Genomic DNA, 45,342 nt, shown 5'->3' with positions numbered 1-45,342 from the left:
ACCGTCACGCCGACCCCGGCGGCGACGACGGCCACGGTCTGCAAGCGCGGCACCGCCGCCACGAAGCTGTCGGCCAAGAAGTGGGCCGTGGAGATCCACCGCAGCAGCGGGACCATCCCGGACGCCACGCTCACCTGCTACCTGAAGCTGATCAGCAAGTCGAGCAAGGTGTTCCCCGAGCTGACGAAGGCGTCGTCGCTGGGCAAGGCGTACCGCGTGCTGAAGAACGCCAAGACCGGCAAGGCCAGGCTCGACAGCGCGCTGCTGACGTCCTGGCTGAACTGGGCGCACGGCACGAACGGCACCAAGATCCTGACCGCCGCCGAGAAGGTGCGGATGAGCAGCAAGCCGTCCACGGCCGCGCTGAAGAAGGCCACGAACAACGTCCTCAAAACCGGCAAATAGCGAGATATACGAAAAAGGCCGGTCACTTCTGACCGGCCTTTTCTCTTCCGCCGCTTTAAAGCAAAAAAGCCTCCAACGTTTCTCTGAACTACATACGTCACTGACATCACAGTTGTCGCAGGTGGGGATGTATGCGGCTGTAAGCAGCCGGGAGCCGGAAGCGCTTCACGGCTCCAGCCTCCGGGAGGAAACAAGTGAGGCTACGGTCTCTGCTGGTCGGCGCCACGACGCTGGCCTTGACAACCGCCGCGCTCTACGCGGCCCCGGCACTCCAAGCCGACACCGCTGACACCGGCGACCCGGTCATCAGCCCCGCACTCGTCTCGGAGATCCAAGCGAAGAGCCGGGTCCGGTCCATCATCCAGCTCAAGCCAGGCCAGAGCGTTCAGGCCGTGGCCAGCGACCTGGAGCAGGCCTCCGAGGGCAGCCGCGTCCTGGAGGCGGCCCAGTCGGAGCACTTCTTCGTCGCCGAGGTCGACGGCCGCACGCTGGACAAGCTCAAGAAGGACGCCCGCGTCCAGGCCGTCTACAAGGACGAGCTGAGCATGCCCTTTCTCGACGCCAGCACCGCCCTGATCCGCTCGGACCGGGCGAACCAGGCCGGCTGGAACGGTACGGGCACCACCGTCGCCGTGCTCGACACGGGAATCGACCGCGACCATCCGTTCTTCGCGGGCCGGATCGCGGACGAGGCCTGCTTCTCCTCCTCCGACGCCAGCGACGGCACCGTCTCGCTCTGCCCGAACAGCCAGCCCAGCCAGACGGGCCCCGGCGCGGCCGACGCCGAGACCACGCAGTGCGTCGTCAACGGCACCAACGCCTGCTCGCACGGCTCGCACGTGGCGGGCATCGCGGCCGGCAGGATGGTCGCGGGGGCGCCCGCCAGCGGCGTCGCCCCCGAGGCCCGGCTGCTGCCGATCCAGGTCTTCAGCCGCGTGGACAACCCGCTGACCTGCGCGCTCGGTGGCACCACCGCGCCCTGCTTCCTCAGCTACACCTCGGACCAGAAGCTGGCGCTGGAGTACGTGGCGCGGGTGGTCAGGACGCACAACGTCGCCGCGGTCAACATGAGCCTCGGCGGCGGCCGGCCATGGGAGGAGGCGTGCGACGCCGACCCGACCGCGGCGGCGGTGAAGCCGGAGTTCGACACGCTGGTGGGCCTGGGGGTGGCCCCGGTGGTCGCGGCCGGCAACAGCGCCTACCCGAACGCCGTCTCCGTACCCGCCTGCATCTCCACGGCCATCACGGTGGGGGCCACGGACGACTCCGACGCGCTCGCCGCGTTCACGAACCGGGGGTCGCTGCTCGACCTGTTCGCGCCGGGCGTGGGCATCAGCGCCTCGATCCCGGACGACGCCTACGGGGACAAGAGCGGCACCTCGATGTCCGCGCCGCACGTGGCGGGGGCGTTCGCGCTGATGCGGCAGGCGTACCCGGAGTTCACGGTCGCGCAGAGCCTGCAGCGGCTGCGGGACACCGGCACGCCCGTCCAGTTCGACGCCTCCGGAACGCCGATGATCACACCGCGCATCGACCTGGAACGTGCCACCACCGCCGCCCGCACCACCACGAACCCCCGAGCCTGACGGGACCCTGAAGGGGGGCCGGGACCACCGGCCCCCTTTCCCATGCCCGCGTGCGATGCCGGTCAGAACAACGGGTGCAGCCGGAACGCGACGGAAACACGCCGCCCACCCCGACGGCCGATCGTCAGGGTGGGCGTCGTCGCGCTAGGCGCTGAAGCTGCCTGACACGGGCGGGATGTGCGAGCCCGTGGGGTTGTCCCAGGTGGTCAGCTCCTGCACCTCGATGGAGAAGACGACGACCTGGCCGGTGGCGGCCTGGGCGGGCAGGGCGGTGCCCAGCAGCCCGAAGGCGGCGACGGCGCCGGCGAGAGCGGCGGCGGTCCTGTGACGAGGCATCATGCGGTGCTCCTGACTGTTCCTAGAAGGGCAACAGAAGGGCAACAGAAGGGCGGCCGGGGGCGGAGTCGCGAGGATCCGCCCCCGGCTTGGGCCTTCGCTAGAGGATGGCGAGGTCGAAGCTGCCGATGGCGGGCCTCTCCTGCTGGTAGATGCGGACGGTGACACCGCTGGGGTCGTCCCCGCAGGCGTCGCCCGGCCCGTGGGCGCTGATGGTCCGGTCGTCGTGGCGCAGGGTCGCCACGATGGCTGAGGTGGCGGGGTCGATCTCGGGGGTGAAGCGGACGCAGTAGGTGCCGGTGCTGATCATTTCCGACGAGACGACGTTCTGGCCGGCCAGCAGGCTGCCGTCCACGTCCACCCGGGCCCAGGCTTGGGCGTAGTAGGAGTCGGCGAGGGCGGCGGCGGGTGCGAACAGGCTGGCTGCTGCGAGTGCTGCTGCGATGCGAATACAGATCCTGGTGTTGATCACTGTCTTCCCTTTCATCCTCTTGCTCGCGGTGGGGCGTTACTGGCCGATGTGGTGCCTGTCAGGGGATGAAGAGGTAGAACGCGCCGTCGATCTTGGCGCCGGACGGATTGCTGATGACGACGCGCACGGTCTGGGCCGCGCTGCTGCAGTAGCCGCTGAGCCCGAGGTAGGCGCCCGCCATCTTGCCGGGATCGATGGGGGTGACGCTGACGACCGCGGTGGTCAGATCGATCTTGTCGCTGACCTTGACGCAGTAGTACCCGGCCTGGGGCTTGCTGACCGAGACGATGTTCTTGCCGTGCGCGAGGGCACCGCCGGCGTAGACGTACCCGGCGGCTCGCGCGTAGGGAGCGAAGGTGTCGGCGTGGGCGACGGTGCTCGGCAGGGCGACGGCGGCCAGGGCGAGCGCCGCACCGGCGAGCAGGCATTGGCGAGTGAGACGGGGCATGCGGCGTTCCTCCGGTGATCGGACGGATGGTGAACGTGCCTGACGGCCGCCGGACGGGGATTTCGGCCGGTCAGGTTCCCCGTCCCGTGTGCGCCCACCCTTGAGCCATCACTGAACGTATCCGTATGATCACTTTAAGTGACGTAGCGTGAGAGTAAGGTCACCCTGTCTTGTGACACAGAAGTTCAAGCATGTGTGGAGACTCCCCCGTACCCGTCGTGGCCTTCCCCGCCGCCCAGCCCGGCGTGGGCGGTCCCGAGCAGCCGATCGCCGCACACTCCGGCCACACCGAACAAGAACCGATAACGGAACCCACCACCCCCTCTGACATCAGTTGTCCGATTACTACACTTCTGTCGACAAAGCCCCCCGACCCCCGGAGGAACAGTTGAGACTCTCGTCTCTGCTGGCCGGCGCCATCGCGTTAGCCGCCACCTCGGCAGCGCTGGTGGCCACACCCGCCCTCGCCGACCCCGAGTCCAAGATCGACCCCACGATCACCGAGAGCGGCGAACACCGCGCCATCGTCCGCGTACGGCAGCCGGCCCAGGTGAAGTCCGTCCAGGCCGGCGCGGAGCAGGTCGATCAGGACCGGAAGAACGTCAACGCGGAGCCGCCCTCCGAGGTGGCGGGCAAGCTGGACTTCTTCGTCTACCGCGGCACCCGCGCGGAGCTGGAGCAGATCGCCGAGCAGTCCGACGTGGTCTCGATCCGCAAGGACAAGCTGAACGAGCCGGCGCTCGTGGAGAGCATCCCGCTGATCGGCGCCGACCGGGCCCACCGGTCCGGCTACACCGGCAAGGGCACGGCGGTGGCGATCCTGGACTCCGGCATCGACAACGACCACCCCGCCTTCGGCAACCGCATCGTGGCCCAGGCCTGCTTCTCGGCCGCCGACCCGGTCGACGGCTCCACGCCGCTGTGCCCGAACGGCAGCCAGTTCCAGATCGGCGACGGCGCGGCCAACGCCGAGACGGAGGCGTGCATGACGGGCGCCCCCCAGCCGCAGTACGGCCTGTGCTACCACGGGACGCACGTGGCCGGGATCGCGGCGGGCCAGCGCACCGCGGAGTTCGCGGCCAACGGCGTCGCCCCGAAGGCCCGGATCGTGCCGGTGCAGGTGTTCAGCCGCTTCGACAACTCGCCGTACTGCTCGGGCCGCCCGGTCTGCATCCTGGCGTACGACTCCTCGGTCCTTACCGGCATGGCCTACGCCGACCTGCTGGCCGACCAGTACAACATCGCCTCGGTGAACCTCAGCCTGGGCGGGGGCCAGTACGACACGGCCTGCGACACCGGCGACGGGGCCGACTTCAAGGCCGAGGTCGACAAGCTCCAGGCCAAGGGCACCGCGACGGTGGTGGCCTCGGGCAACAACGGCTTCGACGCCGCGGTGTCGTGGCCGGCGTGCGTCTCCAACACGATCGCGGTGGGCGCCACGGACAAGCAGGACGCGGTGGCGAGCTTCTCGAACCGGGGGACGCTGCTGGACGTGTACGCGCCGGGCGTGGCCATCACGGCGGCGATCGCGGGCAACACGTACGCGGCCCTGAACGGCACGTCGATGGCCACCCCGCACGTCGCGGGCGCGCTGGCACTGCTGCACCAGAAGCGACCGCGCGCGACGGTGGACCAGCTGCTGGCGTCGCTGCAGCGTACGGGGAAGCCGATCACCTATGTGAGCGCGGGCACGAACGTCACGACCCCACGCATCGACGTCTGGTCGGCCCTTCGCGGCCGGTAGGTAGGTAGGTAGCCCTCAGTCCACCTACCCGTTACCTGATTTCGGGGTGGGCCGACAGGAGCCCATCCCGAATCGCTACTCGAGGTGCCGAGCGAAGAACTGCAGCGCATGATCCGTTTCATACGCCGGGATCCCCCCGTGATCACCCGGGTTGGCGTGCAGCGTCTTGTCGCCCGAACCCAGAGCCTCGAACAGCGCCAAGGCCTGATCCCGAGGCACCCGCGTGTCATCCCATTGGACCAGGAACTGCACCGGCACGGTGACCCGAGCGGCGGCCCCGCCCAGCCCGTGGACGCCGAGCAGGCCCAGCACCGCGGCGCGGACCCGAGGTTCGGCGGCGATCAACTGCACGCCGAGCCCACAGCCCATCGACACACCCCAGTACCCGACCGGCCCCACCCCCACGTGGTCGAGCCCTTGGACGGCGGTCACCACCGCCTGCCAGTCGTCGACGGCCTGTCCGGCGAGCAGGTCGTGCATGGCCGCGACCAGCTCGGCCGGATCCTCTCCGGCGGCCATGCGGGCCCGCATGTCGCCGGCGAACTGGACGAACCGTTCGTCTTTCGGCCGGTCGCCGTGGTTAGGGGCATCGATCGCGACGACGGCGAAACCCCCGTCTGTGGCGAACCGGTACGCCCCGGCCAGTACGCCAGGGGCCTTCTTGTGCTGGCCGCCGCCGTGCCCCATCAGGATCAGCGGGCGGGGGCCGGTGGCGCCTCGCGGCGTGAACAGAACGCCGGGGATGTCGCCGAGGGAAAAGGACTGTTCGGTGACGCCGTCGGTCGACGTCTCAGAGGTCACGCTGAAGCGCATAGCGTTGCAAAGCCTTTCGGGATGCCTTGTGCGGGCGCTCCCTAGACCATGCACGCGAGGGAGCCCCGACCTGTCACAGCGTTGATCGGTCTCACCTCCTCCAGTCGTGGTGCCGTACGAACGGCGCCGCCGAAGATATCACAGACCTCCCCGGCCCACACGCCGGGCAATTCCCCTTCCGCCTCCGATCGGCCGGCGCACGATCCCTTCATCGATGACGGGCCGCATACATCGGCGACGCGGCCGGCCGGAAGATGGACCGCCTCGCCCTGGTGCCGTTCACACCGAATGGGCCACTTCGGACCGATCCATACCAGCACCCTCTCTCGTACGATGAGGGACGTGCACGGCCTTCTCCGCTCCGTGTGGGATGAGCCCCGTCCGCCCCACGCCCCCCGCCGGTTGTGGCGGGACTGGCTGCTCGTCGGGCTGCTCGCCGTCGCCGTCGTGCTCGAAGGAGCCCTGCGGACGGACCTCCAGTGGCGGCCGTTCTCGGCGATCTTCGCCGCGGTGATGCTGCCCACGCTGTTATGGCGCCGTACGAGGCCGCTCCTCGCCCTGGCCGTCCCCGTCGTCACCTCGAGCGTGATCCAGCTCCTCACCGGCGCCGATCCGGCCGAGATGTCCGCGTCGGCCTACCTGCTGATCCTCCTGTACGCGCTGTCCCGCTGGGGGTCGGGCCGCGAGGCGCTGCTCGGGCTCGGGCTGATCAGCGCCGCGATCGTCTCCGCCGTGGTCGCCGGGCACATCGTCTCCGCCGACATCGTCGGCGCGTTCACCGTCGTCTTCGCGGCGTTCGCGCTGGGCGGCACCTTCCGTTACCGGGCCAGGGCCAGGATGCGGGAGCTCGATCAGGTCAAGCTGCTCGAACGCGAGCAACTGGCCCGCGACCTGCACGACACCGTCGCCCATCACGTCTCCGCGATGGCGATCCGCGCCCAGGCGGGCATCGCGACGGCGGCCTCCAGCCCTGACGCCGCCGTCGACGCGCTGCGGGTGATCGAGGCCGAGGCCTCGCGTACGCTCACCGAGATGCGCGCCATGGTCCGCCTCCTGCGCCGGGACCAGCCGCCGGAGCAGGCCGAGCTGGCGCCGAACCCGCACCTCGACGATCTCCGGCAGCTCGCCGGGCAGACCCGCGTCGGGCCGTCCGTGAACGTGGAGATCGACGGGGACCTCGACGGCGTTCCGGCGTCCGTCGGGGCCGCGATCTACCGGATCGCGCAGGAGTCGGTCACGAACGCCAGGCGGCACGCCAAGCACGCCACCAGGATCGAGGTCCGCGTGGCGGCCGACGACACCTGCGTGCGCCTGCGCGTGAGCGACGACGGTGACAGCACCGCCGCCCGTACGGCCGTCTCCCCCGGGTACGGCCTGCTGGGCATGATCGAACGCGCCGACCTGCTGGGCGGCACCTGCGAGGCGGGCCCCAACCCCGGCCGCGGCTGGACCGTGACCGCCGAACTGCCCCGAACGGGGGCCGCCACATGACCACGAACGGGACGAGCGGAAGCGGCCACATGACCACGAACGCGACCGACGGCAGCGGCCACACGACCACGAGCGCGACGGAGGGCGGGGCCGGCCCGGCGCCGGAGGCCGACATCCGGGTGATCGTGGCCGACGACCAGGAGATCGCCCGTACCGGCCTGCGGATGATCCTCGACGCCCAGCCCGGCATCGAGGTGGTCGCCGAGGCCGGAGACGGCGTGCGGGCGGTCGAGCTGGCCCAGCGCCTGCGGCCGGACGTCTGCCTGTTCGACATCCGCATGCCGCGCTGCGACGGCATCGAGGCCACCCGCCGACTAGCCGGGCCCGACGTGGCCGACCCCATCGCCGTCGTCGTCATCACCACGTTCGACCTGGACGAGTACGTCTACTCGGCGCTCCGGGCGGGGGCCCGCGGCTTCCTGCTCAAGGATGCCGGCCCCGACCTGCTCTCCCAGGCGATCCGCGCCGCCGCCGCCGGTGACGCGCTCATCGCCCCCAGCATCACCGCCCGCCTGCTCGCCTCGTTCGCGGGCACCGGCCCCGCTCAGCCCCGGGTGCAACCGATCGAGCCGCTCACCGAGCGGGAGGAGCAGATCCTGGTCACCGTGGCGCGCGGCCGGACCAACAGCGAGATCGCCGACGAGCTGCACATCTCACTGAGCACGGTCAAGAGCCACGTCGCCAGCCTGATGACCAAGCTCGGCGTCCGCAACCGGGTCGAGATCGCCATGTGGGCGTACGAGACCAACCGCGTCCGGCACTGACCGGCCCCCGGGGCGACGCCCCCTGCGGATGATCCATTCGGCCACGACGACGTTGATGACCCAGGCCGCACCCAGGAGCAGCGACCTGGTGAGGTGGTCGGGCGGGCCGTAGATCGCCAGCCAGATCGCCTGGGTCACCGCCTGCGTACCGGCGCCGAGGGCGATCGCGTACGCGCGCATCATCCAGGCGCGGTGGCGGCGGACGTCCCGGCGGAGGATGGCGGCGAGCCCGAGCACGATCGAGACCAGCATGGCCGTCCCGAACACCAGCCGGAACGCGCCGAGCAACCCCTCGTCACCGGGCGGGAGCGCGGAGAACAGCGTCATCCACAATCCCGACAGCGCCGCCGCCAGCCCGCACCCGACCAGGATCCGTCCGGCGCGGCGATGCCACCCGGGCCTGCGCCGCCGGAACCGGGGCGCGAACTGGAACGCCCCGAGCACGCTGTAGACGCTGACCGCCACGATGTGCACCAGCACCGGTACGGGCGAGGCGACGAACCGGGCGTTGGCCGCCGTGATCTCGGCCCCGCCGACCAGCTCGGTCATGCGGACGGCGCCGGCCACCACCGGGACGAAGCTGAGCACGATCAACCCGGTCGGCACGAACCACCCCGCCCTGGAGCCCCGGGCCGCGCGGGCCTCGGGTCGGGCCCGGGCCGCGCGGGGCGCGGGACGGGACACCTGAGCGCCGGAAGGTCGGGGGGTCGTGCTCTCGCCGCTGCTCATGCTCTCGTCGCTGCTCATGCCCCGATGGTGACCGCCGCGCCCCCGCCGCCTCATCGCCCCAACGGCCCGAACCGGATGGGCCGATCAGCCAGGCGAAAGCTCGTACTTTCGGCCGTTGAGCCTTCCCCCAGGTCATGCCCACACTGATGCCCGTCGGCACAGCTTCAAGCAGCAGCCACCGGAATGAGGAGAGACTGCCATGAAAGCGTTCGTCCTACGGTCGTACGGCTCCCCCGACGCCCTCGAGCTCACCGACGTCGACAGGCCCGCACCCGCCCCGGGCGAGGTGCTGGTACGGGTCCGCGCCACCAACGTCCAGCCCTGGGACTGGCACCTCATGCGAGGCGAGCCGTACGTGGCCCGCGTGATGCCCGGCGGCCTCGGCCTGCGCAAGCCGAAGATCACCATCCTGGGCACGGACGTGGCCGGGGTCGTGGAGGCGGTCGGGAAGGGGGTGACGGAGTTCGGGCCCGGCGACGAGGTGTTCGGGATGCCGCCCAAGGGAGGCGCTCTCGCCGAGTACGTCTGCGTAGCGGAGAGCGAGGTGGCGCCCAAGCCGGAGAACCTGTCGTTCGAGCAGGCGGCGGCGGTGCCGCTGGCCGCCATCACGGCCCTGCTCGGCGTGCGCGACCACGGCCGGATCAGGCCGGACCACCGGGTCCTGGTCAACGGGGCCTCGGGCGGCGTGGGGACGTTCGCGGTGCAGCTGGCCAAGGCGTACGGCGCGCACGTCACCGGCGTGTGCAGCAGCCGGAACGTGGACCTGGTCCGGTCCCTCGGCGCGGACGAGGTGATCGACTACACGAAGGAGGACTTCACCCGCGGCGGCCGGCCCTACGACGTGATCATCTACAACGCGGGCACCCGCTCGTTCTCGGAGTGCCGGCGCGTGCTGAAGCGGAAGGGGATCTGCGTCCTCGTCGGCGGTTCGGCCAGCCGATGGCTGCAGCCGGCCGGCCGCATCTTCGCCACGCTCGCCATGTCGGCGTTCGTCCCCCAGAAGGCGGCGATGGCGGACGTGGTCGGCAACAAGGAGACCAGGCGGAACCTGATCGAGCTGACCGACCTCATCGAGGACGGCAAGGTCACCCCGGTGGTCGACCGCACGTACCCGTTCGAGGACGTCCCGGCGGCGCTCAGGTATTCGGAGGAGGGCCACGCCCCGGGCAAGATCGTCATCACGATGTGACGGGCGCGTACAGCTCCTCGACGCCGACCAGGCGGACATCCCCGGGAAGCTCCGCCTGGAACCCGGCCCCGCTGTAGCAGGCCAGCACGGTCTCGCTGGTGTCGTACCCCTTCACCGACAACAGGTCCCGCACCCGCCGCAGCCGCTCCACGTGCTTGCCCGTCATGACCTTGTCCCACTTGACCTCCCCCAGCGACAGAACCCGGCGCCGCTCGCCGTGCTCCTCCTGCGCGAGCACGGCGACGTCCACCTGGATCTGCGTCCGGTTGTGCGGATCGGCCACCGTGCCCGCCGCCACCGTGCCGGGCAGCTCGCCGAACACATCGGCCTCCGCGGACAACGCCCATTCCCTGCAGACGGCCTCGAAGTGCGGCCCGACGACCTGCGACAGAAAAGTGGCACGGGAGTTGCGCCACGCCGCTTCCGGCTGGCCGCGTTCGAGCCGGGTCCACTCGCGGCGCATCACGGCCTCGTAGAAGACGATCAGCGGCTCGCAGATGCGGAAGACCGACTGCCCCTTCCTGAACGCGTCCGCCTCACGCGTGATCAGTTGCGAATCCTCGAGGACCGCCAGGGGATGCCCGATGTCCGGAGATTTCCGCCCGATGTGGTTGGCGATGCCCCCGCGCGTGGCGTTCCCCGAGGCGATGGCTCCGAGCACCGCGTGGTAGACGGCCGTGTCCCGGATATCCGCCTCTTCCGCCAGCAGGTAGCGGGCCTCACGGAACAGCGGGATCTGCGGATTGAGCACGGTACGCAGGACCCAGTCGTCGAAGTCGTCCATCGACTCCGGGGCATCGCCCGCCACGAATTCCCGCCGGTAGGCCGGCGTGCCTCCGACGATGGAGTGGACCAGCACCGCGAGCCGCGGATCCGTGATCCCCCAGAACCTGGCAGCGGCCTGGTAGTCCAGTGGCCTGACCACCAGTTCCAGGCTGGCCCGCCCGCGCAGGGGCGCGTTGCCCGCCAGCAGGCGGCCCATCACTCCCAAGGCCGAGCCGCACAGCAGCAGACGCGACTTCTTGCCCCGCGCGTAACCGCGCGGATCGAGAGCGAACTGGATCAGTGACGGCAGCGAAGGGGACGCCTTGATCAGATAAGGGAACTCGTCGATCACGATGAGCCCGTCCGGGACGTCGATGAACAGCCGCTCCAGAGCTTCGTGCCAGTCGGCGAACGCGTATCGCCCGCCGCCGGTGTGTGCGGCCAGGGCCCTGCCGAAGCGGGCCAGCGCTTCGACTTCCGTCTCGTCCGTGGCGGTGAAGAAGAACCCGCCGACCTCCCGCACCAGGGCGTCGAGCAGGAACGTCTTTCCCTGCCTGCGCCTGCCGCTCACGATGCCGAGCCGCACATCCGCGCTCGGTGAGGTGGCGAACCGGACCAGCCCGGCCCATTCGCGTTCGCGGTCGAAGACATGGGCGGGCTTGAGCACGGATTTCACAGTAGAAGTATACAGCTAAGGTCTATACACCTTAGCTGTATACCCCTAAGCGCATTTCGAATTGTGTCGCTTAGGGTGGCTTCTATGGACGCAGGCAAGGCGATCTTCGAAACCGTCGACAAGCTTCGCCAGCGGCGCACGGCCCCGCTGGTGCTGGAGCTCGATCTCACAGAGGGCCTCACCGAGGGGCCGCCGGCGGATCCGCTCGCCGCCGTGCTGTCCATGCGCAAGACGCGGCTGGCCGACGTCCTGTCCGGGCTCAAGCGGGCCAGGCAGGATCCCCGGGTCAAGGCGCTGGTCGTGAAGATCGGCGGCAACCCGCTGGGGCTGGCCATGGCGCAGGAGTTGCGGCAGGCCGTGATCCAGTTCCGGGCCTCGGGCAAGCTGACCGTCGCGTTCGGCGAGACGTTCGGGGAGTTCGGCGGCGGCACCGTGCCCTACTACCTGGCCACCGCCTTCGAGCGGCTCTACCTGCAGCCGAGCGGTGACGTCGGGCTGACGGGCGTGGCGCTGGAGCAGCGCTTCGTCAAGGGCGCGCTGGGCAAGCTGGGCGTCGGCTACGAGGTGGGCCAGCGGCACGAGTACAAGACCGCGGCCAACACCTTCACCCAGGACCACATGACCGACCCGCACCGCGAGTCCATGGCCCGGATCGTCGAGTCGGTCACCGAGAGCCTCGTCGCGGGCATCGCCGACGGCCGCCGGCTGGATCCGGGCAAGGTGCGCGAGCTGATCGACCGCGGCCCGTTCACCGCCACCGAGGCGGAGGAGGCCGGGCTGGTCGACGGCCTGGCCTACCGGGACGAGGTCTACGACGAGGTCAAGCGGGCCGCGGGCGAGGAGGCCCACCTGCTGTACGTCTCCCGCTACGCCCGGAGCGCGGCCGTGCGCAAGCTGCCGCAGCCGATGGCCGACGGGGTGGCGCTCGTCCACGGCATCGGCATGATCAGGACCGGCCGCAGCGGGCGCAGCCCGCTCGGCGGGAGCGGGGCGATGGGCTCCGACACGATCAGCGCCGCGCTCCGCGCCGCCAGGCGGGACGACCACGTCAAGGCCGTGGTGTTCCGGGTCGACAGCCCCGGCGGCTCGTACGTGGCCAGCGACACGGTCTGGCGCGAGGTGACGCTGACGCGCAAGGTCAAGCCGGTGATCGTGTCCATGGGCGACCTCGCCGCCTCCGGCGGCTACTTCATCTCGATGGCCGCCGACGTGATCGTGGCCCAGCCGGGCACGCTGACGGGCTCGATCGGCGTGTACGGCGGCAAGCCCGTCCTTTCCGAAATGCTCGAAAAGATCGGCGTAAATTCGGAAATGGTGTCGGAGGGCGCCAACGCCGGCATGTTCTCCACCTCCCGCGGCTTCTCCCCCGAGCAGTGGGACCGGGTGAACGCCTGGCTCGACCGCATCTACGACGACTTCGTGGGCAAGGTGGCCAAGAGCCGCGACCTCACCCGCGACCGCGCCCACGAGCTGGCCCGCGGCCGCGTCTGGACGGGCGCCGACGCCCACGCCGGCGGGCTGGTGGACGAGTTGGGCGGCCTGGAGGACGCGCTGGCCCTGGCCAGGAAGCGGGCCGGCCTGGCCGACGACGCCCCGGTGCGTACGTATCCGCGGCTCAACCCGCTCGAACGCCTGCGCGGCCCCGAGTCGAGCGAGGACAAGTCCGCGGCGCTGGCCCGGATCCGGCTGGACGCCTGGGGGCCGCTCGCCCGCCTGTCGGCCGAGCTGGGCCTGCCCGCCGCCGGCCCGCTGATCCTGCCCGAGTGGTACGTCATCCGCTAGGCCAGTGCCCCGGGCTCAGGAGGCTCAGGAGGTGGCGGTCGAGCGGTAGCGGCCGCGCAGGCGTACCAGGGGCTGGCGGGAGGGGTCGACGTAGGCGACCGCCAGCACGGCGGCGATGAAGATCGTGTGATCGCCGGCCGGGACCACCTTGGTGGTCTCGGCCTCGATCGCGGCCACCCCGCCCTCGATCACGAGGGCCTCGGTGTGCGCGCCCCGGTGGTGCGGGGTGCCGGCCACCAGCAGGCGGGCGCTCGGCCGGCCGGCGGTGGCGAAGCGGCTGGCGACGGCGGCCTGGCCCGACGACAGCAGGGAGGCGGCCCAGCGGTCCTGCCGGAGCAGGACCTCGTTGAGATAGCCGCGGCTGGCCAGGCTCACCAGCACCAGCGGCGGCTCCAGCGAGACGGACATCAGGGCGGACACCGTGGTGCCCAGGTCGTCGCGCCCGTCCCGCGCGGTCACGACGGCCACCCCCGCCGCCAGCTGGGCCATCGCCTCCGTGAAGAGCTCACTCATGGCGAAGGATCCCTGGTGGGGGCAGAGCGGGGCGAGGGCCTCCAGGGGATGGAGACCCTCGCGGGAGCGCCCTGTGTCAGCCCAGGCCGTTGGTGGTCAGCCATTCCTTGGCCACGGTCGCGGGCTCGTCCTTGTTGACGGAGATCTTCTGCATCATCTCCAGCAGGGACTCCGTCGTCAGCTTCGCCGAGATGCCGTTCAGGGTGGTCCTGATCGTGTCGTTGGCGGAGGCCTTGTGCAGCAGCGGGGTCACGTTCTGGGCGGGGAAGATGTTCTTGGTGTCCTGCAGCGGCACCAGGTTGTTCGCCGTCATCTTCGGGTCGGTGGTGAAGACGTTGCCGACCTGGATGGAGCCGTCCTTGATCGCGTCAGCCGTGGTCGGGCCCGTGGGCTTCCACTCCTTGAACTCCAGGCCGTAGACCTCCTTGAAGCGCGCCTCCCACCGCTTCTTGAACTCGGGCGGCCCGCCGACGGTCATGGTCTTGGAGACCTTGGCCAGGTCCTCGATCGAGTTCAGCGACTGCTTGGTCTGCGTGTCCTTGGAGATGGACAGGCTGTCCTTGTCCTCGGCCGGCGAGGAGTCGAGGACTTCCAGCTCGGCGGGCAGCTTCTCCTTCAGCGCCGTGTTCACCTCGTCGGTGGTCGCGGCGGTGGCCTTCAGGTCGACGAAGGCGAGCAGGTTGCCGTTGTACTCGGGGACGATGGTCAGCCCGCCGCCCTTGACCTGGTCGTAGACGGCCTCGCGGCTGCCGATGCGCGGCTTCTCCTCCACCTGCACCCCCTTGGCCTCCAGTGCCTGGGCGTAGATCGAGGCGAGCAGCACGCTCTCGTCGAAGTCGAAGGAGCCGACGACGGCCTTACCTCCAGCGGCCGAAGCCGAGCCGGTGGGAGCCGCGCTCGTCGTGTCGAGCGGGTTGCCCCCGGTGCCGCCACCGCCACCACCACAGGCGGCCAGCGTGAGCATCGCCGAAAGGAGGACTCCCGCGATGCCGTACTTGCGTCTCATCTTGCTTTTTCCCTTCTAACCGGGAGGTAATACAGGAGACTATCGGACCTTCAGTCGCTGGCTCACCCCCGGAGAGACCGTCACTCTCTGGACGAGCGCGAACAAGACCTGCACCACGAGCGCGAACAGCACAATCAGTACTGAACCGCCGACGACGCTCGCGTAATCCTTGGTCGCGAAACCGTCGATCACATACCGGCCGAGGCCACCGAGCCCGGTGTAGGCGGCGACCGTGGTGGTGGCCACGACCTGGATGGCCGACAACCGGCAGCCGAGCAGGATCAGCGGCAGCGCGACCGGCACCAGCACCCGCCCGAGCACCTGGCCGCCGCGCAGGCCCATCCCGTACGCGGCGTCGCGCAGCTCCGGGTCGACCCCCTTGATGCCCTCGAACGTGTTGACCAGGATCGGCGGCACCGACAGCAGCACCAGCGGGATGATCACCGGCCAGATCGACGACGTGCCCAGCAGCAGCACGAACATCACCAGCAGGCCCAGCGTGGGCAGCGCCCTGGCCAGGTTCGCGGAGATGACCACGACCAGCTCGCCGCGGCCGGTGTGCCCGATCAGCAGGCCCAGCGGCACGGCGATCAGCACCGCCAGCAGCAGCGCCAGGGCCGAGAACTCCAGGTGTTCCAGCAGGCGCGCGGGGATGCCGCCGGGGCCCGACCAGTTCTCGCCGGTGCCGAAGAACTCGCCGAGCCAGCCGAGGAAGTCGGTCAGCCAGCTCACGACGCCGCTCCCTTCCGTGCGCGTACCCAGGGGGTGAGCAGCCGCTGCGCCAGGACCAGCAGCCCGTCGGCGACCAGCGCCAGCGCCACGATCAGCACGATGCCGACGATCACCGGCGGCATGAACGGGTTCTGGTACGCCCGCGTGAACAGCCCGCCGAGCCCGCCCTGCCCGATCAGCGCGCCCACGCTGACCAGGCTGATGCTGGAGACCGCGACCACCCGCAGCCCGGCCAGCACGACGGGGACGGCGATCGGCAGCTCGACCAGCAGCAGCCGGCGCAGCGGCGTGAAGCCCATGGCGACGGCCGACTGGCGTACGTGGTCGGGCACCGAGTTCAGCCCGTCCACCACGGCCGGGATCAGCACGGCCATGCCGTAGAAGGTCAGCGGGATGATCACCGTGGTCTGCGAGAGCCCGGTCACCGAGATCAGCAGCATGAAGACCGGCAGCGACGGGAGCGCGTACACGACGTTCATGAGGCCCGAGGTGGGCTGGTAGAGCCAGCGCCAGCGCACGGAGGCCAGGCCCAGCGGGAGCGCGATGACCAACGCGAGCACGATCGGCACGAGCGACATCGTGAGGTGGTCGGTGAGCAGGTTCCTGATGCTGTCGACCCGCCCGGTGTCCCAGTTGCGCCCGATCCACTCCCAGATGGAAGGAGGACCATCACCCATCTGCCGCCTCCGCCAGCGCCTCGTCGAGTGCCTCTCTGGTGGCCACACCGACGACCTTGCCGTCCTCGTCCACGGCCACGGCACAGCCGGACGGCGACAGCAGCGCCGCGTCGAGGGCCGTGCGCATGGTGTCGCGGCCGTGCACGAACGTGCCGTACGGCTCCAGCTCGCCGCCCCCGGCCCCGGTCCGCCAGCCGACCGGCCGGCCGTCGCCGGTGACGACCAGCAGCCACGGCTCGGCCGAGCCGTCGCCGGAACCCTCGGGGACGGTCAGGTCCGTACGCAGCCGCAGCCCCCCGGTGGAGATGAACTGCAGGCGCCTGATCCCCCGGTCGTGCCCGAGGAACTCGCGCACGAAGTCGTCGGCCGGCTCCGACAGCAGCGTCTTCGGGTCGGCGAGCTGCGCCAGCCGACCGCCCACCCGCAGCACCGCCACGCGGTCGCCGAGCTTGATCGCCTCGTCGATGTCGTGGGTGACGAACACGATGGTCTTGTTCAGCTCGCTCTGCAGCCTGAGCAGCTCGTCCTGGAGGCTGGTGCGCACGATGGGGTCCACGGCGCTGAACGGCTCGTCCATGAGCAGCACGGGCGGGTCGGCGGCCAGCGCCCTGGCCACGCCCACGCGCTGCTGCTGCCCGCCGGAGAGCTGGAACGGGTAGCGCCCGGCGAAGGCCGGGTCGAGCCCGACGCGCTCCAGCAGCTCCATGGCCCTGGCGCGGGCCTTCTTCCGGTCCCAGCCGAGCAGGTAGGGCACGGTGGCGATGTTGTCGACGATCTTCCGGTGCGGGAAGAGGCCGGCCTGCTGGATGACGTATCCGATGCCGCGCCGCAGCGTCGGCGGGTCGATGCCCTGCACCGGCACGCCGTCGAGCAGGATCTGCCCCTCCGACGCGTCGATCATGCGGTTGATCATCCGCAGTGAGGTCGTCTTCCCGCAGCCGGAAGGCCCGACGAGCACGGTGATCTCACCCGTGGGCGCCTCAAGGCTGAGGTGGTCCACGGCGACCGTTCCGTCCGGATAGCGTTTGGTGACAGACTCGAATGTGATCACGCGCGAACTCTCGCTTCGGGCTCCAGGTGGCAGGGCCGCAGCCCCCCTGCCACGACCGCCGCATGATCTCTTGAACCCACAGACTACGGCGATCCCGACCGCCGTGTCCCCCCGGGCATTCCTTAAACGCTTCACTTGACGTTTCCGATTGATCTGCAGATTCACATGAAAATCCGCATCTGGTAGTGCGCCGGACCATCGTGTGTTGGCATGATTACCCTCACCATTCCTGACGCATCAGCTCACAACTTCCTGACGCGCCCCCTCACCCTCAGCGTCCGCAAACTGCAAGAGGATCCGGCCCCGTGTCTCAGCCGCTCACCGATCAGCGCCAACGCGCCGACCTGATCGCAGAGCTCTACGACCTCTATGCCGCCGGGCTGTTCGCGTACTGCGCTGACCAGCTCGGTGACCTCGGCTCGGCCTCCGACGTCCTGGTTTCCGTGCTCACCAGCGTCCCGGCCGCCGCGCCGCCCCGCGCCGCTCTCTACGCCTTCGCCCGCCGCGAGATCCACCGGCGGGACATCGTCTACTCTCCCCCCGCCGTCGATCCGCTCATCGACCCGGCCACGGCACTCGTCGAGCGCTCCCTGCGCGAGCTGCGCCCCCACCAGCGCGAGGTGCTGGTGCTGTGCGCGGTCTGCGGTCTGAGCAAGGCCGAGCTGGCCTGGGTGCTGGACGTCGCGCCGGACACCGCCGAGGAGCTGGCGGTGGGGGCGGGGCACAGCTTCAGGCAGTCGCTGGGTGCGGCGCTGGCCTCGACCGGGGTCCGCGTGCCCAAGCCGGTGGCGGACGTGTACGGCGCGCTGCGGGTCTCACCGCTGCCGGACGTGCTCGGGCGGCTGCCCTGGCCGCTGCCGCCGGCCGCGCTGCGCATCCACTTCGCGGGCTCCCGTACGGCGGCGCCCGGGCCGCTGTTCGTCAAGCCCCGCTGGCCCAGCCCGCCGATCTGGCCGCAGCCGCTGGCGGAGTCCGACCCGGCGACCAGCACGGTGATCTTCCCGGCCGAGCTGCTGACGCCGCCCCAGCCGTCGCGGGTCGCCGAGCACGAGGCGACCACGGCCCCGATGCCCAAGCTCCGCGACGGGCTGTCGCTGCCGAGGGACGTGCTCGACCCGGCCCTGCCGCTGCGCGACCCGCTGGGCTCGACCCGGGCCTTCAAGAACCCGCCGGCCAGCGCCCAGGAGCGGCCGTTCTTCATGGCGGCGCCGGAGGCCACGGGGGCCGAGCCGTTCGCGACGGGCGACGTGATCCTGCCGAAGGACGCGCCGGACCCGTACATGACCGGCGACGTCCTCGTCCACAAGGGCCCGGCCCGCCCCCTCCCCCCGCTGGAGCGGGTCGAGCGCCGTCCCGCGGCGCCCCGGCCCAAGCCCGCGCCGGAGGAGTTCCGGCGGCCGCCGTCGCTGTGGAAGAGCGGATCGGTGTCCCGGACGGAGGAGCCCGTCCGCGAGCCCGCGGCCCCGCTGTTCCAGCCGCGCTCGAAGGCCGCCCCCAAGGGGGCCCCCAAGGCCGCTCCCCGGGTCACCGAGGCCGCCGAGGTCCCCGAGGCCGATCCCGTCACCGAGCCCGTCTACCGGCTCCCGGAGCTGGAGAAGAGGCTCTCCGAGGCGGACGCGCGACCCGATCCGTCGTCCTCGATGCTGGCCCCGCGCCCGGTGCGCGCCCGGCCCGCCCCCAAGCGGCGCCCGGAGACGGGCCGCCCGCAGAAGGTGCGCCGCCGCCAGGACCGCCACTACGACTGGGTGTGGGAGCTGATCGGGTTCCTGCTCTGCGTGGCGATCGCGATGATCGTGTTCTTCTCCATGCCGATCTTCGTGGACCCGTGACCGGCCTCGCGTGAACGGCGCTCGCGGCGCGTGCCGCGAGCGCCGGGCATCTGTCACATTCCTCCGCCCCCGTCCGTCATGGCAGTGACCCATGAAACCGGGACCCCTTCGGAGGACACGATGGAACCACGTATGAAGCACCCCGCCTTCGTCCTGCCCGACGCCGTGCAGGCCCTGAACGCGCTCGGCAGGAGCATCGCCACCGGCGGGGTGTCCAAGCAGCTCCTCGACCTGGTCTACCTGCGCGCGAGCCAGATCAACGGCTGCAGCGTCTGCCTGGAGATGCACGGCAGCGACCTGAAGAAGAACGGCGAGAGCGACGAGCGGATCTGGACGGTGGCGGGCTGGCGCGACGCCCCCTACTTCACCGACGCCGAGCGCGCCGCGCTCGCCCTGACCGAGGCGGTCACCCGGCTCAGCGACCGGTCGGACCCGGTGCCCGACGAGGTGTGGGACGAGGCGGCCGACCACTTCAGCGAGACCGAGCTGGCCGCGCTGCTCCTGGGCATCGGCACGATCAACATCTGGAACCGGCTCAACGCCGCCACCCGCCAGGTGGCCGGCGCCTGGAAGGGCTGAGCCTCAGCCGGCGGACAGGATCAGGCCGCTCGTCGGCACGCCGGTCCCGGCGGTCACGAGGACGTTCGTGACGGCCGGGACCTGGTTGGCGGCGGTGCCCCTGATCTGCCGGACGGCTTCGGCTATGCCGTTCATGCCATGGATGTACGCCTCCCCGAGCTGCCCGCCGTGCGGGTTGACCGGGAGGCGGCCGTCCAGCTCGATCCCCCCGTCCTGGAGGAAGCCCGGCGCCTCGCCGCGCCCGCAGAAGCCGAGCTCCTCGAGCTGCGCCAGGACGAACGGGGTGAAGTGGTCGTACAGGATGGCCGTCTGGATGTCCGCGGGCGACAGCCCGGACGTCTCCCAGAGCCGGCGGCCGACGACGGACATCTCGGGCAGTCCGCTCATGTCATCGCGGTAGTAGCTGGTCATCATCATCTGGCCCGCGCCCGCGCCCTGAGCCGCCGCCGTGATCACCGCGGGGGATCTGCGCAGGTCGCGGGCCCGCTCGGCGGACGTCACGACCAGGGCCACCGCCCCGTCGCTCTCCTGGCAGCAGTCGAGCAGGTGCAGCGGCTCCACGATCCACCGGGACGCCTGGTGCTCCTCCAGCGTGATGGGACGCCGGTAGAACCAGGCCGCCGGGTTCGTGGCCGCGTGCCTGCGCATGGCCACCGCCACCCGGCCGAAGTCCTGCGAGGTGGCGTCGTACGCGTGCATGTAGCGCCGCGCGAACATGGCCACCCAGGCCGCCGGCGTCATCAGCCCGAACGGCACGTGCCAGCTCATCTCCAGCCCCTGGGAGGTCGGCTGGCCGGTCAGCCCCGCGTTGGGCTGGCCGAAGCGGCGGCCCGAGCGCTCGTTGAACGCGCGGTAGCAGACCACCGTGGTGGCCATGCCCGTGGCCACGGCCATGGCCGCGTGCGCGACGGTGCCGCAGGCCGCGCCGCCGCCGTACTCGACGCGGGAGAAGAAGGTCAGGTCGCCGATGCCGGTCTCCCTGGCCACCGCGATCTCCTGGTTGGCGTCCTGGCTGTAGGTGACCAGGCCGTCCACGTCGCCGGGCGACAGGCCCGCGTCGTCGAGCGCCGCCAGCACGGCTTCGGCGGCGAGGCGCAGCTCCGAGCGTCCCGACTCCTTGCTGAACTCGGTGGCGCCGATGCCCGCGATGGCCGTACGTGACCGCACTACCCCTCCCCATTGGTGAACGTGACGGTTCCGGTGGCGTGGTCGCCGAGGCTCACCCGGCCGCGTACCTCGACCGTGAGCCGGTCGCCCGCACTGGCCACGAGCGTGCCGGAGAAGGTGAGGCGGTCGCCCGCGTACGCGGGGACGCCCAGCTTGACGTCGATGCTCCTGATGACGGCCCCTGGGCCCGCCCAGTCGGTGACGTAGCGCTCGACCAGGCCCATGGTGGTCAGGATGTTGAGGAAGATGTCCTTCGAGCCCTGGGCGCGGGCGAGCGCCGTGTCGTGGTGCACCGGGGTGAAGTCCATGGTGGCCAGGGCCGTGGAGACGACCACGGTGGGCGTCAGGTCGATGGACAGCTCCGGCAGGGTGGTCCCGATCATGACGCCTCCGGCGCCCACATGGGCAGGACGAGCCGGTCGTCCATGGCCCGATACGTCACCCGCAGCGGCATGCCGATCTCCACTTCCTCGACGGGGCAGTCCACGACGTTGCCCACGACCCGTACTCCTTCGGGCAGCTCCACCACGCCCACCACGAACGGGGTCTCGCGTCCCGGCACGGGCGGGTGGTGGTGCACGACGTAGCTGTAGAGGGTTCCCGTGCCGCTCGCGACCGTGTGGGCCCGGTTGGCCGAGCGGCAGTGCGGGCACAGCGGGCCCGGCGGGTGGCGCAGCTCGCCGCAGTCGGCGCACGTCTGGATGCGCAGCTCACCCCGCTTGACGCCCTCCCAGAAAAAGGCCGTGTCCTGGTTGATCGCCGGTTGCAGCGGGTACGGCGGGAGCTTGGCGGTCTCCGGTGGGCGAAATTTCAGGACCCGGAAGAGCATCTCGGCGACCGGCTCGTCGTCCTCGCCGTACCAGGTGACGTTCCACGTCGCGAAGAAGCCCACGCCGAGAGCCGTCCGCTTCGGGCCCGCCAGGTCGGAGAACCTCGTGGCCGGGGTGAGGCGCTCGCCGATCCGGACATAGCGGTGGTAGGTCTGCTCGCAGTTCGTCGCCACCACGCCGGTGTAGCCGCTGTCGTTGAGCGCGGCCATCAGGTCGTCGACCGGCGAGCGCTCCTTGCCGGGCTGGGTACGCGGGCCCTGCATGGTCCACACCTGCGCCATCGCGGGCGGGGCGACGCCCCGTTCGAGGTAGGCCGGGTTCGTGTCGCCCATGGCGGCCAGCCAGTGACGGATCATGGGCGCGTTCACCGGGTCGGCGGCCGGGGCGCCGCGTACCTCGCCCAGCGCCACCTGCTTGGCCGCCAGCTCGCGCAGCTCCTCGTCCGTCATCGCGCGCCCGCCCGTCGTCGCGGCGGCGCCCGTCGTCTCAGCGCCCGTCGTCTCAGCGCCCGTCATCGTGGGGGCCTCGGGAGGCTCAGGCCGAGCATGGCGATCAGCTCCCGCTGCACCTCGTTCACCCCGCCGCCGAACGTCAGCACCACCGCCCCCTTCACCCCGTGGTCGACGCGTTCGAGCAGCTCGGCCGTCTCCGGGTCCGAGGGGTCGCCGTACCTGGCCAGGGTGTCGCCGACGATCCGGCCGATCTCCTGCATGCGCTCGGAGCCGTAGATCTTGGTGGCCGACGCGTCGGGGGCGCCCAGCCAGCCGAGGTCCATGTTGGCCGCGACCTGCCAGTTGAGCAGCTCGTTGGTGCGGAAGGCGGCCCACACCCTGGCCAGCGCCCGCCGTACGTCGGGGTTGCCGTCCAGGCCCGTGCGGCGGGCCCATGCCAGGAAGCGGTCGTAGGTCTGGCCGAGGTTGCCGGCCGGGCCGAGCGTGACGCGTTCGTGGTTGAGCTGGTTGACGATCAGGTCCCAGCCCCGGTCGACCTCGCCCACCACCATGTCCGCCGGGACGCGTACGTCGGAGTAGTAGGTGGAGTTGGTGTGGTGGCGGCCGTCCATGGTCACGATCGGGGTCCACGAGAAGCCCGGGTCGTCCGTGGAGGCGATCATCATGGTGATGCCCTTGTGCTTCTTGGCCGTGGGGTTGGTGCGGGCGGCCAGCCAGATGTACTGGGCGTAGTGGGCGCCGCTGGTGAAGATCTTCTGGCCGTTGACGACGTAGTGGTCGCCGTCGAGCACCGCCGTCGTCCGCAGCGAGGCCAGGTCGGTGCCCGCCTCGGGCTCGCTGTAGCCGATCGCGAAGTGGCACTCCCCGGCGAGGATGCGCGGCAGGAACCGGTCCTTCTGCTCCTGGGTGCCGTACTGCATGAGCGTGGGCCCGACGGTCTGCACGGTGATGATGGGGTACGGCACTCCGGCGCGGGCTATCTCGTTGGCGAAGATCTGCTGCTCCAGGGGGCCGTAGCCGCCTCCGCCGTACTCCTTGGGCCAGCCGAGGCCCAGCTTGCCGTCGCGGCCGAGGCGGCGGCAGTGCTCCATGTACGCCTCGCCGAACGGGTCCTGGGCGATCTTCGCGCGGTCCTCGGCGGTGAGGCAGCCGCGGAAGTACTCGCGCAGCTCGTCGCGGAGGCTGCGCTGCTCGGGAGTCAGGTCGATGAGCATCAGACGAGCGCTCCGATCAGGTCGAGCTGGGCGTCGGCGCCGCCGAGCAGGTGGGACAGGTGCTTGGCCTGGGCGAAGTAGCGGTGCAGCGGGTAGGTCACGTCGAGCCCGAGGCCGCCGTGCAGGTGCTGGCAGGTGTAGAGGGCCTTGACCGCCTCACCGACGTGGTACGCCGCCAGCGCCAGGTCCTGCTCGGCCGGCAGTCCCTCGCCCAGCCGCCAGACCGCCGACCACATGGCCACGTCCAGCGCCCGGCCGGCGATGTAGACGTCGGCGATCTGCATCGTCACCGCCTGGAACTCGGCCAGCGCCCGGCCGAACTGCCTGCGCTGCCTGATGTAGCCGGTGGTCAGCTCCAGCGCCCCCGCCAGGACGCCGCTGGCCTGGGCGGCGACGGCGGCCGTGAAGATCCGCCGCGCGTCCTCGACCGCCTCGGGCCCCGCCACGTGCTCGGCCGGGGTGTCGTCGAGCACCATCGTGGCGGCGGGCTCCCCCGTGGACGCGAACTCGGCCGTCGTGGCCGGCGACGCCACCAGGAACAGGCCCTCGTCGGCGGTGACCAGCGCCACCGCCCCGGGGTGCGGCACCGACACCTTCCGCCCGTTCAGCACCCACCGGCCCCCGGCAGAGCCCGGGCGGTCGGCCGTCGCGGGCGGTCCCGCCGGGCCGGCGGCGGGCGCGGGCGCGTCGGCCAGGCGGGTGGTGGTGGGCGGGTCGGCCAGGCGGGCGGTGGTGGTGGGTGGGTCGGCGAGGTCGTGGCCGGGCTCGCGGAGGGCGAGGGTCACCCGTCCCGTGGTGCGCCGCTGCTGGTCGGGGCTGCCGTGCCGGGCCAGGGCGAGCGTGCCCGCGAGCGTCGGCAGCGCCGGCACCGGCGCCGCCCGGGCGCCGACCTCCCGCAGCACCACGGCCATCTCCACCGGCCCGAGCCCGGCGCCGCCCGCCTCCTCCGGCACGCAGACGCCCATCAGCCCGGTCTGCCACAGCCGCTCCTCGTCCCCTTCTCTGGCCAGGACCTCGGCCGCGAGCTTCTTCAGATCCTGCTGGGTTTCGTCCAGGTTGAAATCCACTACGTCTCCAAGAGGTGTTGCCTGCCGTGCCGTACGAACTCCTCCTCGATGCCCTTGACGTCCGCCTCGGTCAGCGGCCGGAGCCCGCCGGGGGCGCGCCACCAGACCGGGTCGGCGGCGCGCCACGCCTCGCGGGCGAGGTGCCGCTTGATGACCTTGTGCGAGGGCGTCAGGGGTAACTCCTGACAAATGCGGATATAGCGGGGTAACGACTTGGCGCCCAGATCGCGCCGGCCGGCCAGGAACCCGTCGAACGCCGCCGCGTCGAAGGCCCCCTCCAGCACGAGCGCCGCCATGACTTGGTCACCGGCCGCCGGATCCGGCACTGGGTACACCGCCGCCTCCACCACCCCGCCGAACTCCCGCAGCGCGGCCTCGATGGGCGCGACCGCCAGGTTCTCACCGTCCACGCGCAGCCGCTCGGTCCCCCGCCCGGCGAAGAACACGTAGCCGGCCGGGTCGGCGTAGGCCAGGTCGCCCGACCAGAACGCGCCCTGCCTGATCCGCTCGGCTTCCGCCTCCGGGTCGTTGTAGTAGCCCTCGAACAGCCCGAGCCCGGCCGTGTTGACCAGCTCGCCGACGGCCTCCTCCGCGTTGAGCAGCCGGCCGTCCTCGATCACGCCCGGCGGGCAGGGCAGGCCGGTGAAGGGGTTGAGGATCCGTACGCCGTCGGGCAGGCGGCCGAGGCACCCGGGGGGACCCGAGGGGTCGGGCGTGAGCGAGATGGCCGTCTCGGTGGACCCGAAGGCGTCGATGACCAGGCACCCGAACCGCTCCCCGAACCTTCTGACGGCCACCGCGCTCCCCTCGTTCCCGAACGCGATCTTGAGCGGGTTGGCGGCGTCGTCGGGACGTTCCGGGGTGGCCAGGACGTAGGAGAGGGCCTTGCCGACGTAGTGGAGGTACGTGCAGCCGTATCGCCTGATGTCGGGCAGCAGTCCTGAGGCCGAGAACCGCCGCCGCAACACCAGCGCGGCCCCCGACGCCACGGCCGGGGCGTAGGCGGCCATCAGGGCGCCGGAGTGGAACAGCGGCATCGAGCAGTAGACGACGTCGCCCGGGGCCAGCATCGCCGCCAGGCTCACGCCGGGAACGGCGAGCTTGCGCTGCGTGACGCGTACGGCGCGGGGGCGGCCGGAGGTGCCCGAGGTGAAGATCAGCATCACCAGGTCACCGGGATCGGCGGCACTCTCCACGTGCGCGTCGGCCGCCGGCTCGACGGCGAGCGGCAGCGCCGGCACCCCCAGGTCCGCCGAGACCTGCCGGGCCACCTCCGCGAAGCCATCACCTGCCAGGAGGAGGTCCACGTCCGTCGCGCGGGCGTCGCGGGCCAGCTCCTCGACCCCCCGCGTGGGGTTCAGCGCGACGACCACGTGCCCGGCCAGCGCCGCGCCGCCGACCAGGAAGACCAGCTCGGGAACGTTCTCGCAGAGCACCCCGACGTGCAGGCCGGTCCCGCGCGCGGACAGCCACGCCCCGGCGGCCCGGCAGGCGGCCACGTGCTCCCGCCACGACCACACCCTGTCCTCGAACACCAGTCCGGGCCGGTCGTCCTCGGCCCGGGCGAGCAACAGGGAGCCGAGCGTGTCCGCGGTCATCGCTCCTCCAGCAAGCGCTAGGTAAGCCGAATCGCAAACTAGAACAGATTCTAATATCTGTCCAGAACCCGGCCCGGTCAACAAGTCGCGACATGTGCCCGTAACGCCAAAGACATGGGCCTATACGGCTTGTTTGTGACCCGCGAGTAACAAGCCGCGTAATCGAGAAATCAGATAACGTGTTCTTATGCGTACCACGGACGCGTCGACCGCGGCGCCCTCCAGCGACACCGAGGGGACCATGGAGAGCCACCCCACCCCGGGCGGGCACAGCGTCCGAACTCGCAGCCAGCACCAACGCCGCAAGCGCATCGTCCAGGCCGCCGCCGCGCTGGCCTCGCGCGGCGGGGTCGAGGCCATGCAGATGCGCACGGTGGCCGAGCGCGCGGGCGTGGCGCTTGGCACGCTCTATCGATACTTTCCCTCCAAGATGGACCTCGTCGTGGCCGTGGTCGGCGAGGAGATCGACCTGCTGGAGAGCAGCATCGAGCGCCGGCCGCCCGGGGCCTCCACCCCGTCGAGCCGCGCGGTCGACGTGCTGATGCGGGCCACCCGGGGGCTGATGCGCGAGCCGGAGCTGGCCGACGCGCTCATCCGGTCGCTGATCATGGCCGAGGTCCAGACCCCGTTCGGCGACCGCATGACGGGGCTGCTGCTGCGCGTCTCGGCCAGCGGGCTGACGCTGGAGCAGGCCAGCGAGGAGCAGATCGACCTCGCGGGGTCGCTGGCGAGCGTGTGGGTCCAGGAGTTGCTGGAGATGTTGCGCGGGCGGCGTACGTACGACCAGATCCAGCGGCGCATCGAGACCGCCGCCGCGCGGCTGCTCGCCGACATCTGACGGCCCGATCTTTACGCCTCTTGGCCGCCGGCCCACTCGCGGGCCGGGCCCCGGGCGAGCAGGCTGGACACATGAAGATGAGAGCGATCAGCCAGGACGCCCTGGGCGGCCCGGACGTGCTGAAGACGGTCGAGGTGGACAAGCCGGTGCCCGGCCCGACCGAGGTGCTGGTGCGGGTGGAGGCCGCCGGGCTCAACCCCACTGACTGGAAGACCCGCGCGACCGGCGGCATCCTGCGCATGGCGCCGCCGTTCGTGCTGGGCTACGACGTGTCGGGCGTGGTCGAGGGCTCCGGTGTCGGGCAGGCGCTCTACAAGCCGGGCGACGAGGTGTTCGGCATGCTGCGCTACCCGCAGGGCCACGGCGCCTTCGCCGAATACGTGACCGCCCCCTCGCGGCACTTCGTCCGCAAGCCCGAGGGCGTCGACCACGTCCAGGCGGCCGCGCTCCCGCTCGCCGCGCTGACCGCCTGGCAGGCGCTCGTGGACGTCGCCGGCCTGAGAGCGGGCCGGCGGGTGCTGATCCACGCCGCCGCCGGCGGGGTCGGCCACCTGGCGGTGCAGATCGCCAAGGCGCGGGGCGCCTACGTGATCGGCACCGCCAGTGCCGCCAAGCACGACTTCCTGCGCGGGCTGGGCGCCGACGAGCTGGTCGACTACCGGACGACGGACTTCGCCGAGGTCGTACGGGACGTGGACGTGGTGCTGGAGACCATCGGCGGCGACTACGGGACGCGCTCGCTGCGCACCATGCGCGAGGGCGGCACGATCGTCTCGCTCGCCCTGAGCCTGCTCGACCCCGGCCTGCACGCGCGGGCGGCCGAGCTGGGCATCCGGTCGGAGGCCATCCTGGTCGAGCCGGACCAGGCCGCGATGCGGGCGCTGGCGGCCCTGGTCGAGGCGGGCCGGCTGCGGGCGGAGATCGCCGCCGCCCTGCCGCTGGCGGAGGCGGCCAAGGCGCACGAGCTGGGCGAGACCAACCGGACCACGGGCAAGATCGTCCTCACCGTCCCGCACTGATCAGGCGTGTCATGAATGGTGAGTCAAGAGAAACGCACTAATTGCCGGGGCCGGGGGAAAAACTCGTCGATCTGTCGGTGGCGCCGTCTATACAGGGAGGTATGACCGACAAGCCGATTAATGAGGACTTCCTCCGGCTGGCTGATCCGATGCGGCGGGAGCTGCTGGCGCACTGCTACCGCATGATGGGTTCGGTGCACGATGCCGAGGACCTCGTGCAGGAGACCTATCTGCGCGCGTGGCGGGCGTATGACAACTTCGAGGGGCGTTCGTCCCTGCGTACGTGGCTCTACCGCATCGCCACCACCACGTGCCTGACCGCGCTCGACAGCCGCTCCAGGCGACCGCTGCCGACGGGGCTCGGCGCGCCGAGCCTCGAGGCGAGCGCACCCCTGGTGCAGGACCGCGAGGTGCCCTGGCTGGAGCCGATGCCCGACGCCATGGCGGGCGCGGGCGGCGACGACCCGGCCACGATCGTGACCTCGCGCGAGAGCATCAGGCTCGCGCTGATCGCCGCGCTGCAGCACCTGCCGCCCCGGCAGCGCGCGGTGCTGATCCTGCGCGACGTGCTCAAGTGGAAGGCCGCCGAGGTGGCCGAGGCGGTCGGCACCTCCACGGCGGCGGTCAACAGCATCCTGCAGCGGGCCCGGGCCCAGCTCAACGAGGTCTCGCCGAGCCTGGACGACCCGGTGGAGCCGCTGACGCAGGAGCAGCGGGCCCAGCTCGACCGGTATGTCGCGGCGTTCGAGAACTACGACATCGACAGCCTGGTCGACCTGTTCACCAAGGACGCGGTCTGGGAGATGCCGCCGTTCGTCGGGTGGTACCAGGGGCCGGAGACGATCGCCGAGCTCGTCCGTACGCAGTGCCCCGCCAAGGCGGCCGGCGACCTCAAGCTGGTGCCGATCGCGGCCAACGGCCAGCCGGCCTACGCCCTCTATCACCGCCAGGACGGCGTGTACGGGCAGTTCGCGATCATGGTGGTGACGTTCTCCGGCGATCGGCTCGGCCACGTCGGCATGTTCTTCGAGGAGTCGCTGTTCGAGACGTTCGGGCTGCCCGCCAAGTGGGAGGGTTCCGAAACAAAGTAGAACGCGTTACAGTCGCGCCAGAGTATCGTTCTGGAGGCGGCTATGGACACCCCTGTGATCGTCGAGGCCGTTCGCACGCCCATCGGCAAGCGGGCGGGATGGCTGTCAGAGCTGAAACCGCAACAGGTTCTGGCCGGCGCGCTGAACGGGCTCGTCGAGCGGTCGGGCATCGATCCGGCGATCGTGGAGCAGGTGTTCGCCGGGTGCGTGACCCAGGCCGGGGAGCAGGGCGGGCACGTCGGGCGCCATTCGTGGCTGTACGCCGGGCTGCCGTACCGGACGGGCGTCACCACCGTGGACGCCCAGTGCGGCTCCTCGCAGCAGGCGGTGCACCTGGCGGCCGCGATGATCGGCGCGGGCGCGATCGAGGTCGGCATCGGGTGCGGCGTCGAGGTCATGAGCCGCGCGCCGCTGGGCAGCAACGTCCTGCCCGCCCGGCCCAGGCCGGACGACTGGAGCATCGACCTGCCCGACCAGTTCACCGCCGCCGAGCGGATCGCGCGGCGGCGCGGGCTCACCCGCGAGCGGCTCGACTGGTTCGGGGCGCGCTCGCAGCGGCTGGCGGCCAAGGCGTGGGCGGACGGGCGGTTCGAGCGGGAGATCGTGCCCGTCGGGGACGTACGCAGGGACCAGGGGTTGCGCGAGACCACCGTCGAGGGCCTGGCCAAGCTCAAGCCGGTGCTGGAGGACGGGCTGCACACCGCCGGCACCTCCTCCCAGATCTCCGACGGCGCCGCCGCCGTGCTGGTCATGAGCGAGCGGGCGGCGCGGCGGCACGGGCTGCGGCCCCGGGCCCGGATCCTGGCGCAGGCGCTGGTCGGGGCGGAGCCGTACTACCACCTGGACGGGCCCGTGGAGGCCACGGCCAAGGTGCTGGCGACGTCCGGGATGACGATGGGCGACCTCGACCGGTTCGAGGTGAACGAGGCGTTCGCCTCGGTCGTCCTGTCGTGGGCGAGCGTGCACGAGCCCGACCTCGACCGGGTCAACGTCAACGGCGGCGCGATCGCGCTCGGCCATCCCGTCGGCGCCACGGGCGCTCGGCTGATCACCACGGCGTTGCACGAGCTGGAGCGGTCGGACTCGGCGACCGCGCTGGTCACGATGTGCGCGGGCGGGGCGCTGTCCACGGCGACGATCCTGGAGCGGATCGGCTGACCGCGGCCTGTCCAGCAAGATCGAACACGCGAATCGGGGGAACATGAAGACCAGGCGCAGGCCGTACGCCGAACAGCGGCCGCAGGACCTCGGCGGCGGGGTGTGGAGCGTGCCGGTGCCGATCCCCGGCAACCCGCTCGGCTACACCCTCGTCTACGCCGTCGAGTCGCCCAAGGGCCACGTGCTGGTCGACGCCGGGTGGAACCACCCCGACGCCTGGGACGCGCTCAGCGGCGGCCTGGCGGCGCTCGGGATCGACGTGACCACGGTGAGCGGGGTGGTCGTCACCCATTTCCATCCCGACCACGCCGGGCTCGCCGGTCAGGTCAGAGAGGCGTCCGGCGGCTGGATCGCCATGCACGAGAACGACGCGGCCCTGGTCAGGCTCATGACCGAGTACGCGGCCGGCGAGCACGACGCCTTCCAGACCGACATGCTCAGGCGGGCGGGAGCCGACCCCGGCGAGGCAAGGCAGGCGATGGGCGGCCGTCCCACCCCGCCCGCGCTTCCCGACCGCGAGCTGCGCGACGGCGACCTGGTGGACCTGCCGAGCCGCAAGCTGCGCGCCGTGCACACCCCCGGTCACACGCCGGGGCACATCTGCCTGCACCTGGAGGACGCCGACCGGCTGTTCACCGGCGACCACGTCCTGCCTGACATAACCCCGCACATCGGGATCTATCCCTATGACCGGGACGACGTCGATCCCCTGAGCGACTTCCTGGAGTCGCTGGACCGCGTCAGCGACCTCGGCTCCCTCGACGCCCTGCCCGCCCATGAATGGATATTTCCCGATGTAGCCGCGCGAGCCGCCCAGATCCGACACCATCACGAGGAGAAGCTCGAACGGCTGCGCGCCCTCCTGGCCCAGCGGCCGGAACCGCTGACCATCTGGGAGGCCGCCGCGATGATGACCTGGAACAAGCCGTGGGACGAGCTGGCCCCCATGCTGAGAGGCATGGCGGCCGGCGAGGCCGCCGCCCATTTGCGCACGTTGGAGGCCAGAGGGCAGATCCGCCGCCTGGCCGGTGTCGAACCGGTCCGCTTCCACGCCCTAGACTCCTAGACATCCGATGTCTAGGGAGAAAAGCGTGGCGGTCACCGACGCGGCCATCGACAAGATCAAGCAAATGATCGTCTCGGGCGAGCTGGCCCCCGGCGACCGGCTGCCGAAGGAGGCCGACCTCGCCGAGCGGCTCGGCCTGTCACGCAACTCGCTGCGCGAGGCCGTGCGCGCGCTGTCGCTGATCAACGTGCTCGACGTGCGGCAGGGCGACGGCACCTACGTCACCAGCCTGGAGCCCCGGCTGCTGCTGGACACCATGTCGTTCGTGCTCGACCTGCACCGCGACGACACGGTGCTGCAGTTCTTCGAGGTCCGGCGGATCCTCGAGCCGGCCGCCACGGCGATGGCGACCGAGCAGATGAGCGAGGCCGACATCGAGGAGCTTCGGGTGATCCTGGAGTCGCTGCCCGCCCGGCCCACGGTCGAGGAGCTGGTGGCCAACGACCTGCAGTTCCACCACCGGATCGCGCAGGGCTCCGGCAACAGCGTGCTGTGCTCGTTCATCGAGAGCCTGTCGGGCCCCACGACCCGGGCCCGGATCTGGCGGGGTCTCACGCAGGAGGGCGCGATGGAGAAGACGCGGGAGCAGCACACCGCGATCTACGAGGCCATCGCCGCCCGCCAGGCCGACGTCGCCCGCTCCTGGGCCACCGTGCACGTGGCGGGCGTGGAGTCGTGGCTGCGCAAGGCGCTGGAGCTGGACTGATCACCGGGGCGGCGCGCACGTCGGAGGACTCCGGCATGTCCGGCGCTTCCGGCGCTGATGATCGGGGAGAGCTCGGAAGGGTAGTACCGGTCTTGTGTCCGACAAACTGAAGAAGTATCGGAGCAAGCGCGACCCGGACCGTACCCCCGAGCCCGTCCCCGACGCCTCCCCCGCCCCCTCCGATGGCCGGGCGTTCGTCATCCAGGAGCACCACGCGCGCTCCCTGCACTGGGACCTGCGCCTCGAACGCGACGGCGTCCTGGTGTCCTGGGCCGTCCCCAAGGGCCTGCCCGCCGACCCCGGCACCAACCACCTGGCCGTGCACACCGAGGACCACCCGATGGAGTACCTCACCTTCCACGGCGAGATCCCGAAGGGCGAGTACGGCGGCGGCACCATGACCGTCTGGGACACCGGCACGTACGACACGGAGAAGTGGTCGGATCGCGAGGTCAAGTTCGTCCTGCACGGGGAGCGGGCCTCGGGCCGGTTCGTGCTGTTCCGGACGCGGGGCAAGAACTGGATGATCCACCGCATGGACCCCCCGGTCCGCGACCCGTTCCCGGCCCTGGAGCCCATGCTGCCCACCTCGCGCGCCAGACCCCCGAAGGACACCTCCTCCTACGCCTTCGAGTTCGCCTGGGGCGGCCGCCGCCTCCTGGTGCCCATCGACGGGGGCCGCACGGACGCCGCCCGGGAGCATCCGTGGCTGCGGGGGCTGGCGGAGTCGTTCGGCAGCCGCACGGCGGTGCTGGACGGGGAGCTGGCCACGCTCGGGGGCGCGGAGATCCTCGTCTTCTACGACCTCCTGTACGACGACGGGCGCTCGCTGGTCGAGGAGCCGTACACGGCCCGGCGGGCGGCGCTGGAGGCGCTGGAGCTGACCGGCGCCCACTGGCAGACGGCGCCGTCCTGGCCGGGGGAGGCGGGGCCGGTGCGGCAGGCGGCGCGGGAGCAGGGGCTGCCGGGGATGGTCGCCAAGCGGCTGGACTCGACGTACGAGCCGGGACCGTCCAAGTCCTGGCTCCTCATCCCGCCATGACCGGCCAACCTGAATACGGCGACCAGATCATCAGTATCATGGCGGCCAAGCAACCAAAGGAGCAGCGACCATCGCGTCAGCGATGTGTGCCATGCTGGGGATATGGCCAACTCTCCGATGGGCGCCCTCCTCCCCCGACACGCCGAACGGACCGTGGCCGAGGCACTGCGCGACACCAGGGTCGTCCTGATCAACGGTGCCCGCCAATGCGGCAAGAGCACGCTGGTGCGGCTGCTGGCGAAGAACCAAGAGGCGGAATGGCGAAACCTCGACACGGCGGTGACGAGGCAGTCGGCTCTCGCCGACCCGGACGGCTTCGTGTCCTTCCCCGACCTCATGGTGATCGACGAGATACAAAGAGTCCCCGATCTGGTGCTGGCGATCAAGGCGCAGGTAGATCAAGACCCGAGGCCGGGCCGCTATCTGCTCACCGGGTCGTCCCGGCTCTTGGGACTGAGAGATCTCCCCGACACTCTGCCGGGGAGAATGGAGACCATCGAGCTGTGGCCGTTCGCGCAAGGCGAGATCGACGGCACGGCGGATCGCTTCGTCGACGCGATCTTCTCGGAAGGGCCCATGCTCCGGCACAACTCCCAGGTCACCCGAGTGGATTACACGGAGCGGCTCGTCCGTGGCGGTTTCCCGGAAGCGGCCTCCCGCGACAGCTCGCGTCGCAGAGGACGATTCTTCGACTCCTACGTCGGTGATCTGATAGCACGTGATGTGCGGCAGCTCGCGGAGATCGAGCGTGGCCCCCAGATGCAGGCGCTCATCCGCCTCCTCGCGGCCCGTTCCGGCCAATTGCTGGTCGCGAACACGTTGAGCACCGAGCTCGGCGCGTCCGCGAGCACGGTGAACCGATATCTCGTCCTGCTCGAGGAGGTGTTCCTGATCAAGCGGATCCCGGCTTGGTCCAGGAATCTCAGTAACCGCGCCGTCGGCACGCCGAAAGTGGCGTTCGTGGATTCCGGTGTGGCGGCGAACATGCTGGGAACCGACGCTCGCGGGCTGGTCCGCCCTGGCGGCGCCTTCGGGCCGCTGCTCGAAGGGTTCGTGCTCATGGAGCTGGCTCGGCAGCTCACGTGGTCGGACGAGCTGGCCGAGCTGTATCACTACAGGACCAAGGACGGCACCGAAGTCGATGCCGTGCTGGAAAACCGGCAAGGCCGCGTGGTCGGCGTCGAGGTCAAGGCGGCGTCCACCGTACGAGCCGACGACTTCAAAGGTCTCAAGCACCTCGCCGACCGGCTCGGAGACGACTTCGTCGCAGGCGTGGTGTTGTACACCGGCACACAGACCCTGCCCTTCGGCGACCGGATGCGCGCCATGCCGGTCAGCGCACTCTGGGAGGTCGGCTGAACCGCCGGCCCGCCGGGCTCGTCGGAGGCGGCGGGCCGTGCGGATGCGCTACCCCTGGCCCGGCAGCAACCCCTCCGCCACCAGCTCCGCCCACAACGCTTCCGGCACCGGCCGCGACCACAGGGCGGCGTTCTCCACGACCTCCTGCGGTGCCCGCGCGCCCAGGACGATCGTGGCGATCGCCGGGTGGCGCAGCGGGAAGGCCATGGCCGCCTGGGGCAGCGTGACCCCGTGGCGCTCGCACACCGCCGCGATCCTGCGCGCCTTGTCCACCAGGTCGGCCGGTGCCGGCTGGTAGTTGTAGGTGCCCGACGGCTCGTGCGTGGCCAGGATGCCGCTGTTGAACACCCCGGCGGCCAGCACCTTGACGCCCCGCTCGGCGCACTCCTCCAGGAGCGGCAGGCCCGACTGGTCGAGCAGGGTGTAGCGGCCCGCGAGCATGACCACGTCGATGTCGGTCTCGCGGACGAAGCGCAGCGGCGCCTGCCACTGGTTCATCCCGACGCCGATCGCCTGGATCCGCCCTTCGGCCCGCAGCTCGGCCAGCGCCGGGAACGCCTCCCCGATCGCCTGCTCCACGTGGTCGTCGGGGTCGTGGATGAGGGCGAGGTGCACCGCCGGGAGCCCGAGGCGGGCCAGGGACTCCTCCAGCGAGGTCCGTACGCCGTCGCGGCTGAAGTCCCACACCCGCTCCAGCTCGGCGGGCACGTCGAAGCCCTCGTCGTCGCGGCCCGCACCGGACGCGCCGCCCGTGGCCACCGGGCCCGCACCGGACACGCCCGCGCCGTCACGGCCCTCACCAGACGCACGCACGTCGTCGCGGCCCGCACCGGACGCGACCGCGCCGTCGCGGCCCTCACCCAGGGTGCCCGCGCCGCCGTGGCCCGCACCGGACGGGCCCGTGTCCCCGTGGGCGGGCCTGGTCGGCTTCGGTCTGAGCAGGCGGCCGACCTTCGTGGACAGGAGGTAGCCGGAGCGGCCGGCCAGGGCCACGCCCAGGCGGCGCTCCGACAGGCCCAGGCCGTAGTGGGGCGCGGTGTCGTACAGGCGTACCCCGCTCTCCCAGGCGGCGTCCACCGTGGCGCGGGCCTGCTCCTCGGCTACCTCGTCGTACAGGTTGCCGAGGGGGGCGCCGCCGAAGCCGTACCGTGGCAGGTCGATCCCGCGTCGCATCAATCTTGTGCCTTTCCGCCTGCTATCCGGCTGATCATCAGGGCTATGAGGATGATCGCACCGTAGATGACCGGCTGCCAGAAGCCCGAGACTCCGATGAGGGTGAGGATGTTCTGGACCAGGCCGATCACCAGCACGCCGGTGAGCGCGCCGAGGATCGTGCCCTTGCCGCCGTCCATGCTGACGCCGCCGATGACGGCCGCCGCGAACACCATGAAGATCCAGCCGACGCCCTGGTTGTTGCCGATTGCCCCGAGGCGTCCGGTCTCCAGGATGCCGGCCAGCGCCGCCAGCGTGCCGCCCAGGATGAACACGCCGTACAGCACCCGGTCCACCCGGATGCCGGCGGCGCGGGCCGCGTCGGTGTTGCCGCCGATCGCGTACAGCGACCGGCCCAGCCTGAGGTAGCCGAGCCCGAAGATGCCCGCCGCGAACAGCACGCCGGCGATCCAGATGGCCGCCGGCAGGCCGAGCCACATGGCGCTGCCCAGGTAGAGGATCGAGCTGGGGAGCTCGAACAACGTCTTGCCCTCCGTCGGCCCCTGCAGGAAGCCGTGCACGATGATCAGCATGGCCAGCGTGACGATGAACGCCGACAGCTGGAACCTGATGATCAAAAAGCCGTTGAACGCCCCGATCGCCGCCCCGATGAGCAGGGCCAGCGGGATCACCAGCATCCCGGGCAGCCCGATGCCGAATCCGCCCGCCGACGCCGGGATCACCAGCATCACCGCGATGGCCGGCGCGGTGCCGACCGTGGACTCCAGCGACAGGTCGAACTTGCCGGCGATCAGGATCATCGCCTCGGCCAGCACGAGCAGCGAGATCGCCGCCTGTTGCTGGAGCACGTTCGTCAGGTTGCCCGCCGTCAGGAAGGTCGGGTCCAGGAACGCGCCCACCACGAGCAGGATCACGATCACCGGAACGAGCGTCAGGTCGCGGAACCTGGTCAGCCGCAGCCGGGGGGCCGGCGCAGTCAAAGTGGTCACTCCTCTATGCCTTCCATCACGGCCACGAGCTCGTGGTCGGTCCAGCCACGTGGCACGTCCTTGACGACCCTGCCGTGGAACATCACCAGCACCCGGTCGCAGATCCGCAGGTCGTCGAGCTCGTCGGAGACCACGACGGCCCCCGCTCCCCGCTCGACCGCGTCCTCGACGGCGCCGAGCAGGGCCTGCTTGGCCTTGACGTCGACGCCGGCGGTCGGGTTGATCACGACCAGGACGTTCGGGTCGTCCACGAGCGCCCGGGCGAACACCACCTTCTGTGCGTTCCCTCCGGAAAGGTCACCGACGGGCTGGTCAGGCCCTTCGGTCTTGATGTCCAGAATGCCGATCATCTGCTCCGCCTTCGCCCGGCGCCTCGCCGGGGAGACCACGCCGTAGCGGCCCAGCTTGCGGGCGATCGGGAACGTCGCGTTCTCCCCCACCGACAGCAGCGGGACGAAGCCCTCGTGGTGGCGGTCCTCCGGGACGAACCCGAGCCCGGCCTTCATGGCGGCGGGCACGTCGCCGGGCCTGACCCGGGTGCCGTTGACCATGACGGTGCCGGAGTCGGGCTTACGCAGCCCGACCAGGGTCTCGGCCAGGCCGACCTTGCCGCTGCTCGCGGAGCCGGCCAGGCCGACGACCTCGCCCGACCTGACGGAGAGGTCGATGTCCGTGTAGCGGCCGGCCAGCGTGAGGCTCTCACCCGACAGCACCACGGCGTCGGAGGGGGTGCGGGAGCGGGACTCGTACGCCGCCGTGGCCTCCCCCGTCATCGCGGCGACCAGTTCGTCGTGCGGAAGGTCGGCCACCGGCCTGGTCGCGACGTGCCGGGCGTCGCGGAAGACCGTGACGCTCTGGCAGATCTCGTAGACCTCGTCGAGGTGGTGGGAGATGTACATCATGGTGACGCCCTGCTCGCGCAGCGACCGCATGCGCGCGAACAGCCGCTCGATCGCCGGCCCGTCCAGCCGGGCCGTGGGCTCGTCGAGGATGATGAACCTGGCCCCGAACGACAGCGCGCGGGCGATCTCCACGAGCTGGCGCTGCTCCACGCTCAGGTCCCCGGCCAGCGCCTGCGCGTCCACGTCCACCTCGTACGTGTCCAGCAGCTCGCGTGCCCTGACCCGCAGCGCCCGCCAGTTGATCGTGCCCCTGGCCGACTGGCGGTTGAGGAACAGGTTCTCGGCGACCGTCAGCGCCGGGATGATCGTGGACTTCTGGTAGACACACGCGACGCGCTGCCGCCAGGCGTCGCGGTCGGCGAGGGCGGGCGCCGCCTCTCCCGAGAACCGCACCTCGCCCTCGTCCGGCCGCTGGAGCCCGGTGAGGATCGACACCAGGGTGGACTTCCCTGCGCCGTTCCTGCCGACGAGCGCGTGGGTCTCACCCTCCGCGATCGCGATCTCCGCGCCGTTCAGCGCGGTGGTGGGGCCGAAGCGCTTGACGACGTTTCGGGCTTCGACGTGAATGCTCATTACTTGACCTGGTTGCCCCAGAGGGCCTTGTCGTCCACGTTCTCCTTGGTCACGAGGGGCGCGGGGAGCTGGTCCTCCAGGCCGTTCGGCAGCTGGATGATCGTGCTGTCGTGGTCGGTCGGGCCCGGCTTGAACGTCTTGCCCTCGGCTGCGGCCTTGGCGTAATAGAGGGCGTACTTGGCGTACAGGTCGGCCGGCTGCGACACCGTCGCGTCGATGTCACCCTTCCGGATCGACTCGAACTCCTGCGGGATCCCGTCGTTCGAGATCACGAAGATGTGCTTGGGGTCGCTCGGCGGGACCAGCAGGCCCTTCTGCTTGAGCACCTGCAGCGTCGGGGCCAGGTGTACGCCGCCTGCGTGCAGGTAGATGCCCTTGATGTCCGGGTTCTGCTCCAGGCGGGTCTGCAGCATGGACGCCGCCTTGCTGCCCTCCCACTCGGTCGGCTCGCTGAACACCGTGATCCCGGGGAACTTCGCCTTCATGCACTCCAGGAACGCCTCCGACCGGTCACGGCCGTTGATCGAGCTGAGCGCGCCCTGGAGCTGCACGACCTTGCCCTTGCCGCCGAGCTTCTCGCCGAGGAACTCGCACGCCTTGGTGCCGTACGCGCGGTTGTCGGCGCGTACGACCATGTAGACCTTGCCCTTGTCCGGCCGGGTGTCGACGGTCACGACGGGGATCTTCTTGTTCTCCAGTTGCTGGAGCGTATTGGCGATCGCGCCGGTGTCCTGCGGGGCCATGACGATGACCTTGGCGCCCTGGCCGGTCAGCGCCTGCACGTTGTTGACCAGCTTGGCCACGTCGTTCTGCGAGTTCGTGGCGGGCATGAGGTCCACCTTGAGCTCGCCGGCCATCTGCGGGACGTATTTGATGTAGGAGTTCCAGAAGTCGGAGTCGGCCCGGGGGTGATCGATCCCGACCTTCCCGCCGCCGCTCCCTCCTTCCGTCGTGGTGCCTGAGCCACACGCGGTGACGACCGTCAACAGGGCCGCGACCGCGGCCACCCGTCCGAACTTCATGGGGGGATTACCTTCCTTGGTTGCCTGGCCGGAGCCGCAGCCCCTGCATGCCGCCGTCCACCGCGAGCGCGGTCCCGGTGGTCGAGCCGGCCTCGGGGCTGGCGAGGTAGGCGATCGCGGCGGCGACCTCCTCCGCGCTGACCAGGCGGCCCATCGGCTGCCTGGCGTTGAGCGCCGCGCGTTCCGCCTCGGGGTCGTCGGCCGCGTCCAGCAGCCGGGCGACCCACGGGGTGTCGGCGGTGCCCGGGTTGACGCAGTTGACCCGGATGCCCTCACGGATGTGGTCCGCCGCCATGGCGAGCGTCAGCGACAGCACCGCGCCCTTGGTGGCGCTGTAGAGCGCCCGCTGCGGCAGCCCGGCGGTGGCGGCGATCGAGCAGGTGTTGACGATCGCGGCGTGCTCGGACCTCCTCAGGTACGGCAGCGCCGCCCGCGCCACCCGGACCATGCCGAGCACGTTGACGTCGAACACCTTGTGCCACTCGCTGTCCGGGTTGTCCTCGATCGTTCCTTGTGCGCCGATGCCCGCGTTGTTGACGAGCACGTCGATGCCGCCCAGCCGCTCGGCGGCCTCGGCCACCGCCGCCCGCACTCCGGCGTCGTCGGTCACGTCGGCCTTGATCCCGATGAACGGCTCGCCGGACGGGTTGAGGTCGAGGCACGCGACCTTCATGCCACGTCCGGCCAGCGCGGTGGCCGCAGCCAGCCCGATCCCGGACCCACCGCCGGTCACGACCGCTTTCAAACTCACACGCCCCTCCAACCCTCGATCGCCTTGCCCTTCACGGGCCCGTCTGTCCCTCGCCGACCGCCGGCCCGCTCGCCACGCGCCCGTGCGGGCCGCTCTCCCGCCGGCGGGCCCGTCACGCGTCCCACCAGCTCACGCACCGCCGTCCGAGCCCGCTCACCACGCGCCCGATCGGCACGAGCCCGCTCGCCGCGAGTCCGCTCACCACGAGCCCGCTCACCATGAGCCCGATCGGCACGTCGGCCCAGCTCCCGGCCCGGACGCCCTCCTTGACTCCGGTCCGGACGCCCTCGCAGGCCGCGGCCCGGACGCCCTCCCAGGCCGCGACCTGGACGCCTTCCCGGACCTGGGCCCGGGCATCTTCCCGAGCCCCCGTCCGGGCGTCGGTCACCGCATGCCGGCCTGGTCATGTGTCGTCCCTCCAGACCTCACCGTCGGGGAAGGTGTGGGCGGCGATCGACTCCGCGCGCATCTCCGCGCTGAAGCCGGGCCTGGACGGCGCCACGTACCGGCCGCCGCGGATGACGACCGGGTCCACGAAGTGCTCGTGGAGGTGGTCGACGTACTCGATCACGCGGCCGTCCATGGTCCCGGTGACCGCCACGAAGTCGAACATCGACAGGTGCTGCACCAGCTCGCACAGCCCGACGCCGCCCGCGTGCGGGCACACCGGCACGCCGAACTTGGCCGCCAGCAGCAGGATCGCCAGGTTCTCGTTGACCCCGCCGACGCGGGCGGAGTCGATCTGCACGTAGGAGATGGCCTCGGCCTGCAGGAGCTGCTTGAACACGATGCGGTTCTGCACGTGCTCGCCGGTGGCCACCGGAACGGGCGCGATGCCCCGGGCGATGGCGGCGTGCCCGAGCACGTCGTCCGGACTCGTCGGCTCCTCCACCCAGTGCGGGTTGAACTCGCGCAGCGCGTTGACCCACTCGATGCCCGAGCCGACGTCCCAGCGCTGGTTGGCGTCGATCGCGATCGGGAAATCGGCCCCGCACACCTCCCGGGCCACCCTGAACCGCCGCCGGTCGTCGTCCAGATCGGCGCCGACCTTGAGCTTGATCTGCCCGAACCCCTGGTCGAGCGCCTCCTTGCAGAGCCGCCGCAGCTTCTCGTCGTCGTATCCCAGCCACCCCGGGGAGGTCGTGTACGCGGGATAGCCCGTCTCCACCAGCTGCTCGATCCGCGCCTGCTTCCCCCCTTCCTGGCTCTTCAGGATCCGGAGGGCCTCGTCCTTGGTCAGCGCGTCGCTCAGGTAGCGGAAGTCGATGAGCTCGACGATCTCCTCAGGCGACATCTCGGACAACAACCGCCACAGCGGCTTGCCCGCCCGCTTGGCCTTGAGGTCCCACAGGGCGTTGACCACGGCGGAGATCGCCATGTGCATGACGCCCTTCTCCGGCCCCAGCCAGCGCAGCTGCGAGTCGTTGACCATGTCCTTGTACAGAGCGCCGAGGTCCTCGACGTCCTTGCCGAGCACGTACGGCTCCAGCGCACTGATGGCCGTGGTCTGGATGTCGTTCCCGCGCCCGATCGTGAAGGCGAACCCGTGCCCCTCGTACCCGTCGTCCGTCTTGAGCACCACGTAGGCGGCGGAGTAGTCGGGATCGGGGTTCATCGCGTCAGAGCCGTCGAGTTCGCGGGAGGTCGGGAAGCGCACGTCGTGCGTCTCCACCCCCACGATCCGGTACGTGCCCGCGGCCGTCATGCCTGTCCCACCGTCTGGCGCTGCCGCCCCAACCCCTCGATCTCCAGCTCCATCACGTCACCGGCCCGCAGGTACGGCTGCCCCGCCATCCCCATCGCGACGCCGGCCGGCGTGCCGGTGTTGATCACGTCGCCCGGCTCCAGCACCATGAACTGGCTCAGGTAGCGCACGATCTCGGCCACATCGAAGATCATGTTCTTGGTGTCGCCGTCCTGGCGCAGCTCGCCGTTCACCCACAGGCGCATGGGCAGGCTCTGCGGGTCGCCCACCTCGTCGGCCGGCACCAGCCATGGGCCGAGCGGGTTGAACGTCTCGCAGGACTTGCCCTTGTCCCACTGCCCGCCGCGCTCGAGCTGGAACTCGCGCTCGGACACGTCGTTGGAGATCGCGTACCCGGCGATCACGCCGAGCGCCTCCTCCTTGCTGCCGAGGTAGCGGGCCTGCCGTCCGATGACCACGGCCAGCTCCACCTCCCAGTCGGTCTTCACACTGCCTCGAGGCACGAGCACCTCGTCGTACGGGCCGACCATGGTGTTGCTCGCCTTCATGAACACCACCGGCTCGGCCGGCACCTCGGCCCCCGACTCGGCGGCGTGGTCGCTGTAGTTCAGCCCGATGCAGACGATCTTCCCCGCACGCGCGATGGGGGCGCCGATCCGCAGCCCTTCGGCCTCGACGACGGGCAGGGCACCGCGCTCCAGCGCGTCGCGGACGCGCGCCACTCCCCCAGAGGCGAGGAAAGCACCGTCGATGTCGGGCTCCCCGATGTCGCGCAGGTTGCCGGCGTCGTCCATGACCACCGGTCGCTCCTGGCCGACAGGTCCTACTCGCAGCAGCTTCACACCGCACCCTTCAGCTATACATCCGATGTCTTGTGTCTCGATGCTGGTGCGACGAGACGGAGTGTGTCAAGGGCGCCGAGATGGATACATCCGATCCGTGACCTCGAAATACACCCTTTGGAGGACCTTGTCCACTGTGAACCGAGTTAACCGCTCCGACCGCTGGATTCACCCGGCCGAAATCCTCTCCAGCAAAACATCGGACGACAAACAAACCCCATTGATCCGGCGCATGGTCGCCACGAAGCGGCTTCGGCCCACGCCGGACCCATATCCGGACCCTGATGGACCAGGAACGATCCACCGCCGTCCTTGACGGCCGTACAGACACGTAATAGAACACGTTTCAGTACAGCGTAACCAAGCGCTTGATCAAGAGGTGAAACCGCGTGCACATCGACCTTGTCGACAGGGACCTTTACGCGACAGCCGGCCCACCCCACGACCAACTCGCCTGGCTGCGCGCGAACTCCCCCGTCCACTGGCACGAGGGCGAGCCCGGGTTCTGGGCCGTGACCCGATACGAGGATGTCGTGCACATCTCGCGGCACTCCGACCTCTTCTCCTCCCACCGTAAGCTCGCCCTCTTCGACGACCTGCCCGAGGACCAGATCGCGTTGCAGCGCCTCATGATGCTCAACCAGGACCCGCCTGAGCACACGAGGCGGCGCTCCCTGGTCAACCGGGGCTTCACCCCGCGCACGATCGGAGCCCTCGAACAACACATCCGCGACATCTGCGACGACCTCCTCGACAAGCTGACCGGCGAGATCGACTTCGTCACCGAAGTCGCCGCGCCCCTGCCCCTCTACGTGATCTGCGAGCTCCTCGGGGCCCCGGTGACGGACCGCGACAAGGTGTTCAACTGGTCGAACCGCATGATCGGCGCCCAGGACCCCGACTACTCCTCCTCCCCCGAGGAAGGCTCGGCGGCCGCCATGGAGGTCTACGCCTACGCCAACCAGCTCGCCGCCCAGCGCAGGGTCAACCCCAGGAACGACATCGTCACCAAGCTCCTCCAGCCGGACGAGCACGGCGAAACCCTCGGTGAGGACGAGTTCGACCTCTTCGTCCTCCTCCTGGTGGTGGCCGGCAACGAGACCACCCGCAACGCGGCCTCCGGCGGCATGCTCGCCCTCTTCGAGCACCCCGACCAGTGGGACCGCCTGGTCGCCGACCCGGCCCTGGCGAAGACGGCCGCCGACGAGATCGTCCGCTGGGTCTCCCCGGTCAACCTCTTCCGCCGTACGTCGACGACGGACCAGGTGCTGGGCGGGCAGGAGATCAAGGCCGACGACAAGGTCGTGGTCTTCTACGCCTCGGCCAACCGCGACACCTCCGTCTTCCCCGACGCCGACACCTTCGACATCGGCCGCGACCCCAACCCCCACATCGGCTTCGGCGGCGGGGGCGCCCACTTCTGCCTGGGGAACCACCTGGCCAAACTGGAGCTCCGGATCCTCTTCGAGCAACTGGCCCGCCGCCACCCCCGCCTGCACCAGTCCGGCGAGGCCCGGCGGCTGCGCTCGAACTTCATCAACGGCATCAAGGAACTGCCGGTGACCATCGGCTGATCGCCGGCGCTGCCCGGGCCCCAGCGACGCGTCGGACAGCCGCGTCGCAGCGACGGCCCTGACGACGCAGGCAGCCGGCGCCGCTGAGGGTGACGCGGCAACGGTGGCCATAGCTGCCGCGGCGGCCGTGACGACAGCCGTGGCCGTGGCCGTGGAGTCGGCGGTGGCGGTGGCGGTAGTCGTCGCGTAGCCATGGCCACCGCCGTAATCACCGCCGTCGCCGTCGCTGTCGCAGGCCGTCGCCGCCACGTAGCCATGCCCATCGTCGCCGCGCCGTCGCTGCTGTTGCCGTCGCCACCGCGTAGCCGTGGCTGTGGCTGTGGCCGCCGTCATCGCCGCCACCGTGGCCGTGACGGAGACGTGGCTGTGGCTGTGGCTGTGGCCGACGTCATCGCCGCCACCGCGACCGTCACCACCACCGTGACCGTGACCGTGGCCGTCACCGTGGCCGTCACCGTCACCGTCGCCGTCACCGTGGCCGTCGCCGTCGCCGTCGCCGTCACCGTCGCCGTGGCGATTGCTGTGACGGAGATGTGAAGGGGCCGTGGCCGTGGCGGAGCGTGGCCGACGGACGGGGCGGTTTGTCGGTGTGGTTGGCCGTGCCTGGTGATGAGGGAGCGTCAGCGGCGTGAGCGAGCGGGCCCCGACCAGGTCCTGGTCGGGACCTGGCCGGGTAACCGGTAGCGGGGTTTGCGGCGGGCTGCGCGGATGCGGGCGAGGATGCGGTTGGTGCGCTCAGGGCCCGGCTGCCAGCCGCTTTCGATCAATGCGTCGGCCACGTGGTGGAGGAGGTCGGCGATCTGGCCGGGGATGACGTCCCTCCGGACGGCGATCACCCGCCAGCCCCGCCGCCGTAGCTCTTCCCGCCGGTCGGTGTCGTGCTGCTGGTCGGCGATCGAGGTGTGATGCTCCCGCCCGTCGTACTCGACCGCGACCTTGAACTCCTCCCAGCCCAGGTCGAGGTAGGCGGATCGGTCCTCTCCCAGCTCCACCCGGATCTGGGTGGTGGGCCTGGGGAGGCCGCCGTCCACCAGGATGACCCTGAGCCAGCTCTCCCTCGGTGAGGCGGCTCCCCGGTCGGCGAGGCTGAGCGTGTCGCGCAGGCGCCACGTGTTGAGCGGGCGATGCCACAGGGCTTCCAGGTCGACTCCCCGGCGGGCGAACTGGTCGAGGGCGGCCACGGCTTCCATGCGCGGCAGCCAGCGGGCGCAGTCGAGGGCCGTGCGCTCCATCGTGGTGATCCGGATGCCCTTGTGCTCGGTGACGTCCTCGCTGGGGAGAGGGGCCACGTAAGTCACGCAGCCTGGGATGGCGAGGTGGTCGGGGGCGGTCAGCTCGACGGGCCAGTCGGCTTCCGGGATGGGGAGGACCTGGAGGCCCCAGATGTGCGCCGCCGTCTGGCGGGAGGCTACGGCCTGCGGGACCACGCGGGTGATGCGGCCGACGCGTGCGATCAAGGATGCGGTGTCTGAGGTCGAGGGCGGTTGCACACCGGGCCATGAATGACTTGCCGAAGCGTCCGATGGCGCCGTGGGAGCGCCTGGAGGGCGGGTCGGGGTGGGGGGAGTGTGGGCGGGGGTGGGGGCAGTGTGGGTTTCGGTGAGGGGATTGTGAGTG

The 45,342-nt window shown here is 70.7% G+C and carries 45 protein-coding genes; 19 read left to right on the top strand and 26 right to left on the bottom strand.

Annotated elements, in window-relative coordinates:
- Together ACTWPW_RS46760 and ACTWPW_RS46755 are read left to right on the top strand one after the other, a co-directional pair.
- Positions 1-405, top strand: a 405-nt coding sequence (locus ACTWPW_RS46760; protein ID WP_443172535.1) for a hypothetical protein, incomplete at its 5' end; no start/stop codon positions are given.
- 194 nt (positions 406-599) lie between these two features.
- Entirely contained in the window at positions 600-1,991 is a 1,392-nt protein-coding gene (locus ACTWPW_RS46755; RefSeq protein WP_375111475.1) for a S8 family peptidase, read from the top strand.
- A 144-nt stretch (positions 1,992-2,135) separates the two neighbouring features.
- Here the strand turns inward: ACTWPW_RS46755 and ACTWPW_RS46750 are convergent, their stop codons facing one another.
- The 3 genes from ACTWPW_RS46750 to ACTWPW_RS46740 form a co-directional block, all read right to left on the bottom strand.
- On the bottom strand, positions 2,136-2,330 hold the full coding sequence (locus tag ACTWPW_RS46750; RefSeq protein WP_443172534.1) for a hypothetical protein: 195 nt from the start codon (positions 2,328-2,330) through the stop codon (positions 2,136-2,138).
- A 97-nt stretch (positions 2,331-2,427) separates the two neighbouring features.
- On the bottom strand, positions 2,428-2,799 hold the full coding sequence (locus ACTWPW_RS46745) for a hypothetical protein (RefSeq protein WP_375111477.1): 372 nt from the start codon (positions 2,797-2,799) through the stop codon (positions 2,428-2,430).
- Between the two features lie 58 nt (positions 2,800-2,857).
- Complete coding sequence (locus tag ACTWPW_RS46740) at positions 2,858-3,247, bottom strand: hypothetical protein (protein WP_375111478.1); 390 nt, start codon at positions 3,245-3,247, stop codon at positions 2,858-2,860.
- A gap of 388 nt (positions 3,248-3,635) precedes the next feature.
- On the opposite strand from ACTWPW_RS46740, the gene ACTWPW_RS46735 reads away from it, so the two are divergent.
- Positions 3,636-4,991, top strand: coding sequence for a S8 family peptidase (locus tag ACTWPW_RS46735; protein ID WP_375111479.1), 1,356 nt, complete (start codon positions 3,636-3,638; stop codon positions 4,989-4,991).
- Positions 4,992-5,066: 75 nt separating this feature from the next.
- Here the strand turns inward: ACTWPW_RS46735 and ACTWPW_RS46730 are convergent, their stop codons facing one another.
- On the bottom strand, positions 5,067-5,804 hold the full coding sequence (locus ACTWPW_RS46730) for a dienelactone hydrolase family protein (RefSeq protein WP_375111480.1): 738 nt from the start codon (positions 5,802-5,804) through the stop codon (positions 5,067-5,069).
- Between the two features lie 342 nt (positions 5,805-6,146).
- Between ACTWPW_RS46730 and ACTWPW_RS46725 the strand changes: the two genes are divergently transcribed.
- Positions 6,147-7,295, top strand: a complete 1,149-nt coding sequence (locus ACTWPW_RS46725) for a sensor histidine kinase (protein WP_443172533.1) — start codon at positions 6,147-6,149, stop codon at positions 7,293-7,295.
- Positions 7,296-7,414: 119 nt separating this feature from the next.
- A complete protein-coding gene (locus ACTWPW_RS46720; RefSeq protein ID WP_375111525.1) occupies positions 7,415-8,059 on the top strand; it encodes a response regulator in 645 nt (214 codons plus the stop codon).
- On the opposite strand, the gene ACTWPW_RS46715 is transcribed toward ACTWPW_RS46720, so the two are convergent.
- Positions 7,949-8,806, bottom strand: coding sequence for a DUF2306 domain-containing protein (locus ACTWPW_RS46715; RefSeq protein WP_443172532.1), 858 nt, complete (start codon positions 8,804-8,806; stop codon positions 7,949-7,951). The two genes, ACTWPW_RS46720 and ACTWPW_RS46715, sit on opposite strands and share 111 nt — an antisense overlap.
- Before the next feature lie 181 nt (positions 8,807-8,987).
- Here ACTWPW_RS46715 and ACTWPW_RS46710 point away from each other — a divergent pair, with 181 nt between their 5' ends.
- The gene (locus ACTWPW_RS46710) at positions 8,988-9,977 is read left to right on the top strand and encodes an NAD(P)-dependent alcohol dehydrogenase (protein WP_443172531.1); all 990 of its coding nucleotides are present in this window, start codon (positions 8,988-8,990) and stop codon (positions 9,975-9,977) included.
- Here ACTWPW_RS46710 and ACTWPW_RS46705 read toward each other — a convergent pair.
- Complete coding sequence (locus ACTWPW_RS46705; protein WP_443172530.1) at positions 9,967-11,418, bottom strand: AAA family ATPase; 1,452 nt, start codon at positions 11,416-11,418, stop codon at positions 9,967-9,969. The two genes, ACTWPW_RS46710 and ACTWPW_RS46705, sit on opposite strands and share 11 nt — an antisense overlap.
- An 84-nt stretch (positions 11,419-11,502) precedes the next feature.
- Between ACTWPW_RS46705 and sppA the strand changes: the two genes are divergently transcribed.
- Positions 11,503-13,200: a signal peptide peptidase SppA gene (sppA, locus tag ACTWPW_RS46700; RefSeq protein WP_375111485.1), complete on the top strand. Its 1,698-nt coding sequence runs from the start codon at positions 11,503-11,505 to the stop codon at positions 13,198-13,200.
- A gap of 24 nt (positions 13,201-13,224) precedes the next feature.
- Here sppA and ACTWPW_RS46695 read toward each other — a convergent pair whose 3' ends face one another.
- The 5 genes from ACTWPW_RS46695 to ACTWPW_RS46675 form a co-directional block, all read right to left on the bottom strand.
- Entirely contained in the window at positions 13,225-13,713 is a 489-nt protein-coding gene (locus ACTWPW_RS46695) for a flavin reductase family protein (protein ID WP_364117732.1), read from the bottom strand.
- Positions 13,714-13,789: 76 nt separating this feature from the next.
- Positions 13,790-14,719: an ABC transporter substrate-binding protein gene (locus tag ACTWPW_RS46690; RefSeq protein WP_375111487.1), complete on the bottom strand. Its 930-nt coding sequence runs from the start codon at positions 14,717-14,719 to the stop codon at positions 13,790-13,792.
- Positions 14,720-14,758: 39 nt separating this feature from the next.
- Positions 14,759-15,451: an ABC transporter permease gene (locus ACTWPW_RS46685; RefSeq protein ID WP_364117729.1), complete on the bottom strand. Its 693-nt coding sequence runs from the start codon at positions 15,449-15,451 to the stop codon at positions 14,759-14,761.
- A complete protein-coding gene (locus ACTWPW_RS46680) occupies positions 15,448-16,128 on the bottom strand; it encodes an ABC transporter permease (RefSeq protein WP_364117727.1) in 681 nt (226 codons plus the stop codon). The genes ACTWPW_RS46685 and ACTWPW_RS46680 overlap by 4 nt, the downstream gene beginning before the upstream one ends.
- Complete coding sequence (locus ACTWPW_RS46675; RefSeq protein ID WP_443172529.1) at positions 16,121-17,179, bottom strand: ABC transporter ATP-binding protein; 1,059 nt, start codon at positions 17,177-17,179, stop codon at positions 16,121-16,123. The genes ACTWPW_RS46680 and ACTWPW_RS46675 overlap by 8 nt, the downstream gene beginning before the upstream one ends.
- 305 nt (positions 17,180-17,484) lie before the next feature.
- Here ACTWPW_RS46675 and ACTWPW_RS46670 point away from each other — a divergent pair, with 305 nt between their 5' ends.
- Positions 17,485-19,008, top strand: coding sequence for a hypothetical protein (locus ACTWPW_RS46670; protein WP_443172528.1), 1,524 nt, complete (start codon positions 17,485-17,487; stop codon positions 19,006-19,008).
- Between the two features lie 132 nt (positions 19,009-19,140).
- Complete coding sequence (locus ACTWPW_RS46665) at positions 19,141-19,587, top strand: carboxymuconolactone decarboxylase family protein (RefSeq protein WP_375111491.1); 447 nt, start codon at positions 19,141-19,143, stop codon at positions 19,585-19,587.
- A 3-nt stretch (positions 19,588-19,590) separates the two neighbouring features.
- Here ACTWPW_RS46665 and ACTWPW_RS46660 read toward each other — a convergent pair whose 3' ends face one another.
- From ACTWPW_RS46660 to ACTWPW_RS46635, 6 genes are read right to left on the bottom strand one after another with little or no spacing between them, the layout of a single operon-like run.
- The gene (locus ACTWPW_RS46660; protein WP_375111492.1) at positions 19,591-20,754 is read right to left on the bottom strand and encodes a lipid-transfer protein; all 1,164 of its coding nucleotides are present in this window, start codon (positions 20,752-20,754) and stop codon (positions 19,591-19,593) included.
- Positions 20,754-21,137, bottom strand: a complete 384-nt coding sequence (locus tag ACTWPW_RS46655; protein WP_375111493.1) for a MaoC/PaaZ C-terminal domain-containing protein — start codon at positions 21,135-21,137, stop codon at positions 20,754-20,756. The genes ACTWPW_RS46660 and ACTWPW_RS46655 overlap by 1 nt, the downstream gene beginning before the upstream one ends.
- The gene (locus tag ACTWPW_RS46650) at positions 21,134-22,099 is read right to left on the bottom strand and encodes a bifunctional MaoC family dehydratase N-terminal/OB-fold nucleic acid binding domain-containing protein (RefSeq protein WP_443172527.1); all 966 of its coding nucleotides are present in this window, start codon (positions 22,097-22,099) and stop codon (positions 21,134-21,136) included. Before ACTWPW_RS46650 ends, ACTWPW_RS46655 begins: the two co-directional genes overlap by 4 nt.
- Positions 22,096-23,250: an acyl-CoA dehydrogenase family protein gene (locus tag ACTWPW_RS46645; RefSeq protein ID WP_375111495.1), complete on the bottom strand. Its 1,155-nt coding sequence runs from the start codon at positions 23,248-23,250 to the stop codon at positions 22,096-22,098. The genes ACTWPW_RS46650 and ACTWPW_RS46645 overlap by 4 nt, the downstream gene beginning before the upstream one ends.
- Positions 23,250-24,317 (bottom strand): acyl-CoA dehydrogenase family protein, encoded by a 1,068-nt coding sequence (locus tag ACTWPW_RS46640; protein ID WP_443172526.1) that lies wholly within the window; start codon positions 24,315-24,317, stop codon positions 23,250-23,252. Before ACTWPW_RS46640 ends, ACTWPW_RS46645 begins: the two co-directional genes overlap by 1 nt.
- Complete coding sequence (locus tag ACTWPW_RS46635; protein WP_443172525.1) at positions 24,317-25,915, bottom strand: AMP-binding protein; 1,599 nt, start codon at positions 25,913-25,915, stop codon at positions 24,317-24,319. The genes ACTWPW_RS46640 and ACTWPW_RS46635 overlap by 1 nt, the downstream gene beginning before the upstream one ends.
- A gap of 187 nt (positions 25,916-26,102) precedes the next feature.
- On the opposite strand from ACTWPW_RS46635, the gene ACTWPW_RS46630 reads away from it, so the two are divergent.
- From ACTWPW_RS46630 to ACTWPW_RS46595, 8 genes are all read left to right on the top strand, one after another.
- Entirely contained in the window at positions 26,103-26,753 is a 651-nt protein-coding gene (locus ACTWPW_RS46630; protein ID WP_375111498.1) for a TetR family transcriptional regulator, read from the top strand.
- A 77-nt stretch (positions 26,754-26,830) separates the two neighbouring features.
- Positions 26,831-27,772, top strand: coding sequence for an NADP-dependent oxidoreductase (locus tag ACTWPW_RS46625; protein WP_443172536.1), 942 nt, complete (start codon positions 26,831-26,833; stop codon positions 27,770-27,772).
- Positions 27,773-27,873: 101 nt separating this feature from the next.
- Positions 27,874-28,863, top strand: a complete 990-nt coding sequence (locus tag ACTWPW_RS46620; protein WP_375111499.1) for a sigma-70 family RNA polymerase sigma factor — start codon at positions 27,874-27,876, stop codon at positions 28,861-28,863.
- Between the two features lie 42 nt (positions 28,864-28,905).
- Positions 28,906-30,021 carry a steroid 3-ketoacyl-CoA thiolase gene (locus ACTWPW_RS46615; RefSeq protein ID WP_364126017.1) on the top strand — a complete coding sequence of 372 codons (1,116 nt, stop codon included), beginning with the start codon at positions 28,906-28,908 and terminating at the stop codon, positions 30,019-30,021.
- 43 nt (positions 30,022-30,064) lie between these two features.
- A complete protein-coding gene (locus tag ACTWPW_RS46610; protein WP_375111500.1) occupies positions 30,065-31,087 on the top strand; it encodes an MBL fold metallo-hydrolase in 1,023 nt (340 codons plus the stop codon).
- 25 nt (positions 31,088-31,112) lie between these two features.
- Positions 31,113-31,793 carry a FadR/GntR family transcriptional regulator gene (locus ACTWPW_RS46605; RefSeq protein WP_375111501.1) on the top strand — a complete coding sequence of 227 codons (681 nt, stop codon included), beginning with the start codon at positions 31,113-31,115 and terminating at the stop codon, positions 31,791-31,793.
- A 94-nt stretch (positions 31,794-31,887) separates the two neighbouring features.
- Entirely contained in the window at positions 31,888-32,835 is a 948-nt protein-coding gene (locus ACTWPW_RS46600; protein ID WP_443172524.1) for a DNA polymerase ligase N-terminal domain-containing protein, read from the top strand.
- Positions 32,836-32,988: 153 nt separating this feature from the next.
- Positions 32,989-34,194, top strand: a complete 1,206-nt coding sequence (locus tag ACTWPW_RS46595; RefSeq protein WP_443172523.1) for an ATP-binding protein — start codon at positions 32,989-32,991, stop codon at positions 34,192-34,194.
- Positions 34,195-34,242: 48 nt separating this feature from the next.
- On the opposite strand, the gene ACTWPW_RS46590 is transcribed toward ACTWPW_RS46595, so the two are convergent.
- The 8 genes from ACTWPW_RS46590 to ACTWPW_RS46555 form a co-directional block, all read right to left on the bottom strand.
- A complete protein-coding gene (locus tag ACTWPW_RS46590; RefSeq protein WP_375111504.1) occupies positions 34,243-35,367 on the bottom strand; it encodes an aldo/keto reductase in 1,125 nt (374 codons plus the stop codon).
- A complete protein-coding gene (locus tag ACTWPW_RS46585) occupies positions 35,367-36,356 on the bottom strand; it encodes an ABC transporter permease (protein WP_375111505.1) in 990 nt (329 codons plus the stop codon). The genes ACTWPW_RS46590 and ACTWPW_RS46585 overlap by 1 nt, the downstream gene beginning before the upstream one ends.
- The gene (locus ACTWPW_RS46580; protein ID WP_375111506.1) at positions 36,353-37,831 is read right to left on the bottom strand and encodes a sugar ABC transporter ATP-binding protein; all 1,479 of its coding nucleotides are present in this window, start codon (positions 37,829-37,831) and stop codon (positions 36,353-36,355) included. Before ACTWPW_RS46580 ends, ACTWPW_RS46585 begins: the two co-directional genes overlap by 4 nt.
- Positions 37,831-38,853, bottom strand: a complete 1,023-nt coding sequence (locus tag ACTWPW_RS46575) for a sugar ABC transporter substrate-binding protein (RefSeq protein ID WP_364125998.1) — start codon at positions 38,851-38,853, stop codon at positions 37,831-37,833. The genes ACTWPW_RS46580 and ACTWPW_RS46575 overlap by 1 nt, the downstream gene beginning before the upstream one ends.
- A gap of 7 nt (positions 38,854-38,860) precedes the next feature.
- Positions 38,861-39,604, bottom strand: a complete 744-nt coding sequence (locus ACTWPW_RS46570; RefSeq protein WP_443172522.1) for an SDR family NAD(P)-dependent oxidoreductase — start codon at positions 39,602-39,604, stop codon at positions 38,861-38,863.
- A 112-nt stretch (positions 39,605-39,716) separates the two neighbouring features.
- On the bottom strand, positions 39,717-39,992 hold the full coding sequence (locus ACTWPW_RS46565; protein ID WP_443172521.1) for a hypothetical protein: 276 nt from the start codon (positions 39,990-39,992) through the stop codon (positions 39,717-39,719).
- A gap of 15 nt (positions 39,993-40,007) precedes the next feature.
- The gene (locus ACTWPW_RS46560; RefSeq protein WP_375111509.1) at positions 40,008-41,309 is read right to left on the bottom strand and encodes an enolase C-terminal domain-like protein; all 1,302 of its coding nucleotides are present in this window, start codon (positions 41,307-41,309) and stop codon (positions 40,008-40,010) included.
- Positions 41,306-42,103, bottom strand: a complete 798-nt coding sequence (locus ACTWPW_RS46555) for a fumarylacetoacetate hydrolase family protein (RefSeq protein ID WP_375111527.1) — start codon at positions 42,101-42,103, stop codon at positions 41,306-41,308. The genes ACTWPW_RS46560 and ACTWPW_RS46555 overlap by 4 nt, the downstream gene beginning before the upstream one ends.
- Positions 42,104-42,540: 437 nt before the next feature.
- On the opposite strand from ACTWPW_RS46555, the gene ACTWPW_RS46550 reads away from it, so the two are divergent.
- Both ACTWPW_RS46550 and ACTWPW_RS46545 read left to right on the top strand, forming a co-directional pair.
- Positions 42,541-43,725 carry a cytochrome P450 gene (locus tag ACTWPW_RS46550; RefSeq protein ID WP_375111510.1) on the top strand — a complete coding sequence of 395 codons (1,185 nt, stop codon included), beginning with the start codon at positions 42,541-42,543 and terminating at the stop codon, positions 43,723-43,725.
- 366 nt (positions 43,726-44,091) lie between these two features.
- On the top strand, positions 44,092-44,262 hold the full coding sequence (locus tag ACTWPW_RS46545) for a hypothetical protein (RefSeq protein WP_443172520.1): 171 nt from the start codon (positions 44,092-44,094) through the stop codon (positions 44,260-44,262).
- A gap of 83 nt (positions 44,263-44,345) precedes the next feature.
- Here the strand turns inward: ACTWPW_RS46545 and ACTWPW_RS46540 are convergent, their stop codons facing one another.
- The gene (locus ACTWPW_RS46540; protein ID WP_443172519.1) at positions 44,346-45,182 is read right to left on the bottom strand and encodes a DUF559 domain-containing protein; all 837 of its coding nucleotides are present in this window, start codon (positions 45,180-45,182) and stop codon (positions 44,346-44,348) included.
- Positions 45,183-45,342: the final 160 nt, after the last annotated feature.

The organism is Nonomuraea sp. KM90 (genome assembly GCF_052246675.1).
Taxonomy (GTDB): Bacteria; Actinomycetota; Actinomycetes; order Streptosporangiales; family Streptosporangiaceae; genus Nonomuraea.
This window is presented reverse-complemented; position numbering and strand designations above follow the sequence as displayed.

Bases quoted from the DNA above. Each gene is read 5' to 3' on its own strand.
- ACTWPW_RS46645 (WP_375111495.1), bottom strand. From the start codon at position 23,250: ATGCTCATCGACCTGACTCCCGAGCAGCGCAGCCTCCGCGACGAGCTG.
- ACTWPW_RS46655 (WP_375111493.1), bottom strand. From the start codon at position 21,137: ATGATCGGGACCACCCTGCCGGAGCTGTCCATCGACCTGACGCCCACC.
- ACTWPW_RS46750 (WP_443172534.1), bottom strand. From the start codon at position 2,330: ATGATGCCTCGTCACAGGACCGCCGCCGCTCTCGCCGGCGCCGTCGCC.
- ACTWPW_RS46610 (WP_375111500.1), top strand. From the start codon at position 30,065: ATGAAGACCAGGCGCAGGCCGTACGCCGAACAGCGGCCGCAGGACCTC.
- ACTWPW_RS46650 (WP_443172527.1), bottom strand. From the start codon at position 22,099: ATGACGGGCGCTGAGACGACGGGCGCTGAGACGACGGGCGCCGCCGCG.
- ACTWPW_RS46695 (WP_364117732.1), bottom strand. From the start codon at position 13,713: ATGAGTGAGCTCTTCACGGAGGCGATGGCCCAGCTGGCGGCGGGGGTG.
- ACTWPW_RS46620 (WP_375111499.1), top strand. From the start codon at position 27,874: ATGACCGACAAGCCGATTAATGAGGACTTCCTCCGGCTGGCTGATCCG.
- ACTWPW_RS46560 (WP_375111509.1), bottom strand. From the start codon at position 41,309: ATGACGGCCGCGGGCACGTACCGGATCGTGGGGGTGGAGACGCACGAC.
- ACTWPW_RS46710 (WP_443172531.1), top strand. From the start codon at position 8,988: ATGAAAGCGTTCGTCCTACGGTCGTACGGCTCCCCCGACGCCCTCGAG.
- ACTWPW_RS46740 (WP_375111478.1), bottom strand. From the start codon at position 3,247: ATGCCCCGTCTCACTCGCCAATGCCTGCTCGCCGGTGCGGCGCTCGCC.
- ACTWPW_RS46590 (WP_375111504.1), bottom strand. From the start codon at position 35,367: ATGCGACGCGGGATCGACCTGCCACGGTACGGCTTCGGCGGCGCCCCC.
- ACTWPW_RS46630 (WP_375111498.1), top strand. From the start codon at position 26,103: ATGCGTACCACGGACGCGTCGACCGCGGCGCCCTCCAGCGACACCGAG.
- ACTWPW_RS46665 (WP_375111491.1), top strand. From the start codon at position 19,141: ATGAAGCACCCCGCCTTCGTCCTGCCCGACGCCGTGCAGGCCCTGAAC.
- ACTWPW_RS46715 (WP_443172532.1), bottom strand. From the start codon at position 8,806: ATGAGCAGCGACGAGAGCATGAGCAGCGGCGAGAGCACGACCCCCCGA.
- ACTWPW_RS46575 (WP_364125998.1), bottom strand. From the start codon at position 38,853: ATGAAGTTCGGACGGGTGGCCGCGGTCGCGGCCCTGTTGACGGTCGTC.
- ACTWPW_RS46555 (WP_375111527.1), bottom strand. From the start codon at position 42,103: ATGGACGACGCCGGCAACCTGCGCGACATCGGGGAGCCCGACATCGAC.
- ACTWPW_RS46680 (WP_364117727.1), bottom strand. From the start codon at position 16,128: ATGGGTGATGGTCCTCCTTCCATCTGGGAGTGGATCGGGCGCAACTGG.
- ACTWPW_RS46615 (WP_364126017.1), top strand. From the start codon at position 28,906: ATGGACACCCCTGTGATCGTCGAGGCCGTTCGCACGCCCATCGGCAAG.
- sppA (WP_375111485.1), top strand. From the start codon at position 11,503: ATGGACGCAGGCAAGGCGATCTTCGAAACCGTCGACAAGCTTCGCCAG.
- ACTWPW_RS46580 (WP_375111506.1), bottom strand. From the start codon at position 37,831: ATGAGCATTCACGTCGAAGCCCGAAACGTCGTCAAGCGCTTCGGCCCC.
- ACTWPW_RS46730 (WP_375111480.1), bottom strand. From the start codon at position 5,804: ATGCGCTTCAGCGTGACCTCTGAGACGTCGACCGACGGCGTCACCGAA.
- ACTWPW_RS46635 (WP_443172525.1), bottom strand. From the start codon at position 25,915: ATGACCGCGGACACGCTCGGCTCCCTGTTGCTCGCCCGGGCCGAGGAC.
- ACTWPW_RS46625 (WP_443172536.1), top strand. From the start codon at position 26,831: ATGAGAGCGATCAGCCAGGACGCCCTGGGCGGCCCGGACGTGCTGAAG.
- ACTWPW_RS46690 (WP_375111487.1), bottom strand. From the start codon at position 14,719: ATGAGACGCAAGTACGGCATCGCGGGAGTCCTCCTTTCGGCGATGCTC.